We start from the raw sequence: 54,915 nt of genomic DNA on the forward strand, positions 1-54,915 counted from the left end.
TGCGCCAGCGAAACGAGCACCAGCCGTTCGTCCGGCGTGAGCCGCCACATCCGCGGCGGCTCGGTGACGTCCTGCGGCCGCGAGTCCGGGCGGCGGCCGTCCGCCCCGGCCACGTACAGCTCCAGCAGATGCTCCCGGCCGGCCGACCCGCGCACGAACGCCGCGGTGTACCCCTCGGCGAGCGGCACCGGGTCCTCCTCCGGAAACAGCAGCCGCGACCCCGGGAGACGGATCGGCAGCCGTCCGGTGTTGTGCATCCACCACGAATTCCGGCGCCGGACCAGGAATCCCTGCTTCCGGCTGACCTTCCGGTCGTCCTCGCCGACGCACACGTGCACGTCTTCGCGGTTGCGTCCGAAAAGGACCTGGCGGCCGTCGCGCGGCGGCATGCGCACGCCGCCGGTGACAGTGAGCGCGAAGATCGTGCCCGGCGGCGACGGCGGGACCCCGTGCGCGAGGCTGCCGTAGTCCGGACCGAGCGGTTCGGCCGCGCTGGTGAACGCCATCATGTCTTCGGCAGCTTCCCGGCCACGGCACCGGCCAAAGTGGACACCGGGGCGCACAGCCCGTCCGACGGCGGATCGCCGTGCACCACGATCTTGATCCGTTCCACCGCGCTGTCCCCGTGCCCGTCGGTGTAGGTCCGGTGGACCAGGATGGCCTGGCAGGTACCGGCGGCGAAATCATCGGTCTTGAGGTACGCGTCGTGCCCGGCGACCTTCACGAGCTTGCCGGTGTCGCCGTCCGGCGGCTGGTCCCGGTCGAAGACGATGGTGACCCAGCGGTCGGTCGACGAGCTCCGCCAATCGCATTCCCAGCCACCGAAACCGGGCTCGATCTTCACCGGCGCGGCCACGCCTGCCGTCGAGGAAACCGCGTCCGGAGTGAGCAGCGCACACGCGTCGAGCCGGGCCAGCGACGCCTGCGGATACGGCGTCGCGTGCGGCGGAACCCCCGCGGCGGCAAGGACTTTCGTCGCCGAGGCCACGGCGACCTCGGCCACCTTGCACACGTCAAGGTGGTCGCCCTTGTCGACGCCGGCGGTCACGCGCACGAGGTAGCGGTCCGGCAGCTGGATCAGGCGCACGCAGTCGTCGTCCGGCGGCGCGGCGAACACCGAGAACGGACCGGACTTCGACGCCGGGCCCTCCGGGTCGGCCGGATCCTGCAGCTCGACCTTGACGTCCGCCTGCAGGTCGCCGGTGCGGTGCAGAAGCACGTCGCAGCGGTTGAAGTTGCCGTAGTCCGGGTCGACCTCGGGCTCGCCGAACGGGCGCAGCGGCTCGGGATCAACCAGCCGGCACGGGTCGGCGGCCCGCGGGTCGGCGCCGATGCCGAGCTTCGCCGGGGTGACCGCCGACGCCGCCACCGCCGGGGTCACCGGTTCGTCCTTCGGCCGGATCACGAAATACGTGGTGACGAGCACCGCGATCGCCACGACGACCGCACCCGAGACCAGCAGCCGCCGCCGGGCCCGGCGCTGCCGCGGCACCGCGACCGGCAGCGTGTCGATGCCCTCGGCCAGCAGCTCGCCCGCAGCGGCCGCGGCGGGCCGCTCCGCCGGGTCACGGCGCATCAGCTGCTCCAGCGCCGGGGCGAGGCCTTCCGCGTGCTGCGCCGCCGGGACGGTGCCCTCGGCGACCCGGCGGATGGTGGCGTACTCGTTGCCGCCCGCGAAGGGCGGCGCGCCTTCCACCGCGGCGAAAAGCGTTGCCCCGAGGGAAAAGACGTCCGACGCCGTGGTGGGCGCGTGGCCTTGGGCGACCTCCGGGGCGAGGTAGTCCGGGGTGCCGCCGATGAACGGGGACTCGGTGACCGTCTCGTCGGTGCGGACCGACCGCGAAATGCCGAAATCGGTGAGCTTCGCGCGGCCGTCGTCGGTGATGAGGACGTTGCCCGGCTTGACGTCCCGGTGCACGATCCCGTGCGCGTGCACCGCGGCCAGCGCCGCCGCGACCTGCACGCCGATCTCCGCGACGGTGCGCGCGGGCAGCCGTCCCTCCGCGGCGAGGATCTGGGCGAGGCTGCGCGAGGGTACGTACTCCATCACGAGCCACAGCTCGTCACCCTGGGCAGCGACGTCCAGGAAGGTGACCACGTTCGGGTGGAGCACCCCGGCCGCCAGCCGAGCCTCGCGGCGCAGCGTCCGCCCGCTGACCACGTCGGACAGCCGGGCCTGCTTGAGCGCGACCTCCCGGTCGAGCCGCTGGTCGTGCGCCCGCCAGACGACGCCCATCCCGCCACTGCCGATTCGCCCGGTCAACCGGTACCGGTCCGCGATCAGCTGATTCGGTTGCACCGACGCTCCCCTCGGCGTGGTCCGACCCCTGTGAGGTAACTCGCAGTAACGATACTGCATCACCTCCGGGGTCAGAAAGCGGCCCGGGACCCCTCCCGATCACCTGCGCTACGGTCGCCGCCGACCCCGTCCGCGCCCCTTCAGGGAGACCGATGCGCGCCCCGAACCTGACCCCGGCCTGCCTGGCAGCCGTGCTGGCCGTCGCCTTCGCCCCGGCTGCGCACGCGGCCGGTTCTCGCCTGCACATCACCGAGGGCGGTACGCCCGATCACCCACGCGTGTACGCGGGCGGCGGCAAGGAGGTGTCCGGCATCGACGTCGACGCCGATTGGGTGGTGGTCGACGGCTACACGCTCACTAAACCGTCGGCTCCCGGGGTCGAGCTTCGGGGTTCCCACGTGACTCTGCAGAACACGACGATCACCGCACCCCACGGCGGCGACGGCGACGGAATCCGCTTCTTCGGCGACGACATCGCGATCCTGCACAACACCGTGCGGCAGACGTCGAACCGCAACGGCCACGCCGACTGCATGCAGACCTTCGCCAGCGACACCCCGCCGAGCAACCACGTGCGGATCGAAGGCAACCGGTGCGAGCAGATCGACAACATGTGCGTGATGGCCGAGGGCCCGAACGACGGCGAGGGCGACGGCAAGGGCCACACCACCGACTTCGTGATCAAGGACAACTTCTGCGAAACCCGTAAGGCGTCACAGGCGCTGATGTTCGAGGACGTCCAGCGGGCCACGATCACCGGAAACACCTTCGCCGCCGGACCGGACCACGCGATCGGGCTGGCGATCCACTCCACCGGCGCGCACGTCGAGGGCAACCACGTGGACCCGTCGATCCGCTGCGAGGTCGGCATCGACAAGTCCTCCCGCGAGGGCTACACCGGACCGGAGCCGAGATGCGCCCCGTGACCACTGTGGACAGTCCACTCCGGACCCGCCGATGAAGATGCCGTGGCGCAAGGACCCCGGCCCGATCACGATCGCTGTGTTCGACCCGTCCGACCCGTCCGACCCGTCCGACCCGTCCGACCCGTTCGAGCGGCGCGGCGCGTTCCGGCGCGCGGGCCTGGTCGTCGGCGGGACCCGGCTGCCGCCGATCACCACGCCGAGCCTCACCGACCGGATGGCCGAGCAGGCGCGGGCGGCGTACCCGGCGGGAACCGGACCGGTCGGGAATGTGGTGCCGCACAAGACGATCGCCGTCGAAGGGCAGGTCGTGTACACCGGGCTGGGCGGCCGCGCAGCCGCGGTCGTACTGCTCACGCCCGCGTTGCGCAAGAACCTCGACGGCCTCGGCGAAGCACTCGCGAACCACGGCGCCGAGCTCTACCTCGACGCCCACGACGGCTTCCTGCGGGCGTCCCTGCTGCTGCCCGAAACCGGCGTCGACCTGGACACCGGAATCCTGCTCTCCGGCGGCGACGTGCAGGAGTTCCTCCAGGCGGCCTACCGCACCGAGGTGGTGGAACTGCACGTGCAGCACACCGCCAGCACCCGGCTGCTCCCGCTGGTCTGCTCGGCGGCCCGCATCCGCGAGGTGCTCGACGCAGGCCTCGCGAGGCTGGTCCGGCCCGCCCCGGCCGACCTCGCTACTGCGCTCACCACTGTGAACGGATCACTCAACCGGGAGGCACTCGTACGGCTGCGCGTGACCGGTCAGGCAGCACTCACCGTCACCTTCGACGTCGAGGTCTGACCCGCAGTACCCGCGGCCGGGTGAATCGCCGGAGAGCTGGTTCGAGGCCCGCCCGCGGGGGTACTTCACCGGCGACGGCACGCGGGCCGCCGAAGGAGACCTCCATGCTCAGTCATCACGAACGCGTCGAGCTGGACAAGATCGAGCGCTGGTTCGAAACCAGTGACCCGGAACTGGCGGACGCCCTGCGCCGCGGCAAACCGGCCCGCACCGCCATCCTGCTGACGACCTTCGCGATCCTGCTGGACGTCATCGCATGCGGCCTGCTGGTCGCGGGCCTGGTCACCGCCAGCCCGGCACTGACGGTGTGCGCACTGTTCGCCGCGGCCGGCGGAGTGGCGGCCCACATCGCCCGCTGCCACGACCACGGCTGACGCGCTTTCCGGCGGTTCTCCGGCCTCAGCCTCGGGTCGGTATCCCGGTGCCCGGGTGTGCACGGGTTAACGCCGCGTTCCGTTTCCCGCCGCACGCCTCCCTTCGCGATCTCGGCCAGCCCCACCCGCCACGCCAGGAACACTCCGGCCACACCCCGCCCGCCGGTCACGCCTCACCCAGCAGAGCCACCGCCGCCGGTGGTGCACCGCCCGGCCGCGTCTCGCCCCAGCCACCAAAGCCGCGCTTCATCCGCGTCGGCTTGGCACACCCTGCAGGGTCACAGCCACTCCCCTCCCTGCGTCGTCACCCCTCGACCCGCCGCCGAAACCGCCCACCCCACCTCCGGGATGCGCGCCGACACCCCGGCACCGCACACTGGTGCCGTGTCCGAGTGGGTCCTGCATGTCGATCTCGATCAGTTCATTGCTGCCGTGGAGGTTGCGCGGCGGCCGGAGCTGCGTGGGCGGCCGGTGATCGTCGGCGGGAATGGGGATCCGGCGGAGCGGGCGGTGGTGGCGACGGCGTCGTACGAGGCGCGGGAGTTCGGCGTCGACTCCGGTATGCCGTTGCGGCTGGCCGTGAAACGCTGTCCCGACGCGGTCTTCCTTCCCGTCGACGGCCCCGCCTACCAGGAGGTCTCCGACCACGTCATGGCGAGGCTGCGGGAGTTCCCGGTCGTCGTGGAGGTGCTCGGCTGGGACGAGGCGTTCCTCGGCGTCACCGCGGACGATCCGGAGGCGCTGGCCGAGGACGTCCGGCGCGGGATCGAGGAGGAGACCGGGCTGTCGTCGTCCGTCGGGATCGGGGACAACAAGCTGCGGGCCAAGCTGGCGACCGGTTTCGCGAAACCCGCCGGGATCTACCGGCTCACCCAGGAGAACTGGTGGGACGTCATGGCCGAACGCCCGACCGACGCGTTGTGGGGCATCGGCCGCAAGACCGCCAAGAAGCTCGCCGAAGCCGGGTACACCACGGTGCTCGAACTCGCCGCCGCGGACCCGGATGCGCTCGCCGCGAGGTTCGGGCCCCGGCTGGGTCCGTGGTACCGGCTGCTGGCGGGCGGGATCGGCGAGCGCGAGGTGAGCGCAACGCCGTACGTCGCGCGTTCCCGGGGCAGGGAAACGACATTCCAGCAAGATCTCACCGACAGCGCCGCCATCGTGGCGGAGATCGCGCGGCTGGCCGAGCGCGTCGCCCAGGACGTCGCCGAGGAAGGTCGGCCCGCGGCGCGCGTTGCGGTGAAGGTGCGCTTCGCGCCCTTCTTCACCCATTCGCACAGTGTGACGTTGCCCGAACCGTCGTCCGACCCGGCCGTGCTCGCCGCCGCCGCGCAGGACGTGCTCGCCCGCTTCACGCTCGGCAAACCGGTGCGGCTGCTCGGAGTGCGCGCGGAGTTCCCCCGCGCTTGACAGCGCGCGACCACCCTTGCCAAGGTGGAGTCCGACGCGCCCACCGGGGCGCGGCTCCGGGCCGAGAGGCGCTGCGACGGGGATTCCCCCGCCACGCTCGGCCCGCGGGATCTCGACCGAAGGGCGCCTCCTGCAAAGGAGGTGCACCGTGTCACGGGTGGCCGCTCGCTCAGCACCGGCGCGCAAGGTGGAGCGTGGTGTCGGTGATCAGGTCCACCGTCTCGGGGAGTACCTGCCGGATCCGCTGAAAAGCCTGCTCCCGCAACGGAATCGGCAGCTCAAGGTATGCCGAGACGGTGGAAAGCAGACCCACGTACTGATCAGCGCGCACCGTCAATCGCTGGGGCAGCGCGACCTGCCGCACGTCCGCGAACAACCCGGACCTCAGCAGTTCCGTCCCCGGCCACTGCAGGTCGTCCCCGGGCGGTGTGCCGTCCGGCGACGGGATCTCGTCGGTGACCAGAAACGACGCCCGGGCGCCCTGGATTGCTTGCGCCACCACGGGATCGGCGACCAGGACCGGCCCGCCGAACGACGCGAACACCCCGCCCGGCTCCAGCAGCGCGGCAATGCGCGGCCACCGCCGGTCCGGGTCCGTCCAGTGCAGTGCCGCCGCGGCGTAGACCAGTCCGTACTGCCGGTGCGGGCGCAGGTCTTCGAGCGCAGCCTGCTCGGTCTCGACGTCGGGCGGCACGTGCTTGCAGAGCTCGGCGAGCATGGCCCCGTCCGGTTCGGTCGCGGTGACCGCGATCCCCCGTGACGCGAAGAGCCGGGTCGCTTTCCCGGTCCCGGCACCGATTTCGAGTGCGGTGCGCACCGGCCGCCCGGCGTAAGCCAGCACCGCCGCGGCGAATTCCGCGGGATACCCCGGCCGGAACCGCTCGTACGCCGACGCCACCGCACCGAAACTCAGTGCGCGATCGGACATACCCCGCGTTCTCCCCTGCGCCCATTCCCCGGGTACCGCGACGGTACCCGTACTTCAGCCTGCTTGAAAGGAAAGAAAATGACCTCGAAACTGCGTACCGTCGACGGCCTCGAGTTCGCCGTCGCCGATCTCTCGCTCGCTGCCGCCGGGCGGGTGCAGCTCGATCTCGCCGAGCACGAGATGCCCGGGCTGATGGCGATCCGCCGCGAGTTCGCCGATGCCCGTCCGCTCAAGGGGGCGCGGATTGCCGGGTCGCTGCACATGACCGTGCAGACCGCGGTGCTGATCGAAACCCTCGTCGCGCTCGGGGCCGAGGTGCGCTGGGTGTCCTGCAACATCTTCTCCACCCAGGACGAGGCGGCCGCGGCGGTCGTCGTCGGTCCACACGGGACTCCCGAGCGCCCACAGGGCACCTCGGTGTTCGCGTGGAAGGGCGAAACCCTCGACGAGTACTGGTGGTGCACCGACCGGCTGTTCCGGTTCCCCGGTGGCGAGGTCCCGAACATGATCCTCGACGACGGCGGCGACGCCACCCTTCTCGTCCACAAGGGAGCGGAGTTCGAGGCGGCCGGCGCGGTACCCGGCCCGCACGCGGACGACCCCGAGGAGCACCGGATCATCCTGCGCACTCTCGAGGCCAGCCTCGCCGGGGACCCGCAGCGGTTCACCCGGATCGCCGACGGGATGCGCGGCGTCACCGAGGAAACCACGAACGGCGTGAAGCGGCTGTACCAGCTCGCGACCAGTGACGCACTGCTCTTCCCGGCGATGAACGTGAACGACTCGGTCACCAAGTCCAAGTTCGACAACAAGTACGGCATCCGGCACTCGCTGGTCGACGGCCTCAACCGCGGCACGGACGTGATGATCGGCGGCAAGTTCGCCGTCGTGTGCGGGTACGGCGACGTCGGCAAGGGCGCCGTCGAAGCCCTGCGCGGGCAGGGCGCACGCGTCGCGGTGACCGAGATCGACCCGATCTGCGCGCTGCAGGCCGCGATGGACGGGCTCGACGTCGTGGAACTCGACGACGTCGTCGAGCGCGCCGACATCTTCCTCACCACCACCGGCAACTTCGGCATCATCTCGGCCGCGCAGATGGGGCGGATGAAACACCAGGCGATCGTCGCGAACGTGGGCCACTTCGACAACGAGATCGACATGGCCGGGCTCGCGAAGGTACCCGGGATCCTGAAGACCGAGGTCAAACCGCAGGTGCACACGTGGCGTTTCCCGGACGGGCACGCGATCATCGTGCTGTCCGAGGGCAGGCTGATGAACCTGGGCAACGCGACCGGGCATCCGTCGTTCGTGATGTCGGCGTCGTTCGCGAACCAGGTGCTGGCGCAGATCGAGCTGTTCACCAAGCCCGGCTCGTACGCGACCGGCGTGCACCGGCTGCCGAAGCACCTCGACGAGAAGGTGGCGCGGCTGCACCTGGACGCGGTGGGCGCACGGCTCACCACGCTGACCAAGGCACAGGCCGAATACGTCGGCGTGGCCGTCGAGGGCCCGTACAAGCTGGAGCACTACCGCTACTGAGCGTCCCGGATTCGGCCGAACGCCGCACCGGCTGCTCCGAACGATGCCGTTTCCGCCCGTTCCGGCGGGGTGATCCGGTGAGGGTGCGCACCGGCTGCCCGGCATCCGCCGGGCGGCCCGCTACACGAAGGAGAACACATCGTGCTCATCCTCGGGATCATCCTGCTCGTCATCGGTTTCGTGGTCGGCATCCCGGTCCTGTGGACCATCGGGATCATCCTGGCCGTGGCCGGTGCGGTACTGGCGGTGGCCGGCGCCACGGGACGCCGGATCGGCGGCCGCGCGCACTGGTACTGATCGCCACCTGCCGGTGAAGGGGTCCTCCGGCTCCGAGGGGGAGGGAGAGCCGAAGGACCCCCCGGTAGTGTTAGCACACTGCCAAGGCGCTTGTACACGGCCGCTTACCCGATCGGGTAAAGATCCCTCGGCAACCCGGAAGGGGGACCGCGCGGCCTAGGAAGCCCGCCGCAGCAGCGGGTTTGCCGTGGGGGCGCAGGCGCAGCCCGCGTCGAGGGTGTGGCAGTCGATGATCAAGCCGTGCCGGACGCGGTCCAGGTCTGCGCAGGACGGGTCCGTGCATTCGGCGAACCCGCGGTCCGGGTGGACGACGAGGGTTCCGTGACAGTGGTCGATGCCGCTCGTGCAGAACGCGCACTCCATGCTCATGCCCCCTTCCGCTTCGATGCTGTGCCCCGGCACCTGAGGGGTTCCGGGGCCGGACGACTCCTTGGTACCACCGGAAAACCACCGTCCCCGGCATCCCCGCGGCGTGTCGTCCCACCCGGTCCGGTGAACCCGCCCTACCCGCAGTGACGAAACCGGGCCGGTGCACGAAAACGCGGAATCAGGCGCTTTTCGGCCGCCGCGCCCGGCTCGCCGGTTTCTTCGCAGCCGGCCCGCTCTCCGCCTTCGCCCCGGCCTTGCCCTTCGCCGGTTCGCGGGTCTTCTTCGCCGCCGAAACGCTCGCCTCCAGCGCCGCCATCAGGTCGACGACCTCGGCCTTCTCCTCCTGCTGCGCCGGCCGCGCCGTCTCGCCTCCGCCTGCCTTCGCCTCGATCATCGACTCCAAGGCCTCGCGGTAGCTGTCCGAGTACTTCTCCGGTTCGAACACCGGCTCGGACAGGGAGTCGATCAGCGAGCCCGCCATCGTCAGCTCCTGCGGGCGCACCTGCGGCGGATCCTCGTGCAGGAACGGGAAATCCGGGACGCGTACCTCGTCGGCCCACAGCATCGTGGTCATCACGAGCACGTCGTCGACCACCCGCAGCAGCGCAAGGCTCTCCCGCTGCCGCACCGCGACCTTCGCGATCGCCACGTGGCTCGCCTTCTGCAGTGCGTCGCGCAGCACCACGTACGGCTTCACCGCGTTCTTCTGCGGCTCCAGGTAGTACGTGCGGTCGAACCGGATCGGGTCGATCGACTCCAGCGGCACGAACTCCAGCACGTCGATCGCGTGCTGCGTGGGCAGCGGCAGCTCGGCCAGGTCGGAGTCGGTGATCACCACCATCTCGCCGCCGGGCAGCTCGTAGCCCTTCGCGATCTCCGAGTACGGCACCTCTTCGCCGTCGACGGTGCAGAACCGCTTGTACTGGATCCGCCCGCCGTCGGCGACGTGCACCTGCCGCAACGACACGTTCTTGTTCTCGGTCGCCGCGTACAGCTGGATCGGAATACTGACCAGCCCGAACGACACCGAGCCCTTCCACATCGACCGCATGCCGCACCTCCGCCGGTCCCCTTGCCGTCACTCACGCTCGGTGACCACCGTAGCCGGGATTGCCCGGATCCGACAGTCCGCGCAGGTCCGGGGGGGTCGGGCCGGTCCGGACCCGGCGGGAAAATGCGGGTTTTCGAGCATCCCGGCCAGGTTCCCGTCCGGAGGCCGCAGCAGGGCCGTGCGGATGCCGCCGCCGTTCTCCGCTCGGCCATTCGGGTGCATGCCAGCTCGTACCGCGTGCACCGCGTACCCGACGCAGTGCGGGTCGTCGAAGCAGGACGGCATGCCGAGCACGCGGGTCCACCACTCCGTGGCTGCGGTGAAAAATTTCGCGGTCCGCATAATTTTTCGCACCCCGCAACTTTTGCTGCTACTCTCGCCCGGGTGACCTCTCCCCCTCCGGAGGGCCTGCGCGAACGCAAGAAGCGGGCCGCGCGGCAGGCGCTCGCCCAGGCGGCGCTGCGGATCGCGCTCGAGCGCGGCGTGGACCAGCTGCGGGTGGAGGACATCGCGAACGAGGTGGGGGTCTCCCCGCGCACGTTCAACAACTATTTCTCGAGCAAGGAGGAAGCGGTCTGCTCGTTCATCGTCGAGCGGCAGGTGCGCGTGCGGGAGACGCTCCTGTCCCGGCCGGCGGACGAGCCGCTGTGGGAGGCGGTCCTGCATGCGGCCGTCGAACGGCATCTGCGCGACGAAAGCCCGAAACGCGAGGATGTGCGCCGGATGCGCGAAATGATGCGCAATGCCGGGCTGTTCGGCGAAATGCTGCGCGCGCACGCCAGTGTGGAGCGCGTACTGGCCGAAGCCGTGGCCGAGCGGGCAGGCCCGCACGCAAATCCGTTGCACGCGCGGATGATGGCGGGCATTGTGCAGAATGCCTCCCGCATCGCCTTCGACACCTGGCTGAACTCCGGCTCCGACTCCGACGACGAGTTCCTGCCGGTGTTCATCGGGCTCCTGCGGGAAGCCGCCGCCGGCCTGCCGGCACTGACCGCAGCTGCCGGGAAAGCTGCGGACACTGCCGACACTGCGGCTGCCGCATCCTGAACCGCCCCGAACCGACCCACCACACATCACCCCCGGGGGAGAACACGACCGTGCTGGTCAGACTGTTGCGCAGTTACCTGCGCCCCTACCAAGCCGTGCTGTGGCTCGTCGTCGCGCTGCAGCTGGTACAGACGATCGCCGCGCTCTACTTGCCGACGCTGAACGCCGACATCATCGACAACGGCCTGATCAAGGGCGACACCGGCTACATCATACGGATCGGCGGCGTGATGCTCGCGATCACGCTCGTCCAGATCGCCGGGTCGATCGGCGCCGTCTACTACGGCGCGCGCACCGCGTCGGCGCTCGGCCGCGACATCCGGGCCGGGATCTTCCATCGCGTACAGGATTTCTCCGCGCGCGAGGTCGGCAAGTTCGGCACGCCGTCGCTGATCACCCGCACCACCAACGACGTGCAGCAGATCCAGCTGCTCGCCGGGCTCACCTTCACGCTCATGGTGTCCGCGCCGATCATGTGCATCGGCGGCATCCTGCTCGCCCTGCAGCAGGACGTGCCGCTGTCGTCGCTGCTGCTGGTGATCGTGCCGATCCTGGGCATCGCGGTGAGCCTCATCATCGCGCGGATGCGCCCGGCGTTCCGGCTCATGCAGGTCCGCCTCGACAAGATCAACCAGGTCATGCGCGAGCAGATCATGGGCATCCGGGTGATCCGGGCGTTCGTGCGCGACCAGCACGAACGGGAACGTTTCGGGCAGGCCAACGACGATCTGTTCACCGTCTCCCTGCGGGTCGGACGGCTGATGGCGCTGATGTTCCCCACCGTGATGCTGGTGGTGAACGTGTCCAGCGTCGCCGTGCTGTGGTTCGGCGGGCAGCGGGTGGACAGCGGCAGCATGCAGATCGGCGCGCTCACCGCGTTCCTGGCCTACCTGCTGCAGATCCTGATGTCGGTCATGATGGCCACGTTCATGTTCATGATGGTGCCGCGCGCCGAGGTCAGTGCCGAGCGGATCAGCGAGGTGCTGGACACCGAGCCGAGCGTGCGCCCGCCCGCGGACCCGGTCCCGGCCGGTGCCGAACGCGGGTACCTCGACCTCTCCGGCGTCGAATTCCGGTACCCCGGCGCGGAAAAGCCGGTGCTTCAGGACGTGTCGCTGTTCGCCCGCCCCGGCGAGACCACGGCGATCATCGGCAGCACGGGCAGCGGGAAGACCACACTGCTCAACCTCATCCCGCGGCTGATGGACGCCACCGCGGGCAGCGTCCGGGTGGACGGCGTCGACGTGCGCAGCCTCGACCCGGCGGCCCTGTCGGCGGCGGTCGGCATGGTCCCGCAGAAGCCGTACCTGTTCGCCGGCACGGTCGCCAGCAACCTGCGCTACGGCAATCCGGACGCCACCGACGAGCAGCTCTGGCAGGCACTGGAAGTGGCGCAGGGCAAGGACTTCGTCGAGCGGATGGAGCAGGGTCTCGACTCCCCCATCGCCCAGGGCGGCACCAACGTGTCGGGCGGGCAGCGGCAGCGGATCGCGATCGCGCGGATGCTGGTGCACCGGCCGGAGATCTACCTGTTCGACGACTCCTTCAGTGCGCTCGACTACGCCACCGACGCAGCCCTGCGCCGAGCGCTGACCGACGAAACCCGCGACGCGACAGTCGTGATCGTCGCGCAGCGGGTGAGCACCATCCGCAGCGCGGACCGGATCATCGTGCTCGACGACGGCCGCGTCGTCGGCACCGGAACCCACCACGAACTGATGGACACCAACGAAACGTACCGAGAGATCGTGCTTTCGCAGCTGACTGAACAGGAGGCGGCGTGAGCACACAATTGCGACAGCCCGCTCGGGCCGCCGACTGGGTGCGGGTATCCCGCAAGACACAGGAGGCGGCGTGAGCGAGGACACCAAGGCTCCCGAGAGCCCGGCCGCCGACGCAGGCGAGCCGCCTGCCGCACCCCGCAATGCCTTGCGGCCACCACCTGCGGCAGGCCCCGGCCGGTTCATGGCCGGGAACATGCCCGCGGAGAAAGCGCTCAACTTCAAGGGTTCGCTGGCCCGGCTGCTGCGTTTGCTGCGGCCGCAGCAGGCCGCGCTGATCGGGGTACTCGTGCTCGGCGCGGCCAGCGTCGCGCTCACCGTCATCGGGCCGAAGGTCCTCGCGCGGGCCACCGACCTCATCTTCGCCGGCGTCACCAGCCGTGGTTTGCCCGCCGGGGCCACGAAAGAACAGGTGATCGCCGGGCTGCGAGCGCGCGGCGAGAACACGCTCGCGGACATGTTCACCCGCGTCGACCTGGTTCCCGGGCACGGCGTCGACTTCACCGCGGTCGGCCAGGTGCTGGCGATCGTGCTGGCGCTGTACGTCGTCGCGTCGTTCTTCGGGGTCATCCAGGCGCGGCTCACCACGAACCTCGTGCAGGGCGCGGTGTACCGGCTGCGCCAGGACGTCGAGGACAAGTTCGCGCGGCTGCCGCTGAAGTACTTCGACCGCCAGCCGCGCGGTGAGGTGCTGAGCCGGGTCACCAACGACATCGACAACCTCGCGCAGTCGTTGCAGCAGACGCTGTCGCAGATCGTCACGTCGCTCTTCACGGTGATCGGCGTGCTGGTGATGATGTTCCTGATCTCGCCGCTGCTGGCGGTGATCGTGCTGCTCACGGTGCCGCTGTCGGTGTACGTCGCGGCGCGCATCGGCAAGCGCTCGCAGCCGCAGTTCATCAGCCAGTGGGCCACCACCGGACGGCTCAACGCGCACATCGAGGAGATGTACACCGGCCACTCGCTGGTGCACGTGTTCGGCCGCCGCAAGGAGGCCGAGGCGGTGTTCCGCGAGCAGAACGAAACGCTGTACCAGGCGAGCTTCAAAGCCAGCTTCATCTCCGGCACGATCCAGCCGGCGATGATGTTCATCGGCAACCTGAGCTACGTGCTGGTCGCGGTGGTCGGCGCACTGCGGGTCGCCTCGGGCACGCTGACGCTGGGCGACGTGCAGGCGTTCATCCAGTACTCGCGGCAGTTCAGCCAGCCGGTCACGCAGATCGCGAGCATGGCGAACCTGCTGCAGTCCGGGGTCGCCTCGGCCGAGCGGGTGTTCGCGCTGCTGGACGCCGAGGAGCAGGAGCCCGAGCCCGCCGACCCGGCCCGGCCGGACGTCGTGGCGGGCCGCGTCGAGTTCGAGGACGTGTCGTTCCGCTACCTGGAGGACACGCCGCTCATCGAGGACCTGTCGCTGACGGTGGAACCAGGCCAGACGGTCGCGATCGTCGGCCCGACCGGCGCAGGCAAGACCACGCTGGTCAACCTGCTGATGCGGTTCTACGAAATCGACGGCGGCCGCATCACCCTGGACGGCGTCGACATCAAGGCGATGAACCGCGAGGAACTCCGCGACAAGACCGGCATGGTCCTGCAGGACGCCTGGCTGTTCGGCGGCACGATCGCGGAGAACATCGCCTACGGCGCCGACGACGTCACCCGCGAGCAGGTAATCGAGGCGGCAAAGGCGACGTACGTGGACCGTTTCGTCCGAACTCTGCCGGAGGGTTACGACACAGTCCTAGACGACGAAGGCGGCACAGTCAGCGCAGGCGAAAAGCAGCTGATCACTGTTGCACGGGCATTCCTGGCCAAGCCGGCAATCCTGATCCTGGACGAGGCAACGAGCTCGGTGGACACACGCACCGAGGTCCTGATCCAGCACGCAATGAACTCACTGCGCACCGGCCGCACCAGCTTCGTGATCGCCCACCGCCTGTCCACCATCCGCGACGCAGACGTAATCCTGGTAATGGAAAACGGCCACATAGTAGAACAAGGCGACCACGAAACCCTCCTACACGCAGGCGGCGCCTACTCCCGCCTGTACGCCGCACAATTCGCCGAAGCAATGGCAGAAACCGACTAACCCAAGTCCGTGAAGGGAACCATCACGGAATCAGATTCCCTCATGGTTCCCTTCACAGACCACAAACCCACCACCCCACCGCCGCCGACGCACCCACCGGAACCACGGCACCCAGACCCGGCCCTGCACCCCGATCCGAAGCCCGAACACGGTCTGAGGGGCTTGTCAAGGCATCTTTCCCGCCTTGACAAGGCCCTCAGACCGTCGTCACAATCCAGCTTCGGGGTGCCCCACCGCAACGCTCCAAGCCGGGGCACCTTCACAGCCGCGGAATATTACGCAAGTTCGACCGCGCCAATTCCAGCATCTTCCCCACCCCACCACTCAGCACAGTCTTACTAGCCGCCAACGCAAACCCCCGAACCTGCGCCGCCGTGATATTCGGCGGAATAGACAACGCATTGGGATCCGTAATCACATCCAGCACCGCAGGTCCGTCATGCGCAAGAATCTCCCGCACCCCGTCCCGGACCTCCCCCGGCTTCTCCACCCGCCGCGCATGCAACCCCGCCGCCCGCGCGATCCCGGCGAAATCCACCTGATCGTGGTCGGTCCCGAACTCCGGCAACCCGTCCACGAGCATCTCCAGCTTCACCATCCCCAGCGAAGAGTTGTTGAACACCACCGCCTTCACCGGCAGCGAATGCGTCTTCAACGTCAGCAACTCCCCCATCAGCATCGCCAGCCCGCCATCCCCGCACATCGCGACGACCTGCCGACCCGGCGCCGCGACCTGCGCCCCGATCGCGTGCGGCAACGCATTCGCCATGCTCCCGTGCACGAATGACCCGAGAATCCGCCGCTGCCCGTTCGGCGTGAGATAACGCGCCGCCCAGACATTGCACATCCCCGTGTCCACAGTGAACACCGCATCGTCCGCAGCTTCTTCATCGAGCACATCTGCAACGAACTCCGGATGCAGCGGAACGTGTTTCGCCACTTCAGTGGTGTAAGCGTCGACCACCCGCTGCAAACTGCGTTCATGCTTGCGCAACATGGCATGCAGAAACGACCGATCATCCCGCGGCCGCAGTTTCGGCAGCACCGCCCGGATCGTCGCCCCGACATCCCCTTGTACCCCGAACTCCAGCACCGAACGGCGCCCGATCCGCGACGGATCGATGTCCACCTGCACGGTATTGCGTTGCGGCAGAAACGTGTCGTACGGGAAATCGGTCCCGAGCAGCAGAACCAGATCAGCCTCGTGCATCGCGTCGTAACAAGCACCGTACCCGAGCAGACCGCTCATGCCGACGTCGAACGGATTCTCGTACTGCACGAACTCCTTGCCCCGCAAGGAATGCCCGACCGGCGCCCCGATCGCCCCGGCCAGCGCCAGCACGTCGTCGTGCGCGTCGCGGCATCCGGCCCCGGCCATGATCATCACCTTGTCCGCCCGGTCGATCCGGTCGGCGAGCCGGGTGACGTCAGTCTCGGCGGGCACCACCGCAGGCGGGCTGCCGAGCGACGCGGACTCACCCGTCGCATGCGCTGCAGGCTCGTGCGACACGTCGCCGGGCAGCACCAGCACCGCTGCCCCACGCCGGCCGACCGCGTTCTGTACCGCGATCCGCGCCAGCCGCGGCATCTGCTCGGCCGAGCTCACCAGCTCGCAATAGTGCGAACATTCGGCGAACAACTGCTGCGGATGCGTTTCCTGGAAGAACCCGGTACCGATCTGCGTGGACGGGATGTGCGACGCGATGGCGAGCACCGGCGCGCCCGAACGGTGCGCGTCGTAGACCCCCTGCAGCAGATGCAGGTTGCCCGGCCCGCAACTGCCCGCGCACACCGCGAGCCGCCCGGTGAGCTGGGCTTCGGCCGCGGCGGCGAACGCGCCCGCCTCCTCGTTGCGCACGTGCACCCATTCGATCCCGGCGGTGCGGCGCACGGCGTCGACGACGGGGTTGAGACTGTCCCCGACCACCCCGTAGATTCGGCGGACCCCGGACTGCACGAGAACGTCGATCAGCTGGTCGGCCACTGTTGCCATGCGCTCTGGTCCCTTCGTGAGGTTCCCTCGCAGTCTCGCATCGATCCCGCGGGCCGCCCACCGTATTGACAGATATTCTTGTCAATGGCACGGTGATCACCGGAGCGACGAGGAGGGCACGGGCGATGACACGCGAGTTCGAGGTGCGCAAGGAGGTCCGGCTGCCCGCCGAGCCCGCGGAGGTGTGGGACGCGGTGGCGACCGGGCCCGGGATCGATTCGTGGTTCATGGGCAGGCACGAGGTGGACGCCGCCGCCAAGCAGGTCCGGTTCCGGCTCGGCGAAATGCGCACCGAAGCCGAGATCACCGCGTGGGAACCGCCGCGCCGGTTCGCCTACCGCGGCGAGCCTGCACCGGACGGCACGTTCGACGCGTTCGAATTCCTCGTCGAAGCAGCCGGGGGCGGAGCGTCGGTGCTGCGGTTCGTGCACCGCGGCTTCATCGCCGACGACTGGGGCGACGAGTACCACGAGTCGTTCTCCGTCGGCTGGGAGATGTACCTGCACACCCTCGGCCAGCTGCTCCGCCACTTCCCCGCCCGGCACGCGACCTACGTGACCGCCGAAGCCCCGGCGTCCTCCACCGGCCCGGAAGCCTGGCCGAAGCTCCTCACCGCCCTCGGCCTGCCGCCGCAACCGGAAGCGGGACAACAGGTTCGCTTCACCGTCGGCGGTCAGCAGATCGACGGCGTCCTCGACTACTCGACCCCCCGTTTCGCCGGCGTCCGCACACCCGACGCGCTGTACCGCTTCCACGAACGGTCGCTCATGGGCATCCCGATCGCCGCCGGGCACCACCTGTTCCTCCCGCAGGTCGACGAAGCCGCCCAAAGCACGGTGTGGCAACGCTGGCTGGCCGACGTGCTCGCCTGATCACCGGCCCCGCGTCAGCAACGCGATCCCGGCCAGCACCACCACCGCACCGGCGATCACGTTGCCGATCACTGCGCCGGTCGACGGCACGGTTTCGTCGCCGTAGCGGAGGACGAACGGCGACACCGCAGCCCACGCTCCGAGCACCGGCAGGACCCAGGTCAGTGCCTGGGTCCCGGAATCGCGCGCCCGCATGGCGGCGAAGACGACCATCGCGAGCCCGGCCACCGTATTGCTCACGGCGAGTTCCGCGGCCCCGCCGAACCGCGCGAGCCAGGGCGCCGCGATCAGGTACAGACCGGCGAGCACGGCCAGCCCGGCCGCGCCGCCGACGACCACGGTCTTGCGGGGAACTGTGCTGCTTTCCGACATCCCGGACCACCTCGGCAGAGTTCGCTTCCACCACTGGGGTACCCGGAATCCGGCCGGAGATCACGCACCCGCGGCGGCGCACGCCTCCTGCAGGCCACGCCGGACGGGAACGCCGAGCTCCGAGACCGCGAACGCCCGCAGCACGAGTGGCCCCGTCGCGACCACGGAGAGCTTCGGCCGCGTCCGGCTCGCCTCCTCTAGCACGCGCAGCCCGGCGCAGCTGAGGTACCCGACCCTCGACAGGTCTACGACCAGCTTCTCCCCGACCACGCACGCATCACTGAGGACGGTGCGGAACTCGCCGACCGAAGCGACGTCGATTTCCCCCGCAGCGGTGACCAGCACCAGCTGGTTGTCACGCAGGGTGGTGAGGAGGGTCAATCCGGCACCCCCGCGACGGAAATTCATTCGCCAGACCGTACGCGTCCGCGCGGCCCGGTCAAGCCGTCCGGCCGGATCCGGTGGGGGAATTCACGGCCGGGTCAGAGGTGAGCGAGCAGTTTGTCGCGCAGCTGCGGCACGCCGGCGAGACCGTCCCGCACGGTGCGTTCGGTGAACGGGCGCAGCTCCGCGGCCGGCGCCTGTGACCAGTCGAGCGGACCGAGCGGTGGCTGCGGGTCGTACTCGAGCCCGAACTGGACCAGCCGCTGGGCCGCCGGTCCGCCCAGCTTGCCCACCAGGTACAACGCCAGGTCGATGCCCGCCGCGACCCCGGCGCCGGTGATCACCGGGCCGTCCTCGACCCAGCGCTGCGCGACCGGTTCGGCGCCGAACGCGCGCAGCAGGTCACGGAACATCCAATGCGTGGTGGCTTTGCGGCCGTCGAGCAGCCCGGCCTCGCCGAGCAGCAGCGATCCGGTGCACACCGAGCAGACGAACTCGGCCGTGGCGGCGGCTTTCCGCAGGTACGCCATGAGAGTGGGGTCGGCCATGGCCTGCAGTGTCGGCGCGCCGCCGCCGGGAACGAGCAGCCACGACGGCGCGGGCAGGTCGGCGAAGGTGTGGCTGGGCGCGAGCCGCAGCGGCGTGTCGGTCCCGACGACGTCGAGGGTCTCGCCCACCACTGCCACCCGGACGTCCGGGGCTGTCTCGGCGAAGGTGTTGATCACCTGCAGCGGGCCGACCAGGTCCATCGGGGTCAAGCCGGGGTACACGACGAATGCGAACGTCTTCTCGGTCATGGCTCAACCGTCCCGGGGGACGGGGCAGGGCGGGCAGCGGGTGTCCGAAATCCTGCGAACCCTGTCGATCGGCCGGGCGACCTGCTATCGTGCGGCCATGCCGGGAGCCGCGCGGCAGATCGTGATCCTCGGGTACCCCGACGCCGAACTGCTCGACATCGCCTGCGTGTCCGACGTGTTCGACGCCGCGAACCGCCTCGGCGCGAACCGGCCGTACGAGGTCCGGCTCGCCACCGTCGACGGACGGCCGTTCACCTGCCAGGGCGGCATCACGGTCACCCCGCACCTGCGCCTCGACCAGATCCGCGGCCCGCTCGACACGGTCGTTTCGGCAGGCGGGCTCGGGCACCGCGCCGCGGCAAGGGACGAGCGGCTGCTCGAGCACGTCCGGCGGCTGTCGAACCTGAGCAGGCGCACGGCGTCGGTGTGCACGGGGTCCACGGTGCTGGCCGCCGCGGGCCTCCTGAGCGGCCGCCGGGCGACCACGCATTGGGCCTACGCGGCGCGGATGGCGGCGGAATACCCGTCGGTGTCGGTGGATCCGGTACCGCTTTTCGTGCGGCACGGGGACGTCTACACGTCGGCGGGCGTCACGAGCGGGCTGGACCTCTGCCTGTCCTTCGTCGAGGACGACCACGGCCCGACGCTCGCCCGCGAAACCGCGCGCTCCCTCGTCACGTACCTGCAGCGGCCCGGGAACCAGGCGCAGGTGAGCATGTTCCTGTCCGGTCCGCCGCCGGAACACCGGCAGGTCCGCGACCTGACGGCGTACGTCGCCGAGCACCTCGCCGACGACCTCGGGACCCCCGCGCTGGCCGCCAAGGCGGGCATCAGCACCCGGCAGCTGACCCGGCTCTTCGACGCCCACCTCGGCACCACGCCGGGAAAGTACGTGCGCACCGTCCGCGCGGAACACGCGGCCCGCCTCCTGTCCGGCACCGACCTGCCGCTCACCGCCATCGCCCGCCGCTGCGGCTTCGGCTCGACCGAAACCCTGCGGCAGGCGTTCCTTGACCACTTCGACACCCCGCCGTCGGCCTACCGGCGAGTGCATCTGCGCGCGCACGCTTGAACGAAACGCCGGATACGCCCGCCTCCTCCCCCACCCGGTACGGGTGAACGGCAAGCGGGGAGGGCAGGATGTCCGCCGTGGCACCGCGCGACTACCCCGAACACGACCCCGACGACACCGGCCCCCTGCCCCGGCTGCCGGGTGAACCGCCTGCCACCCCCGCTGCGCCACCGCCTGCCGGGCGCCGGGCGCGCCGCCCGGAACCGGACCGCGATCCCGGCCGCACGGGAGAACCTCGCCGTACCCGGGGAACCCCCGTCCCGCAGCCCGGCAGCCCGGGCACCCCGGGCACTCCGCCGGAACGCGGCTCCCGGCCCCGAAATCCCCGGGCTGCCACCCAGCCCGGGGATCCGCGAACGACCAGCGCCGACTCCCGGGCAACCGCCAGGCACACCGACGAGCCCCGCACGACCGGCACCGACTCCCGGGCAACCGCCAGGCACACCGGCGAACCGCGCTCGGCCGACGCCGACTCCCGAACGACCGGCGCCCAGTCGGCCAGCCAGCACACCGGCGAGCCGCCGACACCCGGCACCGACTCCCGGCCAACCGCAACGCGCACCGGCGAACCGCGCACTCCGGCCGCCGACTCCCGCGGCACCGGCCTCCGGCGAGGCAGCAAACACTCCGGCGAGCCGCGAACGACCGACGCCGAGCCCCGCACCACCGGCGCTCAGCCCCGCTCCCGCCGCCCCGGTGACACGCCTCCCCCGAGCTCCCGACGCCGCCCGGCGAAACCGGTCCCCCGGGAGTCCGAAAAGGACACTCCACAACCTCCTCCCCCCAACGAAAACCCGGCCACCGGACACGGCCACGGACACGGCCCGGCCGCCCCCGCCTCCCAGCGGGTCCGGAAGCTGCTCATCTGGCTCCTCGCCCCGCTGGCCGTAGCCACCGTCGCAGGCATGATCATCCTCTACCCCTGGGGCAAAGCGACCCCGAAAAGTGCCGTCCCGCAAGGAAATCCGGTCGCGGCGACGATCACCACCGCGACGTCCGGGCCGTGCCTCCAGCCGGGGCAGGTGCAGGTCGGGTCGCAGCCGGATCCCGGGAGCAAACCCTGTCTCACCGTGGACCTCCGGATGACCGACGGGCCCGCGTCCGGGAAACCGCTCCGGCTCACCGCCCCGCTCGAACCGGGCAGCCCGCGGTTTTCCGCCGGGGACAATGTCGTCCTCGCCTACAACGGCGGCAATCCGGCCGACCCGCAGTCGTTCCAGCTCGTCGACTTCCAGCGGGGTACGCCGCTCGTGGTCCTCGCTGCGTTGTTCGCGCTCGCGGTGCTCGTGCTCGGGCGGTGGCAGGGGCTCGCCGCGCTGGTGGCGCTGGTGCTGAGTTTCGTGGTGATCGTGCTCTTCGTGCTGCCCTCGATCCTGTCCGGCGAAAACCCGCTGCTCGTCGCGATCGCGGGCGCGGGCGCGATCATGTTCCTCGCGCTGTACCTGACCCATGGGCTGTCCGCGAGAACGTCGGTCGCCGTGCTCGGCACGCTGGTGAGTCTCGCGCTGATTGGCGTGCTGTCGGCGATTTTCTCGGCGGCGGCGTCGCTCACCGGCCTCGACGACGGCACCACCACGCTCATCGGCTCCCTCGGCCACGGGATCGACGCGCGCGGTCTCCTCCTGGCGGGCATCGTGATCGGCGCCCTCGGCGTCCTCGACGACGTCACCATCACCCAGACCAGCGCCGTCTGGGAACTGCGGCGGGCGAACCCGTCGCTCGGCTGGCGCGAGCTGTACCGGTCGGGGCTGCGGATCGGCCGCGACCACGTCGGGTCCGCGGTGAACACGCTCGTCATGGCGTACGCCGGCGCCGCGCTGCCGGTGATGCTGTACTCCGCGATCTCCGGTGTGGGCCTCGGCGCGCTGCTCGGCAGCGAGAGCATCGCGGCAGAGATCATCCGCACCCTCGCCGGGTCGGTGGGCATCGTCGCGGCCGTGCCCGTGACGACGGTGCTGGCCGCGCTCATTGCCGCACGCGAACCCGTCGAGCACCTCATGAGCACCACGAGTACCGCAGAGTCACACGAGTAACACGAGCCAGCCCCGGCGCAACCCCGGCCCTGCGGGTGCGGCTACCTTGGCCGCGACACCGCACTTCGAGGAGGCGCTGTGTTCTCAGCTGTCCTGGCCGGACCCCGGGTCACGGTGCACCTCGTCCGCAGGCTGTTCGCGTCGGTGCTGAAGGCGGCCGAGACAGTGCCCCGGATCGCCACTGCCGTCGACGACGTCCGCGCCACTCTCCGCCAGATCGAACGGCTGCTCACCTACGTCGCCGAGGAACTTCCCGAACTCACCGACCAGCTCGACCGCATCCGCGCCCGCGTCGACGGCCTGGAGGAACGCACGCGGGAACCGGCCGGACGAGACTGACCGTCAGCCGAGCGTCGCGACGAACCGGCTCACCGCTTCCATCGGGAACCGCTGCAGGTACTTCCCCGCCGGAGCCGCCGACGCCAGCCGGTACAGCGGCCGGTCCGCCACCGCGTCCCCGCGCGCTTCCGAGCGCAGCTCCGCCACCAGCAGCTCCGAGAACACCAGGCCGTTCGCCTCGGTGTTGTTCAGCAACGCATCCGCGAGGCGACGCAGCTCCAGCGCACCCAGTTCCCGCCCACCGGTACCCGAAAACACCGCCAGGTCGAGCTTCACCGAGCGCCGCCGGTGCCCCGCGTTCACCAGCAGGCCGACCGTGCGCGTGCCGCGGACGTCGCTGATCACCATGTCCAGCCGGGGCGCCTCGACCAGGTCGACACGCCGCACACCCCAGGTCCGCACCACCAGCGTGGTGCCTTCGAGCCAGATCCGGCGGCGGAACGCGAAGGCCACCACGTAGGCCAGCGGCAGCCCGACCACGGCCGCCGTCACCAGCCCCGCGATCTGCCCGCCGATCAGGCCCGCGATCCCGCCGAACGCCGCGGCCAGGATCGCCACCCCGATCACTCCCGACCACGCGCGCCGGCGGCGGAGCTTCGGATCGTCCGAGAACAGCGGCAGCTTCTCGCTCATCGCGGTCACTCCCCGGTCCCGGGCAGGAACGGGTTGGTGGCGCGTTCGCGGCCGATCGTGGTGGCCGGTCCGTGGCCGGGCAGCACGACGGTGCCGTCGGCGAGCAGAAGCAGTGTGCGCAACGATTTCTCCAGGTCGGCGCCGGATCCGCCGGTACGCCCGACCGACCCGGCGAACAGCGTGTCCCCCGTGAACACCAGCCTGCCACCTTCGCCGGTCTCCGCGGTGAACGCCACCGACCCCGGCGTGTGCCCGGGCAGCTCGAGCACTCCGAGCTCCAGCCCGGCGACCTCGAACTCGGCGGGCAGCGGCAAGACCGGACCGTCGTACCACCCGGCGTCGCCCGCATGCAGCCGCAGCGGCGCATCCCACGCCCGCGCCAGCTCCGCGGCCGCCCCGATGTGATCGGGATGGCCGTGCGTGGCCAGCAGCGCGACGGGCGTCAGGTCGTGCTCGGCCAGCGCTTCGGCCAGCGGCGACGCAGCCTCCTCACCAGGGTCGATCACGACGCACGGACCCCCGGCAGCCGGGGCCAGCAGGTAACAATTCGACTGCAGCGGCCCCGCGGCGAACCCGGCGACGAGCACGAACCCCTCCTCCGGGAAGCGGCCTTGATCACGACCAGGAGAAGACTAGCCGCCCCTGTACGGAGTCCTCACAGGCTGTGCCCATACACTGCCGCTACCTCAGACTGTGACTCCGAGCGGAAACTGGAGGGCGGGTGGCGACCAACCAGCAGCGCCGAGAAGCCGCTAAGCGCAAACTCGAGCGGCAGCTCGTGCGCCGGGCGGAGCGGGCGAAGCGACGCAAGATCGTGGGCGCTGGAGTGGTCGGCGGTGTCGTCCTCATCGTCGCCGGTCTCGTGGTGTGGATCGTGAACAGCGGTGGCAGCAGCGACGAACCGGCCGCGGCACCGCCGTCGAGCTCGACGCCGCCGGTCCCGAGCGTCACGAACATCCCCACCCAGCGCACCGCGCTGCCGCAGCGCCCGAAGGCGCTGCCGAACCCGACCACGTGCTCGTACCCGGCAGACAGCAAGAGCGCACCGTCGGCGAAGAAGCCCACCGTGCCCGAAGGCAAGAACGTGTCTTCGAACGGCACCGTGAACGTCACGATGAAGACCGCACAGGGCGACATCCCGCTGACGCTCGACCGGTCGCTCGCGCCGTGCACCGTGCAGGCCTTCGAAAGCCTGGCGAAGCAGGGTTTCTTCACCGACACGATCTGCCACCGGCTCGGCGTGACCGACCTGCAGATGCTGCAGTGCGGCGACCCGTCCGCAAAGGGCGACGTGACCACCGACGGCCGCGGCGGCCCCGGCTTCACCGTGCCGGACGAGTTCATCGACGGAGAGAAGTACGGCCGCGGCATCCTCGCGATGGCCAACACCGGCCAGCCGAACAGCGGCGGCAGCCAGTTCTTCATGGTCTACGGCACCGCCGAGCTGCCGCCGCAGTACACGATCTTCGGCAGCATCTCCGACGAGGGCCTCAAGGTCCTCGACAAGATCGCGAAGGCCGGCATCGGCGCCATCGGCCAGGACGGCTCCACCGGCGAGCCCAAGCAGCCGGTGAAGTTCACCGCGGTCACGGTTTCCTGACCGCCGCGCCGGAGTTCGCCTAGCGGTAGGTGAACTCCGGCGCCCGGCGGTTGAGGAACGCGTCCACTCCCTCCGCGTAGTCCTCGCCGTGCAGCGCGGCCAGGCGGATGTCTTCCACCTCCTCGTCGGTGGTCTCCTGCCCGGCGGTGATCTTCTCGATGATCCGGTTCATCCCGCGGATCGACGCCTGCGACCGTGCGCTCAGCGTGGCCGTGAACCGCTCGGTGGCCTGTTCGAGGTCCGGGAACACGTCGTTGACCAGGCCGATTTCCCGCGCCCGCCGGGCGTCCACCAGCTCGCCGGACAGCAGGAAGAACCGCGCGTGCGCCGGGCCGACCAGCGACACGAGCTGCCGGGTGGACGCGAAGTGGTACACGATGCCGAGCTTGGCCGGGGTGATGCCGAACCGCGCGTCTTCCGCGGCAAACCGGAAATCGCACGCGACCGCGACCTGGCAGCCGCCGCCGATGCAGTTGCCCCGTACCATCGCGACCGACGGCTTGCGCATCGCGGTGAGCGCCGCCACCGCGCCGTCCACTGCCTCGTCATAGGCCGCAGCCGCCTCGGCGGTGGAGCGCAGCTCGCGGAACTCGCCGATGTCCGCCCCCGCCGAAAAATGCCGTCCGGCCCCGGTGATGACGAGCACCTTCAGCTCCGGATCGGCCTCGACCCCGGCCACCACACCGGGGATCGCCGACCACATGCCGTGCGTGATCGCGTTCATCTTCTCCGGCCGGGACAACGTCAGCCGGGCCACGGCCCCTTCGCGGGTGAGCTCGAATCCGTCGGTCATGCGAGCACATTAGCCGCAACCCCCGACGTTTTCTCCGGCCCTGTGACGTGATCGCCTACCCGGACAGCCGCGCCGTCAGCTCGCCCCGGCTGCGCACGCCGACCTTGCCGAACACCGACTTCAGGTGGTCCTGCACGGTGTTCGCGGAAATCCCGAGCCGCGCCGCGATGTCCGAAGTGGACAGTCCGCCGAGGACCTCGCGGCACACGTCGCGTTCACGCGCGGTCAGCCGGTACGCCGCGAGCAGCACGCCGAGCAGCTCGGCACCGGACGCGCGTTCGATCGTCACCACGGTCTCCCCCGCGTCCTCGTCCGAGACCAACCTGCTGGCGTGCAACACAATCCAGCCGCCGCGGGCGTCGCGGACGCGCGCCCGGAAGGTACCGCTCGCCGCCGCCTGCGCGCCCACCACCACTGCCCGCAGCATCACCGCGAACCGGCCTTCGGCGATAGCGTCCAATTCGGACTCCCACTTCCCCGCCCCGGCAGTCGCCCCGCGCCGCCGGCCGTCCGGGCCGACCACGATGATCGCCGGGTCCGCTTTCGCCGTGCCGACGCGAGCCCGCGCCGCGACGCGGGTCGCCGCCGCGAGGGTCGGCCCGATCGAGCTCAGGAACTCCACCTCGCGGTCGCTGAACTCGCCGCGCCGCACCAATCCGGCCGCGGCCCAGCAGGTGCCGTCCGCGCGGAAGCCGACGCGCAGCTCGTGATCCAGCCCCAGCGGCCGCCACACCTGCGCCCACCGGCCGCTGCGTTCACGCTCGCGGCGGGGCAGGTCGGACAGCCGCGCCACCGGCACCGGACGCCGGGCCAGCTGCGCGAAGGTGTGCGGTTCGGCGCCGTCGTACTCATACGTCGCCAGCAGTGGTTCGTACTCCCCCGGAATCCGGGCGCGGCCGCTGGTCATCGAGCTGATCACCGCGGTGTCCGGGTCCAGCGACGCCCAGCAGGTCAGCTCCGTGGGCACGATCCGCTCGACCAGCTCGATGGCCGCCTCGTGCAGCTCGGCGACCCCGTAGCCCGCCGCGGCGAGAGCCGCCAGCTCCCGCCGTACAGTCTGTGCCCGGCCTTCCCACACGGACGAAAGTATGCGCCGCCCCGCCACCCCCCGGTATCCCGGATTTACGGGATACCCCGTCCCGCGCGGCGAACCTACCTTCGGCGGCATGACTCTCCGCAGCGCGGGCGATGGCCCGGAACTCGACACGAAAGACGCGACGGTGACCGTCAAAGCCGCCGCCGCGGACACCGGCGGGTACGAACTCTTCGAGGTCGACGCACCCCGCGGCCCCACCGTGCCGCCGCACACCGACCCGTGGGACAAGGGCTTCTACGTCCTGCACGGCCGCCTCACCGTCTACGTCGACGGCGAACTCCACGACCTCGGCCCCGGCGCGTTCGTGCACATCCCGGCGGGTACGCCCAACACCTTCACCGTGCACACGCCGTCCGCGAAATTCCTCGTCGTCACCCCCAACGACGGGATGGGCCGGTTCTTCCGCGAAATCGACGGAACGGTCCCGGACGACGCGCCATGGACGCTGCTGGGCGACATCGCCGCACGGCACGGGGTCAGGTTCGAGGAGAAAGCATCGTGAACGTCGTAGCGCAGGTTTTCGCCGGGGTCGCGGTGCTGGTGCACCTGCTGGCTTTCACCTGGGAAGTGCTGCTGTTCGAGCGTCCGGGCGTGCACGCGGGCATCTTCCGGATTCCGGCCGAGAACCTGCCCGCAACCCGGCTGTGGTCCTTCAATATCGGCTGGTACAACCTGTTTCTCGCCGGTGGCCCGGTGACCGGCCTCGTGCTGCTGCACACCGGCGACCCCACGGCCGGGCGCGTGCTCGTCCTCTACAGCTGCGCGTTCATGATGCTCGCCGGGATCGCTTTGGGCGTCTCGGACCTGCTCGCCCTGAGCCGTCCCCGCGGCGCCGGACGCGGCGGTGCCTTGGCACAAACCGTGCCGCCGCTGGCCGCCCTCGTCGCCCTGGCTTTCTGAGCTACGACGCCGACGTCACCCGGTACACGTCGTACACACCCTCGACCCCGCGGACCACCTTCAGCACGTGCCCGAGATGCTTCGGATCGCCCATCTCGAAGGAGAACCGGCTCACCGCCACCCGGTCCCGCGAGGTGGTGACCGACGCCGACAGGATGTTGACCTTCTCGTCGGCCAGGACCTTCGTGACGTCCGAGAGCAGCCGGTGCCGGTCCAGCGCCTCGACCTGGATCGCCACCAGGAACACCGAGGACGACGACGGCGCCCACTCGACCTCCACCAGCCGCTCGGGCTGCGTGCGCAGGTCGTCGGCGTTCGTGCAGTCCGTGCGATGCACGCTCACACCGCCGCCGCGCGTGACGAAACCGAGGATCTCGTCGCCGGGCACCGGGGTGCAGCAGCGCGCGAGCTTGGTCCACACGTCGCTGGCGCCCTTGACGATCACCCCGACGTCGTTGGACCCGCGGCGACGCGTGACCGTGGACGGCGTGGCCCGCTCGGCCAGCTCCTCCTCGGCCTCCTCGACGCCGCCGATGAGCGCGACCAGCCGCTGTACGACGTGTTTCGCGCTCGTGTGGCCCTCGCCGACGGCCGCGTACAGCGACGAAATGTCGCCGTGGCGCAGCTCCTTCGCGACCGAACCCATCGACTCGGCCGACACGAGCCGCTGAATCGGGAGCCCGACCTTGCGGATCTCCTTGGTGATCGCTTCCTTGCCCGCGTCGATGGCCTCGTCGCGGCGTTCCTTGGCAAACCACTGCCGGATTTTGGCGCGCGCCTTGGGCGAACCGGCGAACTGCAGCCAGTCTCGGCTCGGCCCGGCGTTCTCCGCCTTGGACGTGAAAATCTCGACGACCTCGCCGTTTTCGAGCTTCCGCTCGAGCGCGACGAGCCGGCCGTTCACGCGGGCGCCGATGCAGCGATGGCCGACCTCGGTGTGTACGGCGTACGCGAAGTCGACCGGCGTGGAATCCGCAGGCAGCGTGATCACGTCGCCCTTCGGCGTGAACACGAAGATCTCGCGCGCGGCCAGCTCGTACCGCAGCGATTCGAGGAAATCACCCGGGTCCGCGGCCTCGCGCTGCCAGTCGAGCAGCTGGCGCATCCACGCGATCTCGTCCAGCTCCATGCCGTTGCTGCCGGTGTGCGTACCCCTGGTTTCCTTGTACCGCCAGTGCGCCGCGATGCCGTACTCCGCGGTGCGGTGCATGTCGTACGTCCGGATCTGCACCTCGAGCGGCTTGCCGTCCGGCCCGATCACGGTGGTGTGCAACGACTGGTACACGCCGAACCGCGGCTGTGCGATGTAGTCCTTGAACCGCCCGGGCACCGGCTGCCAGAGCGCGTGCACGACCCCCATCGCGGCATAGCAGTCGCGCACGTCCTCCACGAGAATCCGCACGCCGACCAGGTCGTGGATGTCATCGAGGTCGCGGCCCCGGACGATCATCTTCTGGTGGATCGAGTAGTAGTGCTTCGGCCGCCCCTCGACTTTCGCGGTGATCCGCGACGACACGAGGTTGCCGGTGAGGTCCGCAATCACCTTGCGCAGGTAGGTATCCCGCGACGGCGCGCGATCCGCGACGAGCCGCACGATCTCGTCGTATTTCTTGGGCTGCAGAATGGCGAACGCGAGGTCCTCGAGCTCCCACTTGACCGTGGCCATGCCGAGCCGGTGCGCAAGCGGGGCCAGGACTTCAAGCGTCTCGCGAGCCTTGCGTGCCTGCTTCTCCGGCGGCAGGAACCGCATGGTGCGCATGTTGTGCAGCCGGTCGGCGAGCTTGATGACGAGGACCCGCGGGTCCTTCGCCATCGCGATCACCATCTTGCGAATGGTCTCGGCCTCGGCCGACGTACCGAGCTTGACCTTGTCCAGCTTGGTGACCCCGTCGACGAGCTCGCCGACCTTGTCCCCGAAATCGGCTTGCAGCTGCTCCAGCGAGTAGCCGGTGTCCTCGACCGTGTCGTGCAGAAGCGCCGCAACGAGTGTAGTGGTGTCCATGCCGAGCTCGGCGAGAATAGTGGCGACCGCGAGCGGATGCGTGATGTACGGATCACCGGACTTGCGCCGCTGGTCGCGGTGCAGCTCCTCGGCAACGTCGTAGGCCCGCTGGAGCTGCCCGAGGTCGGCATTGGGATGCAGCTCGCGGTGGATGACGGCAAGCGGCTCGAGCACCTGCTTGACCGGCGCCGCCCGCTGCGCCGTGATCCGCCGCGCAAGCCGAGCCCGCACCCGACGAGTCGCCGAAGGACTGGGCGCCGCACCGTTCGCCTTCGGCGGCACCCCATGCGTCCCGGCGTCCCCGGTAGCCCCACCTTTGGCGGCGACCTCGGCGTCGAGCTCCTGGCTCACCCGCACCTCCAGCCTTCGTGCTTCGTGCGGACCTGCGAACCTCCAGGGTAACCGCTAGCAGCCACCCTCTCCCGGCGACCATGCCGTGAAGGCCACCTTCACGGAATCTGATTCCCTGAAGGTTCCCTTCACGGACTTCAAACCCACCACCCACCCGGCCGCACCGACGCACCCCGTCGGCACCGGGCACCCAGCCCCCGCCCTGCACCCCGATCCGAAGCCCAAACACGTGCGGAGGGTGCTTGTCAAGGCATCTTTCCCGCCTTGACAAGCACCCTCCGCACGTCGTCACAATCCAGCTTCGGGGTGCCCCCACGCAACAGTTGCCAGGACCCAACCCGAACGTCAAACAGTCCGCAACGCCCGAACCTCACGCCCGAGCACCGCCCGACCCCCCAACCCAGCCAGCTCCAGTACCACCGAAACCCCACTCACCACAGCCCCGGCGTCCTCCAGCAACTTCCCGGTAGCCGCCACCGTCCCCCCGGTGGCCAGCACATCATCCACCACCGCCACCCGCTGCCCGGGCCGCACCACCCCAGCAGGCAACTCGACACTCGCCGTCCCGTACTCCAGCGAGTACTCCACCCGCCCAGCCACCGACGGCAATTTCCCCGGCTTCCGGATCAGCACCACCCCGAGACCCAGCGAGTACCCGACCGCAGCAGCCAGCAGAAACCCCCGAGCTTCCACCCCGGCAACCAGATCAGCCGCCGGGTCGAGCGTCGACGCCAGCCCCCCGACCACCGCGGCAAACCCAGGCCCATCCGCGAACAACGGACTCAGATCCCGGAACAACACCCCCGGCTCCGGAAAATCCGGCACCTCGGCAATCAAATCGAGCGCCGCCGAAAGCTCCATCCCGCTCAGCGCTTCTTCCTCCCCGCCGGACGAGCCTTGGGCGTCCGCGCCGGCACCCCGGCCGCGGCCGCAAGGGCCTTCTCCCGGCGCAGCTCCGCAGCCAGCTGATCGTCGTCCGTCGCGTCGAACTCGCCCTCGGCCTCCCGCTTCGCCGCCTTGGCCCGGCGCGCGACCACCCGGTCCGCCTGCTGCCGATACTGCGGGTCCCGCATCTTGAGGTCGACCAGCAGCGGCGTCGCCAGCGCAACCGACGACAACACCCCGACCAGCGTCCCGGTGAGCTGCACCAGCGCCAGATCCTGCAGCGTGCCCGACCCGAGCAGCACGTACCCGACGATCAGCAGGCCCAGGATCGGCAGCAGCGCGATGAACGCGGTGTTGAACGACCGCATCAACGTCTGGTTCAGCGCCAGGTTGGCCGCCTCGCCGTACGTCCGCCTGCTGAGCCCGAGCAGGCCCCGCGTGTTCTCGCGGACCTTGTCGAACACCACCACCGTGTCGTACAGCGAGAACCCGAGGATGGTGAGCAGGCCGATCACCGTCGCGGGGGTGACCTCGAAGCCGACGATCGAGTACACCCCGGCGGTGACCAGGATGTCGTGCAGCAGCGAGATGAGCGCCGCCACCGCCATTCTCGTGTCGAAGTAGATCGCCAGGAAGATCACCACGGCGACCAGGAACACCACCAGCGCGATGAATGCCTGCCGCGAGATCTCGCCGCCCCACGACGCGCTCACCGCGCTGTCGCTGATCGCCTGCTCGGTCGGCTGGCCGTTGCGGCCGATCGGCCCGAGGTCCTCGAAGATCTGCTTCTTGACCTTCGCCACCTGGTCGGGCTCGAGGGCTTCGGACCGCGTCTGGATCGTCGTGGCCGCACCGGTGCCGACGGTCTGGGTCTCCGCCGGTGCTTTGCCCAGCGCGGTGTTGTACGACTTGATCACCTGCTCCGTGGTGATCTGGCCGTGGGTGCCGTGCGCGGGCAGCTGGATCTGGGTACCGCCCTCGAACTCGATGCCGAGGTGGAAGCCGCGGAACACCATCGACCCGAGGCACACCAGCACCAGCGCCGCGAAGAACAGGTACCAGCGCTTGCGTGCGCCGACGATGTCGAGCGCACCCGTGCCCACGTACAGCCGGTGGAAGAAGCTTTCCTTCTTGGCGGGCTTGCCGGACCGAACCGGTTTACCGGACTCTGCCGCGTCGCCCTCCGGGCGCTCCGACGTGACGCCTGCGGTTTCTTCGTCGCTCACGTCAGGCCTCCTTCACGTTCGAACGGCGGCCGGGCAGCGGGCGCGTGGACTTGCGCTGCGCGCCCAGCCGCTGGACGGCACCGAGGCCGAGGTGCCGGGGATTGGACAGGAACCGCGATTTCGACGTCGACACGATCGCCACCAGCGGATGCGTGACGAGGTAGACGACCACCAGGTCGAGCACCGTCGACATACCGAGGGTGAACGCGAAGCCCTGCACGTCGCCGACCGCGATCACGTACAGGATCGCCGCGGCGAGGAAGCTGACCGCGTCCGAGGCCAGAATCGTGCGCCGGGCCCGTACCCATCCGCGGGGCACCGCCGACCGGAACGTGCGGCCTTCCCGGATCTCGTCTTTCAGGCGTTCGAAATAGATCACGAACGAGTCGGCCGTGATGCCGATCGCGATGATCAGGCCGGCGACGCCGGCGAGGTCGAGCGTGTACCCGATCCACCGGCCCAGCAGCACCAGCACCGCGTACACGAGCGCGCCGGACAGCGCCAGCGACCAGATCGTGAGGATGCCGAGCAGCCGGTAGTAGAAGAGGCAGTAGACGAAGACGACGGCCAGTCCGATCGCCCCGGCGATGAGCCCGGCCTGGAGCGAGGCGAGGCCGAGCGTCGCGGACACCGTGGTGGCGTCCGAGGAATCGAACGACAGCGGCAGCGAGCCGTACTTGAGGATGTCGGCCAGGTTCTTCGCGTCGGACTGCGTGAACTTGCCTGTGATCTGCGTGTTGCCGCCGAGGATCGCGCCCTGGACGGTGGGTGCGGACACCACGTCGGTGTCGAGCACGAACGCCGCCTGCTTGCCGACGTTGGCCGAGGTGAAATCACCCCAGGTCTTGCCGCCCGCGCTCTTGAAGCTGAGGTCGACGACCCACTGGCCGCGCTGCTGGTCGAACCCGGAGTTGGCGTCGGAGATCTCCGTGCCGGGGATGAACTCCGGGCCCAGCACGTACTTGTTCGTGTCCTTGTCACCGCAGGTGACCAGCGGCTGGTTGGGCAGGTCGTTGCCCTCCAGCGGGTCCGCGACGTTGGGCGCGCAGGTGAGCGCGGCGAGCGCCTTCTGCTGCGCGGCCTGCGCGGCGGCGGCCTGCTGCTGGTTCTTCGGGTCCTGCGGGATCAGCGCGGGCGCCTGGCGCAGCGCGCGGGCCGCCTCGATCGGGTTCTTGCCGTCGGCCGTCCCCGGCGCGGACGGCGTCGTACTCGGCGGCTGCTGTGCCGGAGCACCGGCCGCACCCCCGCCACCGGCAGGCTTGCTCGGCGAGGTCGACGGGGCGCCGGACGGCGGGGCCGAGGGCGGCGCGGCCGGGGTGTTGGGCACCGACCCGATCACCGGGCGGATGCCGAGCTTCGCGGTGCGGCCCAGGTTCTTCGCCTGGTCGCCCTGCTCGCCGGGCACCGTGATGACGATGTTGCTGCCGTCGAGCACCACCTCGGTGCCACCGACTCCGATCCCGTTGACGCGGGTCTCGATGATCTGGCGCGCCTGGTTCAGCGACTCGCGGGTGGGCTGGCCGCCGTCCGGGGTGCGCGCGGAGAGCGTGACCCGGGTGCCGCCCTGCAGGTCGATCCCGAGTTTCGGCGTGGGCTTGCCGCCGCCGGTGAAGAACACCAGTGCGTACAGCGCGACCACGATCAGGGCGAAGAAGGCGAGATAGCGTCCCGGGCGGAGATGCCCGGCCGATGGTGCCACGGTGCTTCGGTCTCCTCGAACTGGCACGGACTGGGTGGACCCCAACTGGTCCGCATCCGGAAGATGGACTTCCGGACACGGCTGGGCGTGACTATGGCGGCGGACACGCACGCAGCACCGAGAATGTACTCGGTGCTGCGTGAGCCCGGCGTTCGCCCGTACCGGCTTTCGCCTGCCGTGGGCGCATCACTGCCCGGTGAGCGGGAAAGACTACTTCTTCCCGTGCTCCAGCGGGGGCGCCACCTGCGCACCGGAGGACTGCGTCTCACCTGCGGAGATCGACTCCTGAGCCGGTGCCTCCGACGACGCGGGCGTGGCCTCCTGCGAGGTGACCCCGGCGGTCTCGGGCTCGGGCGTCTCGCCGGTCTCCGGCGTCTCCACCGTGGGCTCGACCTTCTCGCGGACCGCCTGCCGCAGCCACGTGGTGACGACACCCGGCGCGATCTCGATGTCGATCGTGGTGTCACCGCTCGAGTCGGCGACGGTGCCGTACAGGCCCGACGTGGTCATCACGCGGTCGCCCGGGGCGATGCTGTTCTGCAACTCCTGCTGGGCCGCCTGCTGCTTCTTCTGCTTGCGGGTACCCATGATGAGCGGCACGGCCACCACGAGCAGCAGCAGCAACGGCAGCAGTAACTGGTTCATGACTCTCCATTCGACGGACGCCTCGGTCGGCCGCCCGCGTCCGGTTTCGACGGATGTGCTGTGTTCGAGTGTGCCAGGTACCGGCGGAAACGCCACCACCCGGCCACCGTCGGCCCGTTCAGTCCTGGTCGAACAGCGTCGGGCCGCCCGGCTCGGACCGCCCGGCCTCCGGGGGCGGCACCAGGCCGAGATGCTCCCACGCGGCCGCGGTCGCGACCCGGCCACGCGGGGTTCGGGCGAGCATACCGGCCCGGACCAGATACGGTTCGCACACCTCCTCCACCGTGGTCGACTCCTCACCCACGGCGACCGCGAGCGTCGAAATCCCCACCGGTCCCCCGCCGAACGACCTGGTCAGCGCGCTGAGCACGGCCCGGTCGAGCCGGTCGAGCCCCAGTTCGTCGACGTCGTAGACCTTCAGCGCGGCCTGCGCGACCTCGAGCGTGACATACCCGTCGGCGCGGACCTCGGCGTAGTCGCGGACCCGGCGCAGCAGCCGGTTCGCGATCCGCGGGGTGCCGCGCGACCGGCCGGCGATCTCGGCGCAGCCGTCCCGGTCGATGGTGATGCCGAGGATCGTCGCGGCCCGGCGCACGACCAGCTCCAGCTCGGCCGCGGAGTAGAACTCCATCTGGCCGGTGAAGCCGAACCGGTCGCGCAGCGGGCCGGTGAGCGAGCCGGACCTGGTGGTGGCCCCGACCAGGGTGAACGGCGCGATCTCGAGCGGGATGCTGGTGGCGCCGGGGCCCTTGCCGACCACGACGTCGACCCGGAAGTCCTCCATCGCGAGGTACAGCATCTCCTCGGCGGGCCGGGCGATGCGGTGGATCTCGTCGATGAAGAGCACGTCGCCTGCCGCGAGGTTGGACAGCATCGCGGCCAGGTCGCCCGCGCGTTCCAGCGCCGGACCGGACGTGATCCGGATGGCCGCGCCCAGTTCGGCGGCGACGATCATCGCCATGCTCGTCTTGCCGAGGCCGGGCGGGCCGGACAGCAGCACGTGGTCGGGCGGCACCCCGCGCCGCCGGGCGCTCTCCAGCACCAGCTCCAGCTGCTCGCGGACGCGTTCCTGGCCGACGAACTCGTCCAGTTTCCGGGGCCGGAGCGTGGTCTCCAGGTCGCGTTCACCGGTCTGCGCGAGTGCGGACAGCGTTTCGTCGTCCGCCTCGTAGCCGCCGGTGTCGAACTCGGTCACTTCGTTCATCAGCTATCGCTTGCGACCCAGTGCGGCCAGCGCCGCGCGGAGCACCGACGACGTGGTGTGCCCGTCCCCTTCGGACAGCACCCGGTCCACCGCCTGCTCGGCCTGTTTCGCCGGGAAACCCAGCCCGGCCAACGCTTCCACGACCTCGCCGCGCAGCGCGCCGGGGGCGGTGACGGAAGCGCTGCCGGGGGCGTCGCCGGTGCTGCCGAGCGCGGTGACCTTGTCGCGCAGTTCGAGGCTGAGCCGTTCGGCCCCCTTGCGGCCGATGCCGGGTACCTGGGTGAGGACGGTGATGTTCCCTTCGACGAGCGCCGCCCGCAGCTTGTCCGGCTCCAGCACGGCGAGCGTGGCCAGCGCGAGCCGCGGCCCGATGCCGGACACCGTCTGCAGGAGGCCGAAGAGCTCGCGCGCGTCCTCGTCGGCGAACCCGAAGAGGGTGAGCGAATCCTCGCGCACGATCAGCGCGGTATGCAGCCGGACCTGCTCGCCGCGGCGCAGCGTGGCCAGCGTCGCCGGGGTGGCCTGCACGGCGTAACCCATGCCGCCGACCTCGACCACCACATGGTCGAGGCTGACCGACAGCACTTCGCCGCGTACCGAGGAGATCATCGTCGTGCTCCTGTTTCGTCCTGCTTCTTCGCTGTTTTCGCGGCGGCGGCGAGGCGCGCCTTGTGCGCACGGGCCAGCTCGGCCGCGCGCGCCTCGGCCTCCGCGAGCCGGATCCGCATCGGCTCCCGCCACAGGTGGCAGATGGCGAGCGCGAGCGCGTCGGCCGCGTCCGCCGGATGCGGTTTGACCTCCAGCCCGAGCAGCCGCATCACCATGGCGGTGACCTGCGCCTTGTCCGCCCGGCCGGACCCGGTGACCGCCGCTTTGACCTCGCTGGGCGTGTGGAACACGACCGGCAGCCCGCGCCGGGCCGCCGCCAGCGCCACGACCCCACCGGCCTGCGCCGTGCCCATCGCGGTACGCACGTTGTGCTGCGCGAAAACCCGCTCGACCGCGACCGCCTCCGGACGATACCGGTCGAGCCAGCGCTCCACCTCGTCGGCAATGCCCAGCAGCCGCTCGGCGAGATCGGACCCGGCCGGTGTCCGCACGACCCCGACCGCGACCGGGCGCACCGAACGCCCCTTGCCGCCGTCGACGATCCCGAGGCCACACCTGGTCAAACCGGGGTCGACCCCGAGCACCCGCACCGTTTCTCCTCTGCCCGCGCGAACATCCGTTCGAGATGCCAGGCTAGCGGGCGGGGTGCCCGGCCCGGCGGACGGACACGCCCGCGGGCACGATGGGGGGATGGCGGATCCGCAGGACTTCATCACGCACTTGGGGCTGGAGCCGCTGCCGGTGGAGGGCGGCCGGTTCGCGCAGAGCTGGCGCGCGGCCGAAGGTTCGGCGATCTATTACCTGCTGCAGGCGCCGGAGATCTCCGCGCCGCACCGGCTCGACCGGGTGGAGGTGTTCGTGCACCATGCCGGTGCACCCGCGCGGATGCTGCTGCTGCACCCCGGCGGCGAGGTGACCCGGCCGGTGCTGGGCAGCGAGGTGGCGGCCGGGGAACGGCCGCAGGTCGTGGTGCCTGCCGGAACGTGGCAGGCCACCGTGCCGCTGGGCGCGTGGAGCCTGCTCGGCACCGTCGTCGTGCCGCCCTACACCGACGACTGCGTGGAGTTCGCCGATCCGGCCGTGCTTGCCGCGCAGTATCCGGCGGCGGCGGACGATCTGGCCGGCCTCGGCTGAGGTCAGGGACCGTCGACGCCGGGGGTCCAGCTTTCCGGCGCCCCGCTCTCGGTGAGCACCGGCTGCCAGTCCGCGAATCCCTCCGGGGCGGTGTCCTGCCAGGGGAAATGCCCGTCCGGGGTGCCGACGATCAGCTGCAGGGCCGGGAAATCGCCGTCCGGGTACACGAGGAAGGCCGACCCGAGGTACTCCGGGTAATGGCCTTTCGCGACGCGCTCGAAGACGACCGGGGCGCCCTCGAAGAAATCGTCGTAGCGTTTGCCGACCTCGAAGATCTCGCCGTTGGCGGCGCGGTCCACGTACGCGTCGAGCAGGACCGGCGCCACCTCGTCCGGCAGTCCGACGACGACCGCCTCCGGCACGTTGTGCAACGCCCACGCGCACGCGGTGAAGCAGTAGCCGGATCCCTTGTCGTCACGGGGAACTGCGATGACCGCGTTGCCCCGTTCCTTGGCCTGGGACTCGATCCACGCGATGAGGCGCTGCTCGTCCGCGCTGAGGGCTGAGGTCGTCACGGCGGCCATTGTGCCGCACCCGGGTCTCGGAGCCCAGCCCCCCTGCCGACGTTTTCCCGGAAGTGCCAAGGATTCCGGCGGCTTCCCTTGCGCCGCCCCGAAAAGCCGTGAAGGGAACCATCAGGGAATCTGATTCCCTGATGGTTCCCTTCACGGACCACTGCGTGGATTGGCTCAGTCCACTGCGGCCATGACCTCGTCGGAAACGTCGAAGTTGGCGTACACGTTCTGCACGTCGTCGCAGTCCTCGAGCGCGTCGATCAGCTTGAAGACCTTCTTCGCGGCGTCCACGTCGAGCGGCACGCTCACCGACGGCAGGAAGGTGAGGTCCGCCGACTCGTACTCGAACCCGGCCTCCTGCAGTGCTTTGCGCACCGGCACCAGGTCGCCCGCCTCGGAGACGATCTCGAAGCTCTCGTCGAGGTCGTTGACCTCCTCGGCACCCGCGTCGAGCACGGCCAGGAGGACGTCGTCCTCCGTGGCGTCGGCCTTCGGCATGAGCACGACGCCCTTGCGGTTGAACATGTAGGCGACCGAACCCGGGTCGGCGAGGGAACCGTTGTTGCGGGTGAGCGCGGTCCGGACCTCCATCGCGGCACGGTTCTTGTTGTCGGTGAGGCACTCGATCAGCACCGCGACGCCGTTCGGGCCGTAGCCCTCGTACGTGATGGTCTGCCAGTCGGCGCCGCCGGCTTCCTCACCGGCGCCGCGCTTGCGCGCGCGCTCGATGTTGTCCTGCGGGACGGAGGTCTTCTTGGCCTTCTGGATGGCGTCGTACAGCGTGGGGTTGCCGTCCGGGTCACCACCGCCGGTACGGGCGGCCACCTCGATGTTCTTGATCAGCCGCGCGAAGAGCTTGCCCCGCTTGGCGTCGAGGTTCGCCTTCTTGTGCTTCGTCGTGGCCCACTTGGAGTGGCCGCTCATCTTTCCTCCATCTGTTCGCGGGCCGCGTGCCTCCCGGCGCGCGGCCGCCGCAATCCCTGCTCAGGCTTCCCGCACGAGCTCGACGAACAGCCGGTGCACGCGTTCGTCCCGGGTGATCTCCGGGTGGAACGCCGTGGCCACCACCGCCCCCTGCCGGACGGCGACGATCCTAGCGACCGGCGGCCCGTCCGGCGGGTCGTCCGGTCCGGCCGGGCCCGGCACGGTGGCCAGCACCTCGACCCCGTCGCCCGCCTTTTCGACCCACGGGGCCCGGATGAACACCGCGTGCAGCGGCGCGCCGGGCAGCCCGGCGAACGCGAGGTCGGCCTCGAACGAGTCGACCTGCCTGCCGAACGCGTTGCGCCGCACGACCACGTCGAGGCCGCCGAGCTGCTGCTGGTCCGGACGCCCGTCGAGGACCTCGCGGGCCAGCAGGATCATCCCGGCACACGAGCCGAACGCGGGCATCCCGCCGGCGATCCGCTCGCGCAGCGGTTCGAGCAGCTCGAACGTTTCGAGCAGCCGCGACATGGTGGTGGACTCCCCGCCGGGCAGCACCAGACCGTCCACTTCGGACAGTTCGGACGGGCGGCGCACCGGAACCGCGCGGGCGCCCGCGCTCTCCAGCATCGCGACGTGCTCGCGCACCGCACCCTGCAAGGCGAGCACGCCGACCGCCGGCCGTGCTCCCGTGACTGTCGCCACCCGACCTCCCGTGAGACGTTCGCACCAGCTTAGGGGGGCCGCCGCGGGCGCTTCCGGCCAGGTCAGGCGCGCGGCGCGCGGGCCGCTGCCCACCCGGGCGGCGCTCCGGCGGCCGGACCGCGGCCGGCGTGAAGTGGACTGCTGAAATCTTCTGCCAGTGGACACCTCGAAGGTGATCTCCGCCGACGCGGGGACCGCCGGTGCTGTCCGGCTCGTCCCCGCTGCCGATGGTACGCCGGGACAGAAGGCCCAGGTCAACGCTTCATGCCGGAACAGTGGCCCGGCGAACACCAGGTAAAGTGGCCTTCCGAAATTGCCCGGTAATGGCCTGCCTCAGCGGTCCACCGGAAGCCTACGCTGAGGAGGCAGAAGTCCGCACCCCCCGAGAAAGGCCCGCAAGGTGTCGCAGCAAGACAGCACCGAACCCCAGTCCGTCACCGGCACCGCCAAGGTCAAGCGCGGCATGGCGGAGATGCTCAAGGGCGGCGTGATCATGGACGTGGTCACCGCCGAGCAGGCGAAGATCGCCGAGGACGCCGGCGCGGTCGCGGTGATGGCGCTCGAGCGCGTCCCCGCCGACATCCGTGCGCAGGGCGGCGTCGCCCGGATGAGCGACCCGGACCTGATCGACGGCATCATCGAGACGGTCTCGATCCCGGTCATGGCGAAGGCCCGCATCGGGCACTTCGTCGAGGCACAGGTGCTGCAGTCGCTCGGCGTCGACTACATCGACGAGTCCGAGGTGCTCACCCCGGCCGACTACGCGAACCACATCGACAAGTGGGCGTTCACCGTGCCGTTCGTGTGCGGCGCGACCAACCTCGGCGAGGCACTGCGCCGGATCACCGAGGGCGCGGCGATGATCCGCTCGAAGGGCGAGGCGGGCACCGGCGACGTCTCCAACGCGACCACCCACATGCGCAAGATCCGCGGCGAGATCCGCCGCCTGCAGTCCCTGCCGGAGGACGAGCTGTTCGTCGCCGCGAAGGAGCTGCAGGCGCCGTACGAGCTGGTCCGCGAGGTCGCGGAGGCGGGCAAGCTGCCGGTGGTCCTCTTCACCGCAGGCGGCATCGCGACCCCGGCCGACGCGGCGATGATGATGCAGCTGGGCGCCGAGGGCGTGTTCGTGGGCTCGGGCATCTTCAAGTCGGGCAACCCGGCCCAGCGCGCGGAAGCAATCGTGAAGGCCACGACGTTCCACGACGACCCCGACGTGCTGGCGAAGGTGTCGCGCGGCCTCGGGGAAGCCATGGTGGGGATCAACGTCGAGGAACTGCCGGAACCGCACCGCTTGGCCGAGCGCGGCTGGTAGGTCAGTGGCTCGAGGGTGCCCCGTGGACTTCACTGTCCACGGGGCACTTCAGGTTTATCGGTGGGTGGTGCGGATCAGTCCGGAGGCAACTGGTGTGCGGACGTGCCGATGCGCGCCGGCCGGGAACGCCGGAGGCTCGGCTGGGACGTCGAGCAATACGTAGCCGCATTTCTCCGCCACCCGGCAGGATGCCTGGTTGTCCTCGGCGTGGAGCAGGTCAAGCAGGGTGAGGGAAACCAGGTCCTGGCCGCCGAGCGCCCACTGGGTGGCAGTTTCCAGTGCTCGTGCGGCAATTCCCCGGCCCCGAGCCTGCACTGCAGTCCAGTAGCCGACCTCCGCCACTCCATTCGAACCACACTTCACCACTACGTGCCCGATCGGCCGGTTGCCCTCGGTGCCCGTCAGCACGGCGAAGCTGAAGCGTCTTTTCTCAGCCCAACCGGCATCCTGCTCGTCGAGCCATTGCCGCGCCGCCCCCTCGTCCGCGAGCCATCGGGTCAAGTATCGGCGCAGCACCGGGTCTCGATGTGCGGTCACCAGCGCCGAAAGGTCGTCGGATCGCCACGGGCGAAGCCGTAACGCGGACTCCGGCCCAGTAGGTGGCGCAACCAGCGTGATCGTCATTTCCGACGATTATCCGTGAGCGTTGCCAGGCATGATGGCCCCATGGCCGACGAAGTTCCGACCCAGACCGTGTACCCCAATCTGAAATACCGTGACCCCAAGGCCGCCATTGCTTTTCTCACCGGCGCATTCGGTTTCAGCACGCATTTCGTCGTGGAGACCGCGGACGGAACCGTCGAGCATGCCCAGCTGCGCGTCGGCACGCAGCTGATCTTTCTCGGCCGGGAACAGCCGGACGACCGCTATGGCATGCACTCCCCTCTCGCGCTGGCGGGCACCAGCGCCGCCTTCTGCGTATGGGTTCCCGACGATTCACTCGACGAGCACGAGCGGCGGGCCAAGGATCACGGGGCGCGGATTCTCAGCCCCGTCCACGGATCGCTCGCCGGGGTCCGCGAGTATTCCTGCGCCGACCCGGAAAACCACGTCTGGACGTTCAGCAGCTACTCGGGCGAGTAACCGGTCAGGTGTACTCCGAGATCTCCACTCCGAACGTCCCGGATTCCAGGGCCTCGAAGATGTGCCGGACATCGCCGGGGTACGAGATGTAGTCACCGGGCAGGAGTTCCACCGGGTCGTCCGCCACCCCGACCCGGGCGCGTCCGGCGCAGATCACGATGTGCTCCACCACGCCGTTCATGTGCGGATCCGACCGCCGCGGGGTGCCCGGCTCCGCGCGGATCACGTACATGTCCCGGCGGGCCGACGGCGGACACGCCGACAGCAGGGTGCACGCGTAGTCGGCGTGTTCGGCGAACACGGTCGGCCCCTTGCCTGCCCGGATCACCCGCACCTGTGGCCGGTCCGGCTCCACGAGGCGGGAAAACGGCACGTCGAGCGCGACGCCGAGGGCCCAGAGGGTCTCCACGCTCGGGTTGCCGGACCCCGATTCCAGCTGGGACAGCGTGGATTTCGCCAGCCCGGCCCGGCGCGCGACCTCGGTGAGCGACAGCCCGGCGCGGGTTCGTTCGCGGCGAAGGGACTTCGCGATGATGTCCAGCGGCGCGCCCGTGGTCTCGTGCGGCATGCGTGTTCGCTCCATCAGTCTGCCCGTTCGCCTTGACGAACACCCGGTCTTGTGTTCAGCATAGAGCACTATGCGTTCGATCTGGCGAACACTCGACCGCGGCCTCGCCCGCGACATCGGGCTCGTGTGCCTGGCCGACGCCCTGGTGGGCGTCTCGTACGGCGCCATCGCGGTGAGCTCCGGCTTCCCGCTGTGGGCGCCGATGCTGCTGTCCCTGCTGGTTTTCGCGGGCGCGTCGCAGTTCATGTTCGTCGGCATCGTGGCCGCGGGCGGCAACCCGCTGGCCGCGGTCGCCGCCGGGCTGCTGGTGAACGCGCGGCACGTGCCGTTCGGCTTCGCGGTGGGCGACGTGTTCGGCCGCGGCCTGCTCGGCAAGCTCGCCGGAAGCCACCTGATGATCGACGAATCAGTGGCATTCGCCCTGGCCCAGCGCGACGCCGACCGGCGACGGGCGGCGTACTGGGTGTGCGGCGTGGGGCTCTTCGTGTGCTGGAACGCCGGGGTGCTGGCGGGCGCGTTCGCGGGGACGGCGATCAGCGACACCGACGCGTTCGGCCTGGACGCCGCCTTCCCGGCGGTGCTGCTGGCCCTGGTACTGCCGTCGCTGCGAGACCGCGCTTCACGGCTGCCGGTGCTGCTCGGCGTCGTGGTCGCCCTCGCCGCGACGCCCGTGCTTCCGGCTGGCCTTCCGGTGCTGCTGGCGCTGGTCGGGGTGGTCGCGGGCGCCGCGGCGAAGGAGCCGAAGACGCTGGAAGGAGCCCGCTGATGGACACCGCAGAACTGATGATCGCGACGCTGGTCCTCGCGGCGGGCACATTCGCATTCCGCTTCGCCGGGCCAGTGCTGCGCACCCGGGTACGACTGTCACCCCGCGCGGAGCGGCTGATGAAGCTCGCCGCAGTGGTCCTGCTGGCAGCGCTGGTCGCGACGAGCGCCCTCACGAAAGGGCACGACTTCGCCGGGTTCGCCCGCCCAGCGGGGGTGCTCGTCGGTGGGGTACTGGCGTGGCGGAAGGCGCCGTTCGTGCTCGTCGTGGTCGCTGCCGCAGCCACCGCCGCGCTCCTGCGCCTGGCCGGCGTCCCCTGACCCCGAATCGCCGCGGCCCACCCGCGCACCGCGGCTGACGAAGCTCGCCACCGCGGTCCTCCTGGGAGCGCCGGTCACGACGAGCACCCTCACGGAAGGCCACGAATTCGCCGGGTTCGCCCGCCCAGCAGGAGTGCTCGTCGGCGAAGTGCTGTCGCGCCGGAAAGCATCGTTCGTGCAGGCGACCGCCGCGCTCCTGCGCCTGGCCGGAGTGCCTTAACCCTGATCACCACGCACAAGAGCATCCGCCACGACGGTCCGCGCATGTACCCCATCCGCGGCGGTCGTCACCAGACCAGCCGTCCGGAGCAAATCCAAATGCTTCGCCACCACCGCGGGTTTCAGACCGGCCCGACGGGCTAGCTGGGCGGAATCCGCGGGCGTCGCCAGCGCGGTCAGCAGGGTGCTCCGGCTGCGGCCCAGCACGGCGCGCAACGCGGGTGACGGCGCCGCTCCCCCGGTTTCCCACAGGCCCGCGATCCCTCGCGCCGGGTAGCGCAGCACCGGTTGCCATCCGGCGTGCGTGCGGGTCACCACTCGCGGCCAGACGAACACCGACGGCGCCATCACCAGCCCTCGGCCGTGTGCACCGGCGGCGACCGCGAGCCGCTGCTGGGCCGCCGTGATCCCGCGGACTGCCGGTTCCAGGTCGCGGAACAGCTCGTCCCCCTCGGCCAGCTGGCGGGCGCGATGCAGGACGTCGCCCTCCAGCAGGGCGCGCATGCGGGGCCAGGCCGGGGCCAGCGCGACCGTCCAGTAGCGCTCCATCAGCTCGGCCAGCCGGTCGAGCCCGCCTTCCGGGTCGCGGTGCAGCCTCGCCAGCGCCGACGGGTGCGGCGGGTCCATCGCCGCCAGCTCGCGGCGCACCGTGCGCGGGGGTACGTCCCGCAGGTCGGCGAGCTCGTCGGCCAGCTGCGGGGCCGGCGAACCGGGCGCCGGGGTGAGGAAACCCGGGACCGACCGGCCCGCCACCAGGTCGGCCAGCGGCCCGAAGTCGACCCGCGACTCCGCCAGTGCCCGCGATGCCTCCGTGACCCACGGCAGGTGCAGCGCGTGCTCGCCGGGCCGCACCAGTACCCGCACGCTCGCCACGATTTCCCACAGCGGCGAGAACCCGAACCGGGTGCGGCCGGGCTCGCCTGCCGGATCGGCCACGACCCACCTCCTCCGCCGGATCCGCGTGATCCTACGAGAATCCCGTGTGGACAGTCGGCCGGGGTCCAGTGTCCACAGTGGAACGGACGGCCCGCGGCGGGCGTGGCGAACGGCTGGTCCGGCCCGGCTCACCTTGCTTCCCGGCGGGTCGCGGGTGTGTGATCGGGGACACAGGTGTTCCACCCGCCGTCGCCGAGGAGGCCGCCATGGCCGACAAGCAGAACAGGAGTACCGACACCGGGGCCGCCGTCGCTGTGGACGACCCCGCCAAGGTGCGCAACGTCGTCCTCGTCGGGCCCTCCGGCTCGGGCAAGACCACGCTCACCGAGGCATTGCTCGCCGCGTCCGGCACCGTGCCGCGCGCCGGTTCGGTGGTGGAGGGCACCACGGTGTGCGACCACGACCCGGCCGCCGTGCGCCAGCAGCGCTCGGTCGGGCTCTCGGTCGCCCCCGTGCTCCACGCCGGGCACAAGATCAACCTCATCGACACCCCGGGGTACGCCGATTTCGTCGGCGAGCTGCGCGCCGGGCTGCGGGCCGCGGATGCCGCGCTGTTCGTGGTCTCCGCGGCGGAAGGGGTCGACGCCTCCACCGTCGCGGCTTGGGAGGAGTGCGCGTCCGTCGGGATGCCGCGGGCCGTGGTGGTGTCCCGGCTCGACCACCACCGCGCCGACGCGCTCGCCGAGATCGCCGCCTGCCAGTCCGCATTCGGCGCAGGCGTGCTGCCGCTGTACCTCCCCGCGCCGGACGGCCTGGTCGGGCTGATCACCCAGCGCAGGTACGACTATTCCGCCGGCTTCCCGCCGCGCGTGGGCGAGCCGGACCCGGCCGCGCTCGACGGGCTCGCCGACGCCCGCAACGAGCTCATCGAGGGCATCATCGCCGAGAGCGAGGACGAAACCCTCATGGACCGCTACCTCGGCGGCGAGGAAATCGCCGAGGACGTGCTGATTTCCGACCTCGAAACGGCCGTCGCGCGCGGATCGTTCCACCCGGTCATCCCGGTGTGCGCGACGAGCGGCATCGGGCTCGCCGAGGTCCTCGACGGCATCGTGCGCGCCTTCCCGTCGCCACTCGAACACCAGCCGCCCGGCGTGACCAGCCCGGACGGCGCACCGCACGGTGCACTCACCGCCGACCCGTCCGGCCCGCTCGCCGCCGAGGTCGTGCGCACCGCGGTGGACTCGTATGTGGGACGCGTTTCCCTCGTTCGGGTGTTTTCCGGGACGCTGCGCCCGGAGAATCCCGTACACGTGTCAGGGCATGGCCTCGCCGAACGCGGGCATGAAGACCACGACGCCGACGAGCGCGTGGCACACCTGTACTCGCCGCTCGGCGCGAACCTGCGCGAGGTCCCGTTCTGCGTCGCGGGAGACCTGTGCGCGCTCACCAAAGTGGGGTCCGCGGAAACCGGCGACACGGTGTCGTCGCCCGACGAACCGCTGCTGATGAAACCGTGGCGGATGCCAGAGCCGTTGCTGCCGGTGGCGGTGGTCGCGAAGTCACGCAGCGACGAAGATACGTTGTCGCGCAACCTTTCCCGGCTCGTCGCGGGCGATCCGACCCTCCGGCTGGAGCGCAATGCGGAGACCGGCCAGCTCGTGCTGTGGTGCATGGGCGAGGCGCACGCGGACGTCGTGCTGTCGCGGCTGCGCGCGGGCGGCGCGGACGTCGGGACCGAGCCGGTGCGGATCAGTTTGCGCGCCACCTTCGCGAAACCCGCGCGCGGGCACGGCAGGCACGTCAAGCAGTCCGGCGGGCACGGCCAGTTCGCGGTGTGCGACATCGAGGTCGAGCCGCTGCCGCGCGGTGGCGGGTTCGAATTCGTGGTCAAAGTGGTCGGCGGCTCGGTGCCGCACCAGTTCATCCCGAGCGTCGAGAAGGGCGTCCGGGCGCAGCTGCAGCGCGGCATCCAGGACGGGTACCCGGTGGTCGACGTGCGGGTGACGTTGGTCGACGGCAAAGCCCACAGCGTCGATTCGTCGGACGCGGCGTTCCAGACCGCCGGCGCGCTCGCCCTCCGCGAAGCCGCGGCGGCCAGCCGGATCTCGCTGCTGGAACCGCTGGACGAGGTGCACGTGACCCTGCCGGACGAGCACCTGGGCACCGTACTGGGCGACCTGTCGTCCCGCCGCGGCCGGGTGCTGGGCACCGAATCCGCCGAGGGCGGCCAGACCGTGGTGCACGCGGAGGTCCCGGCGGCGGAGCTCCTGCGGTACGCGGTGGACCTGCGTTCGCTGACCTCCGGCACCGCCGCCTTCACCCGGCGGCACGCCCGTTTCGAGCCGATGCCGGAGGGCGCCGTCGCCTCCCCCTGAGACCGGGGGTCAGAACTCGAACCCGCCCGGACGGCCGTTGCGGTCCGCGAGCAGACCGGCCAGCGTCGAGATCGCGATTTCCGCCGGGGTCCGCGAGCCGATGTTGAGGCCGACCGGGCGGTGTACGCGCTCGATGTCCGGCTCCGGCACGCCCAGCGCGCGCAGAGCTTCGACGTGCGGGCCCGGATGCCGCGGGTTGCCCAGCACGCCGACCCAGCGCGTCGGCACGGCGAGCGCGGACCGGAGCACCGGGCCCAGCTCGGCGCGGTGGTGGTCGGTGACCACGACGTCCGCGTCCGGCCCGGGTTCCGGCGCTGTCGTCCGGACGTCGATGCCGTCGGGCGCGTCCGTCGCGCGTGCCTCGTCCGGCTCGAACAGCACGGTGCGGTATCCCAGATCGGCGGCGTAGCGCAGCAGATGGCTCGCCACCGGCGAAGCGAACACGGCCACCAGCGTCCGCTCGACGGGCTCCGCGCCGGCTTCTCCGTGGGCGACGGCGCAGGAATCGGGTTCAGTCATGTTCCCAGTCTCCCTTACACTTCCGGCTCGGCGAACTCGAAGTACTCCGGCAGCGGCGCGGTCCCGGCGAGCTTGAAATACCGCACCTTCCGGCGGCGCCGCAACGCCAGCGTGTCCCGTACCGCGTCGTTGTGCACCCGCCGCGCGATGACCACACGATGCTCGGCGTCGGTCAGCTCCTCGGCCAGGACCGCGGGCAGCCGGTCGCGGCCGACGCGCGCCAGCACCAGGGTCAGCTCGTTCTCCGCGGCTTCCCGGTCCGGACGTTCGGCTCCCTCGGCCCGCGCGGCCGCCGCGTGCAGGTCTGCCCGGTCGTCGAGGACTGCCGCGACCGCCCGCGCGACCACCGCCCGGCGCGCGAGCGCTGCCTCCAGCGCCGCCCAGCCCGCGTCGGTCCGGATGTGCAGCCGGTCGAGCCGGTTTGCCGTCGCCACCAGGAAAAGCCCGCCGAGCACGACGACCGCGGCCACGACGAGCAGCAGCCAACCCAGTACCGTCACGCGAGCTCCCGCTCCCCCGCCGCGACCAGCCGCGGGTCGGCCGCGATCGCCGTCTCGTACACCCGCAGCACCTGCGTGACCAGCACCGACCAGTCGTACGCGGTCACCCGCTCGCCCGCCGCAGCCGCCAGCGACGCCCGGTGCGCCGGGTCGCCCAGCAGCTCGCGCAGGCCGTCCGCGAGCGCTGCCGGATCGCCGGTCGCGGTGAGCATTCCGGCGTGGCCGTCGTCGAGCACGCGGCGGAACGAATCGAGCCCGCTGGCCAGCACCGGGGTACCCGCGGCCATCGCCTCGGTGAGGATCATGCCGAAGCTTTCGCCGCCGGTGTTGGGCGCGCAGTACACGTCGACGCTGCGCAGCGCACGGGCCTTCGTCTCGTCGTCGACCTGGCCCAGCAGCTCGATGTGCGGCCACAGCTGCGGCCCGGCCATCCGCCGCAGCTGCTCCGGCTCCCCCCGGCCGACCACCAGCAGCCGCAGCTCCTCGAACTCCGGCAGCAGCCGCCGCGCGGCCTCCAGCAGCACGTCCATGCCCTTGCGGGGTTCGGTGAACCGGCCGACGAACCCGACCGTGCCGCCGGCCCGCGGGTACCCGTCGAGCGGCGTGGCCCGGGAGAAGAACTCGACGTCGACGCCGTTGGGGATCTCCACCGCGTCCCCGCCCGCGTGCTCCACCTGCACCCGCCGGGCCAGCACGGACACTGCGATCCGCGCGGTGATCTTCTCCAGCAGCGGGCGCAGCACCGGCTGGAATGCCGACAGCGTCCGGGAACGCGTGGTGGCGGTGTGGAACGTGGCCACGATGGGACCGTCGGCCACCTTCAGCGCAAGCAGCGACAGGCTGGGCGCGGCCGGCTCGTGCAGGTGCAGCACGTCGAACCCGTTGTCGCGGATCCACCGCCGCACCCGGGCATACGACACCGGCCCGAACTGCAGCCGCGCGACCGACCCGTTGTACGGAATCCCCAGCGCTTTCCCCGCCGGATGCACGAAATCCGGTAGCTGCGCGTCCTCGTCCGCCGGAGCCAGCACCGACACCTGGTGCCCGCGCTCCAGCAGCGCCCGCGCCAGGTCGATCACGTGCCCCTGGACGCCGCCGGGTACGTCGAACGAGTACGGGCACACGATCCCGATCTTCAGCCCGCCCGCCACCGGGGTCAGCTCGCTTCTTCCAGCGAACCCGCCGGAGCGGGCACGTCGGCGGGCCAGAACGGCTGCAGCATGTGCCAGTCCGCCGGATGCGCGGCGATGTCGCCGGCGAATACGTCGGCGATCGCCTGCGTCGCGGCCGGGACCTCGGCCCGCGCGGTGACCCGGATCCGCGGGTGGATGCGGATTTCCCAGCCGTCCTCGGTGAACCAGCAGCCAGTGGGCAGCAATGCGGCGCCGGTGGTCGCGGCGAGCCGGGCCGGACCCGCGGGCATCAGGGTGCGCTCGCCGAAGAACCGGACCGGAACGCCGGACGTCGTCAGATCCCGGTCGCCGACCAGGACCACCAGCTTGTTCTCGCGCAACCGCCGCAGCAGCAGCCGCATCGCCGCGCTGTCGCCGGTGAGCGGCACGACCTCGAACCCGAGCGACTCCCGGAACGCCACGAACCGCCGGTACAGCGACTCCGGTTCGAGCCGCTCCGCGACCGTGGTGAAGGTGCCCGCGTAACTGGCGAGCCACACCCCGGCGATGTCCCAGTTCCCGCTGTGCGGCAACGCCATCACCGCGCCGTTGCCCTCGGCGAGCGCCGCGTCGATGTTCTCCGCGCCGGTCACCGTGACCCGCCCGGCCACCTCTTTGTGGTCCATCGCGGGCAGCCGGAACGTCTCGAACCAATACCGCGCGTACGACCGCATCGCACGCCGGACCAGCTCGTCGAGCTCCACCTCCCCGGCCTGCGGGACGACCCGGGCGAGGTTGGCGCGCAGCTGCTGGACCCCGCCGCCCCCGCGGCGCGTGGCCAGGTCCGCGCCGAAGGAGAACACGGCCGACCCGAACGCCCGCGGCAGCCGCCGGACAAGCCGCCAGCCCGTCGCGTAGCCGAATTCGCCGAGTCCCCGGGAAAGCGCACTCATGGCTGTGCCCCGCCTGGTAAGTCGGCCTGTTTCGCCGCCCGCGCCGCGCTCGCCACCGCCAGCACCCGCTGCAGCAGCGTGACCACCGACAGCACCGCCAGCAGCCACAACGTGATCTCCACCGTGAAGGGCACGCCGAACCCGTGCAGGCCGGTGCCGACGAGCGCGATGATGAGCCGCTCGGCCCGTTCGACGAGCCCGCCGTCGGCCTCCAGGCCGGACGCCTCGGCGCGGGCCTTCACATACGAAATGACCTGCGCCAGTACCAGGCAGATCAGCGCGGCCGCGGCGGCCCGGTCGTTGTGGTCCTGCACGAAGCACCACCACGCGATGGCCGCGAACAGCGCGCCGTCGACCAGGCGGTCGCACGTCGCGTCGAGGACCGCGCCGAACGGGGTGCCGTACCCGCGCGCACGGGCCATCGCGCCGTCCAGCAGGTCGAGCATCGCGAAGCCCCACACCGTGAACGTGCCCCACAGCAGCAGGTCCAGCGGGAAGAACACGAGCGCGCACACCATCGCACCCGCGGTGCCGATCACGGTCATCGCGTTCGGGGTCAATCCGGCGCGGACCAGCGCGGCACCGATCGGGTCCGTGACGCGGGAGACCGAGGCGCGGGCGAAAATGTTGAGCATCTTCCTCGTCTGTGCACCTGACTCGGGGGCGGGTGGGCGACGAAAGCCTATCGACCCCGCCCCGCGCACCGGACGTGCCCGCCCGCGACCCGCCGTGCGGTCAGCCGGATTTCGGCAACCCGACGACCGGGGCCACGAAATCCGCGGCCTCCTCGGCGGCTGCCGCGGCCTCGCAGCGGGGCTTCAGCCCGCCAAGGATCGCGGCCGAGATCTCGCCGAGCTGCGTGACCTGCTCGGGCGTGAGCTGGTCGAAAATGCCCTCCCGGACCGCCTCGACGTGCCCCGGCGCGGCCTCTTCCAAGGCGGCGAACCCGGCGTCGGTGAGCACCGCCCACGACCCGCGCTTGTCCGTGGGGCACGATTCACGCCGGACCCAGCCCTTGGCCTCCAGCCGCGCCACCGCGTGCGACAACCGGCTGCGCGACGAACCCCGCATCGTGGCCAGCTCGCTCATCCGCAGCCGCCTGCCCGCCGCCTCCGACAACGTGACCAGCACCTCGTAGTACGCGTGCGGCATGCCCGAATCGTGCTGCAGCTGGCCTTCGAGGTGCGCCTGCAGGAACGAGCTGGCCTGCGCGTAGGTACGCCAGACCTGCTGCTCGTGGCCGGTCAGCCAGCGTGGTTCGGACATATCGCCATCATACGCTGGTTGAGGGCTCAATCAGCCGTGGTCGACCGCTTTCCCCATGCCCCGGCCAGCAGGTCCCGGGTTTCCCCCAGAAGCTGCGGCAGGACCTTGGTGTGCCCGATCACCGGCATGAAGTTCGCGTCGCCGCCCCAGCGCGGGACCAGGTGCTGATGCAGGTGCGCGGCGATCCCCGCCCCGGCGATCACGCCCTGGTTGATCCCGATGTTGAACCCGTGCGCCGCCGACACCGCCCGCACCACGCCCATCGCGTGCTGGGTGAACTCGGCCAGCTCGCGGGTCTCGTCGGCGGTGAGGTCCGGGTAGTCCGCGACGTGCCGGTACGGGACCACCATCAGGTGCCCCGGGTTGTACGGGTACAGGTTCAGCACCGCGTACACCGTCTCGCCGCGCGCCACGATCAGCGCCTGCTCGTCGTCGAGCGAGGGCAGGCGGCAGAACGGGCAGCCCGGCGGATCGTCGCCGTCGGGCTTGTCCTGCCCCTTGATGTAGGCCATCCGGTGCGGGGTCCACAGCCGCTGCAGCGCGTCCGGGATCCCGATCCCGTCCTGCCCGACGAGTTCGGGATCGGTCACTGCAGGATCTTCTCCACGGCCTCGGCCGACGGCGACGCGTTCTCCCGCCGCGTGATCCACTCGGCGATCGCCTCGACCGCCTGATCGGCCGGGATGCCGTTGATCTGCCCGCCGTCGCGGAACCGGAACGACACCGCACCGGCCTCCGCGTCCTTCGCCCCGGCGAGCAGCAGGAACGGCACCTTCTGCGTGGTGTGCGTGCGGATCTTCTTCTGCATCCGGTCGTCACTCGCGTCGATCTCGACCCGGATTCCCTTGGCGCGCAACGCCTTCTCGACGCCACCGAGGTACTCGACCTGGTCGGCGGTGATCGGGATGCCGACCACCTGCACCGGCGAGAGCCACGCCGGGAACGCGCCCGCGTAGTGCTCGGTCAGCACGCCGAAGAACCGCTCGATCGACCCGAACAGCGCGCGGTGGATCATCACCGGCCGCTGGCGGGTGCCGTCGGATGCGGTGTATTCGAGGCCGAACCGCTTGTTCTGGTTGAAGTCCAGCTGGATCGTGGACATCTGCCAGGTACGGCCGATGGCGTCCTTGGCCTGCACGGAGATCTTGGGACCGTAGAACGCCGCGCCGCCCGGGTCGGGGACCAGCTCGAGCCCGGAGTCGACGGCGGCCTGCCGCAGCGTCTCGGTGGCCTCCTCCCACTCCCAGTCCTCGCCGATGAACTTCTCCGAGTCACCGCGGGTGGACAGCTCCAGGTAGAAGTCCGAGAGGCCGTAGTCGGCGAGCAGGTCGAGCACGAACTTGAGCAGCGACCGCAGCTCGCCCGGCATCTGCTCCTTGGTGCAGTAGATGTGCGAATCGTCCATGGTCAGCCCGCGGACACGGGTGAGGCCGTGCACCACGCCGGACTTCTCGTAGCGGTAGACGGTGCCGAATTCGAACAGCCGCAGCGGCAGCTCGCGATAGGACCGTCCGCGCGAACGGAAGATCAGGTTGTGCATCGGGCAGTTCATCGCCTTGAGGTAGTAGTCCTCTTCGTCGAACTGCACCGGCGGGAACATGGTGTCCGCGTAGTACGGCAGGTGCCCGGAGGTGTGGAACAGCTCGCCCTTGGAGATGTGCGGCGTGTTCACGAACTCGTAGCCGGCTTCCTCGTGCCGGCGGCGCGAGTAGTTCTCCAGCTCACGGCGGATGATGCCGCCCTTGGGGTGGAACACCGGCAGCCCCGACCCGATTTCCTCGGGGAAGGAGAACAGGTCCAGCTCGGCGCCGAGCTTGCGGTGGTCGCGGCGCTCGGCCTCGGCGAGGCGCTCGAGGTGCGCGTCCTGCGCCTCGGCCGACTCCCACGCGGTGCCGTAGATCCGCTGCAGCTGCGGGTTCTTCTCGTTGCCGCGCCAGTACGCGGCAGCGACCCGGGTGAGCTTGAACGCCGGGATGAACTTGGTGGTGGGCACGTGCGGGCCGCGGCAGAGGTCGCTCCACACACGTTCTTTCGTGCGCGGGTCGAGGTTGTCGTAGATGGTCAGCTCGCCGCCACCGACCTCCATCACCTCGGAAGTGTCCACTTCGGACTTGAGGTCCACCAGTTCGAGCTTGAACGGCTCGTCCGCGAGTTCCTGCTTCGCCTCGTCGGTGGAGGCGAAGACGCGGCGGGAGAACTGCTGTGCGCCCTTGACGATCTGCTTCATGCGCTTCTCGAGCGCCTGCAGGTCTTCGGGGGTGAACGGCTTTTCGACGGCGAAGTCGTAGTAGAAACCGTCGCGCACCGGCGGGCCGATGCCGAGCTTCGCGTCGGGGAATTCCTGCTGCACGGCCTGGGCGAGCACGTGCGCGGCGCTGTGCCGGATCACGCTGCGGCCGTCGTCGGTGTTCGCGGCGACCGCTTCGACCTGCGCGTCGGCGTCCGGGATCCAGGCGAGGTCGCGCAGCTTCCCGTCCACGTCGCGGACGACGACGATCGTGTCCGGGCCCTTGGTGGGCAGTCCGGCCTCGCGCACCGCGGCGCCCGCCGTAGTGCCCGCCGGCACCACCACGCGCGGGGCGGGTACGGCGGCGGCTGACGGCGGATGGGACACGATCGGGCTCCTTCATGGCGAAGTGACGGGGATTGCTCGGGTCGATGCTAGTCCGCTGCCCGTGAGCGGCTTTCGCTAGGCACACGAAGGCCGCCCCGCGGGTGCGGGGCGGCCTCGGTGGCGGGAAGCAGCGGGTCAGAGAGTCTCGACGACCTGGTCGAAGTCCAGCCGCGGCAAGCGGTCGAACCACGGGTTGTCGCCGGGCTTGCCGACGTTCACCACGACGAGCGAACGCCAGTTGTTCTCCGCGAAGAACTCCTTGTCCACCCCGGCGGCGTCGAAGCCGGTCATCGGGCCCGCGGCCAGCCCGGCCGCGCGCACGCCGATGATGAAGTAGCCGACCTGCAGCAGCGAGTTCAGCCTGGAGAACTCGACGCGGCCGGCCTCCTCGGAGAACATGTCCTTCACGCCCGGGTTGTGCGGGAAGGTCTGCGGGATGTTCTCGTGGAAGTCCACGTCCGCGGCCAGGATCACGGTGATCGGCGCGGTTCCGGTCTTGGCCCGGTTGCCCTCGGCCATGTGCGGCAGCAGCCGCTGCCGGGCCTCGTCGCTGCGGAGCACCAGTGCGCGCAGGGGCTGGGTGTTCATGGAGGTCGGGGCCCACTTCACCAGGTCGTAGATCGCCCGTACCTGCTCGTCGGTCACCGGCTCGGCGCTGAAGCTGTTGGCCGTGCGAGCCTCGCGGAACAGCAGGTCCTGCACCTCGGCGGGCACCTGCAGCTGCTTCTCGGACTCAACGAAAGTCGTCATCG

At 70.5% G+C, this 54,915-nt stretch carries 59 protein-coding genes and 1 pseudogene (1 of these 60 only partly in view); 23 read left to right on the plus strand and 37 right to left on the minus strand.

All coding sequences use genetic code 11. The features are described from left to right. A protein-coding gene (locus OO71_RS31070; protein ID WP_033293521.1) for a hypothetical protein crosses the window boundary here: on the minus strand, positions 1-509 show its 5' portion. Its footprint begins 319 nt before the window's first position; the window shows 509 of its 828 coding nt (coding positions 1-509); its start codon is at positions 507-509; its stop codon lies beyond the left edge, outside the window. Next, positions 506-2,299: a serine/threonine-protein kinase gene (locus tag OO71_RS31075; protein WP_051792482.1), complete on the minus strand. Its 1,794-nt coding sequence runs from the start codon at positions 2,297-2,299 to the stop codon at positions 506-508. The genes OO71_RS31070 and OO71_RS31075 overlap by 4 nt, the downstream gene beginning before the upstream one ends. A 152-nt stretch (positions 2,300-2,451) precedes the next feature. Here OO71_RS31075 and OO71_RS31080 point away from each other — a divergent pair, with 152 nt between their 5' ends. The 4 genes from OO71_RS31080 (at position 2,452) to OO71_RS31095 (ending at position 5,796) form a co-directional block, all read left to right on the plus strand. Then, complete coding sequence (locus tag OO71_RS31080) at positions 2,452-3,225, plus strand: right-handed parallel beta-helix repeat-containing protein (protein WP_033293522.1); 774 nt, start codon at positions 2,452-2,454, stop codon at positions 3,223-3,225. 31 nt (positions 3,226-3,256) lie between these two features. Beyond that, positions 3,257-4,012, plus strand: a complete 756-nt coding sequence (locus OO71_RS31085) for a hypothetical protein (protein WP_245633835.1) — start codon at positions 3,257-3,259, stop codon at positions 4,010-4,012. A 104-nt stretch (positions 4,013-4,116) separates the two neighbouring features. Next, positions 4,117-4,386 carry a DUF3040 domain-containing protein gene (locus OO71_RS31090; RefSeq protein ID WP_033293523.1) on the plus strand — a complete coding sequence of 90 codons (270 nt, stop codon included), beginning with the start codon at positions 4,117-4,119 and terminating at the stop codon, positions 4,384-4,386. A 348-nt stretch (positions 4,387-4,734) separates the two neighbouring features. Continuing rightward, on the plus strand, positions 4,735-5,796 hold the full coding sequence (locus OO71_RS31095) for a DNA polymerase IV (RefSeq protein WP_051792483.1): 1,062 nt from the start codon (positions 4,735-4,737) through the stop codon (positions 5,794-5,796). 169 nt (positions 5,797-5,965) lie between these two features. On the opposite strand, the gene OO71_RS31100 is transcribed toward OO71_RS31095, so the two are convergent. Beyond that, entirely contained in the window at positions 5,966-6,724 is a 759-nt protein-coding gene (locus tag OO71_RS31100; protein WP_033293524.1) for a class I SAM-dependent methyltransferase, read from the minus strand. 78 nt (positions 6,725-6,802) lie between these two features. Between OO71_RS31100 and ahcY the strand changes: the two genes are divergently transcribed. Then, a complete protein-coding gene (gene ahcY, locus OO71_RS31105; protein WP_033293525.1) occupies positions 6,803-8,263 on the plus strand; it encodes an adenosylhomocysteinase in 1,461 nt (486 codons plus the stop codon). Positions 8,264-8,404: 141 nt separating this feature from the next. After that, a complete protein-coding gene (locus tag OO71_RS51340; RefSeq protein WP_156096630.1) occupies positions 8,405-8,560 on the plus strand; it encodes a hypothetical protein in 156 nt (51 codons plus the stop codon). 156 nt (positions 8,561-8,716) lie between these two features. Here OO71_RS51340 and OO71_RS31110 read toward each other — a convergent pair whose 3' ends face one another. From OO71_RS31110 to OO71_RS31120, 3 genes are all read right to left on the minus strand, one after another. Next, positions 8,717-8,923, minus strand: a complete 207-nt coding sequence (locus tag OO71_RS31110; RefSeq protein ID WP_033293591.1) for a hypothetical protein — start codon at positions 8,921-8,923, stop codon at positions 8,717-8,719. A gap of 184 nt (positions 8,924-9,107) precedes the next feature. After that, positions 9,108-9,980 carry a non-homologous end joining protein Ku gene (ku, locus tag OO71_RS31115; protein ID WP_033293526.1) on the minus strand — a complete coding sequence of 291 codons (873 nt, stop codon included), beginning with the start codon at positions 9,978-9,980 and terminating at the stop codon, positions 9,108-9,110. 27 nt (positions 9,981-10,007) lie between these two features. Beyond that, the gene (locus tag OO71_RS31120; RefSeq protein ID WP_051792484.1) at positions 10,008-10,322 is read right to left on the minus strand and encodes a hypothetical protein; all 315 of its coding nucleotides are present in this window, start codon (positions 10,320-10,322) and stop codon (positions 10,008-10,010) included. Between the two features lie 42 nt (positions 10,323-10,364). On the opposite strand from OO71_RS31120, the gene OO71_RS31125 reads away from it, so the two are divergent. From OO71_RS31125 to OO71_RS31135, 3 genes are all read left to right on the plus strand, one after another. Beyond that, on the plus strand, positions 10,365-11,027 hold the full coding sequence (locus OO71_RS31125; protein WP_033293527.1) for a TetR/AcrR family transcriptional regulator: 663 nt from the start codon (positions 10,365-10,367) through the stop codon (positions 11,025-11,027). Positions 11,028-11,077: 50 nt separating this feature from the next. Then, positions 11,078-12,811, plus strand: a complete 1,734-nt coding sequence (locus tag OO71_RS31130; protein WP_033293528.1) for an ABC transporter ATP-binding protein — start codon at positions 11,078-11,080, stop codon at positions 12,809-12,811. Between the two features lie 193 nt (positions 12,812-13,004). Continuing rightward, positions 13,005-14,894, plus strand: coding sequence for an ABC transporter ATP-binding protein (locus OO71_RS31135; RefSeq protein ID WP_211260653.1), 1,890 nt, complete (start codon positions 13,005-13,007; stop codon positions 14,892-14,894). 259 nt (positions 14,895-15,153) lie between these two features. On the opposite strand, the gene OO71_RS31140 is transcribed toward OO71_RS31135, so the two are convergent. Next, positions 15,154-16,887 carry a pyruvate dehydrogenase gene (locus tag OO71_RS31140; RefSeq protein WP_033293530.1) on the minus strand — a complete coding sequence of 578 codons (1,734 nt, stop codon included), beginning with the start codon at positions 16,885-16,887 and terminating at the stop codon, positions 15,154-15,156. 125 nt (positions 16,888-17,012) lie between these two features. On the opposite strand from OO71_RS31140, the gene OO71_RS31145 reads away from it, so the two are divergent. After that, entirely contained in the window at positions 17,013-17,759 is a 747-nt protein-coding gene (locus OO71_RS31145) for an SRPBCC family protein (protein WP_033293531.1), read from the plus strand. Here the strand turns inward: OO71_RS31145 and OO71_RS31150 are convergent, their stop codons facing one another. The 3 genes from OO71_RS31150 to OO71_RS31160 all read right to left on the minus strand — a co-directional run bounded on the left by OO71_RS31150 (position 17,760) and on the right by OO71_RS31160 (position 19,312). Further along, entirely contained in the window at positions 17,760-18,131 is a 372-nt protein-coding gene (locus OO71_RS31150; RefSeq protein ID WP_033293532.1) for an SPW repeat domain-containing protein, read from the minus strand. It abuts the gene before it with no gap. Between the two features lie 60 nt (positions 18,132-18,191). Continuing rightward, on the minus strand, positions 18,192-18,539 hold the full coding sequence (locus OO71_RS31155; protein ID WP_033293533.1) for an STAS domain-containing protein: 348 nt from the start codon (positions 18,537-18,539) through the stop codon (positions 18,192-18,194). Positions 18,540-18,613: 74 nt separating this feature from the next. Continuing rightward, positions 18,614-19,312 (minus strand): DJ-1/PfpI family protein, encoded by a 699-nt coding sequence (locus tag OO71_RS31160; RefSeq protein ID WP_033293534.1) that lies wholly within the window; start codon positions 19,310-19,312, stop codon positions 18,614-18,616. Positions 19,313-19,409: 97 nt separating this feature from the next. Here OO71_RS31160 and OO71_RS31165 point away from each other — a divergent pair, with 97 nt between their 5' ends. The 3 genes from OO71_RS31165 to OO71_RS31175 all read left to right on the plus strand — a co-directional run bounded on the left by OO71_RS31165 (position 19,410) and on the right by OO71_RS31175 (position 22,756). Then, complete coding sequence (locus OO71_RS31165; RefSeq protein ID WP_033293593.1) at positions 19,410-20,384, plus strand: GlxA family transcriptional regulator; 975 nt, start codon at positions 19,410-19,412, stop codon at positions 20,382-20,384. A gap of 905 nt (positions 20,385-21,289) precedes the next feature. After that, on the plus strand, positions 21,290-22,417 hold the full coding sequence (locus OO71_RS31170; RefSeq protein WP_033293594.1) for a YibE/F family protein: 1,128 nt from the start codon (positions 21,290-21,292) through the stop codon (positions 22,415-22,417). Positions 22,418-22,495: 78 nt separating this feature from the next. Continuing rightward, entirely contained in the window at positions 22,496-22,756 is a 261-nt protein-coding gene (locus tag OO71_RS31175) for a hypothetical protein (protein WP_033293535.1), read from the plus strand. 3 nt (positions 22,757-22,759) lie between these two features. Here OO71_RS31175 and OO71_RS31180 read toward each other — a convergent pair whose 3' ends face one another. Next, positions 22,760-23,389 (minus strand): hypothetical protein, encoded by a 630-nt coding sequence (locus OO71_RS31180; protein ID WP_033293595.1) that lies wholly within the window; start codon positions 23,387-23,389, stop codon positions 22,760-22,762. A 5-nt stretch (positions 23,390-23,394) separates the two neighbouring features. After that, positions 23,395-23,976, minus strand: a complete 582-nt coding sequence (locus OO71_RS31185; protein ID WP_033293536.1) for an MBL fold metallo-hydrolase — start codon at positions 23,974-23,976, stop codon at positions 23,395-23,397. Between the two features lie 134 nt (positions 23,977-24,110). Here OO71_RS31185 and OO71_RS31190 point away from each other — a divergent pair, with 134 nt between their 5' ends. Next, the gene (locus OO71_RS31190) at positions 24,111-24,989 is read left to right on the plus strand and encodes a peptidylprolyl isomerase (RefSeq protein ID WP_033293537.1); all 879 of its coding nucleotides are present in this window, start codon (positions 24,111-24,113) and stop codon (positions 24,987-24,989) included. Positions 24,990-25,008: 19 nt separating this feature from the next. On the opposite strand, the gene OO71_RS31195 is transcribed toward OO71_RS31190, so the two are convergent. After that, positions 25,009-25,782 carry an enoyl-CoA hydratase/isomerase family protein gene (locus tag OO71_RS31195; protein WP_033293538.1) on the minus strand — a complete coding sequence of 258 codons (774 nt, stop codon included), beginning with the start codon at positions 25,780-25,782 and terminating at the stop codon, positions 25,009-25,011. 55 nt (positions 25,783-25,837) lie between these two features. Next, positions 25,838-26,860 carry a helix-turn-helix transcriptional regulator gene (locus OO71_RS31200; protein ID WP_033293596.1) on the minus strand — a complete coding sequence of 341 codons (1,023 nt, stop codon included), beginning with the start codon at positions 26,858-26,860 and terminating at the stop codon, positions 25,838-25,840. Between the two features lie 88 nt (positions 26,861-26,948). Here OO71_RS31200 and OO71_RS31205 point away from each other — a divergent pair, with 88 nt between their 5' ends. Together OO71_RS31205 and OO71_RS31210 are read left to right on the plus strand one after the other, a co-directional pair. After that, entirely contained in the window at positions 26,949-27,380 is a 432-nt protein-coding gene (locus OO71_RS31205; RefSeq protein WP_033293539.1) for a cupin domain-containing protein, read from the plus strand. Next, the gene (locus OO71_RS31210) at positions 27,377-27,778 is read left to right on the plus strand and encodes a DUF1304 domain-containing protein (protein WP_033293540.1); all 402 of its coding nucleotides are present in this window, start codon (positions 27,377-27,379) and stop codon (positions 27,776-27,778) included. Before OO71_RS31205 ends, OO71_RS31210 begins: the two co-directional genes overlap by 4 nt. Position 27,779: 1 nt before the next feature. On the opposite strand, the gene OO71_RS31215 is transcribed toward OO71_RS31210, so the two are convergent. The 8 genes from OO71_RS31215 to ruvC all read right to left on the minus strand — a co-directional run bounded on the left by OO71_RS31215 (position 27,780) and on the right by ruvC (position 36,989). After that, positions 27,780-30,131 carry a RelA/SpoT family protein gene (locus OO71_RS31215; RefSeq protein ID WP_033293541.1) on the minus strand — a complete coding sequence of 784 codons (2,352 nt, stop codon included), beginning with the start codon at positions 30,129-30,131 and terminating at the stop codon, positions 27,780-27,782. A gap of 345 nt (positions 30,132-30,476) precedes the next feature. After that, positions 30,477-30,992: an adenine phosphoribosyltransferase gene (locus tag OO71_RS31220; RefSeq protein ID WP_033293542.1), complete on the minus strand. Its 516-nt coding sequence runs from the start codon at positions 30,990-30,992 to the stop codon at positions 30,477-30,479. Positions 30,993-30,997: 5 nt separating this feature from the next. Then, positions 30,998-32,125, minus strand: a complete 1,128-nt coding sequence (gene secF, locus OO71_RS31225; protein WP_051792489.1) for a protein translocase subunit SecF — start codon at positions 32,123-32,125, stop codon at positions 30,998-31,000. Between the two features lie 118 nt (positions 32,126-32,243). Continuing rightward, a complete protein-coding gene (secD, locus tag OO71_RS31230; RefSeq protein WP_033293544.1) occupies positions 32,244-33,941 on the minus strand; it encodes a protein translocase subunit SecD in 1,698 nt (565 codons plus the stop codon). A gap of 210 nt (positions 33,942-34,151) precedes the next feature. Further along, on the minus strand, positions 34,152-34,586 hold the full coding sequence (gene yajC, locus OO71_RS31235) for a preprotein translocase subunit YajC (RefSeq protein ID WP_033293597.1): 435 nt from the start codon (positions 34,584-34,586) through the stop codon (positions 34,152-34,154). 118 nt (positions 34,587-34,704) lie between these two features. Then, positions 34,705-35,790, minus strand: coding sequence for a Holliday junction branch migration DNA helicase RuvB (gene ruvB / locus OO71_RS31240; RefSeq protein WP_033293545.1), 1,086 nt, complete (start codon positions 35,788-35,790; stop codon positions 34,705-34,707). A gap of 3 nt (positions 35,791-35,793) precedes the next feature. After that, on the minus strand, positions 35,794-36,399 hold the full coding sequence (gene ruvA, locus OO71_RS31245; protein WP_033293546.1) for a Holliday junction branch migration protein RuvA: 606 nt from the start codon (positions 36,397-36,399) through the stop codon (positions 35,794-35,796). After that, a complete protein-coding gene (gene ruvC, locus OO71_RS31250) occupies positions 36,396-36,989 on the minus strand; it encodes a crossover junction endodeoxyribonuclease RuvC (protein WP_033293547.1) in 594 nt (197 codons plus the stop codon). Before ruvC ends, ruvA begins: the two co-directional genes overlap by 4 nt. Before the next feature lie 100 nt (positions 36,990-37,089). On the opposite strand from ruvC, the gene OO71_RS31255 reads away from it, so the two are divergent. Beyond that, positions 37,090-37,533 (plus strand): cupin domain-containing protein, encoded by a 444-nt coding sequence (locus tag OO71_RS31255; protein WP_033293548.1) that lies wholly within the window; start codon positions 37,090-37,092, stop codon positions 37,531-37,533. 2 nt (positions 37,534-37,535) lie between these two features. Here the strand turns inward: OO71_RS31255 and OO71_RS31260 are convergent, their stop codons facing one another. From OO71_RS31260 to pdxT, 3 genes are all read right to left on the minus strand, one after another. Further along, positions 37,536-38,057 (minus strand): DUF4262 domain-containing protein, encoded by a 522-nt coding sequence (locus OO71_RS31260; protein ID WP_033293549.1) that lies wholly within the window; start codon positions 38,055-38,057, stop codon positions 37,536-37,538. Between the two features lie 165 nt (positions 38,058-38,222). Then, positions 38,223-38,972, minus strand: a complete 750-nt coding sequence (locus tag OO71_RS31265) for a YebC/PmpR family DNA-binding transcriptional regulator (protein ID WP_033293550.1) — start codon at positions 38,970-38,972, stop codon at positions 38,223-38,225. 60 nt (positions 38,973-39,032) lie between these two features. Then, entirely contained in the window at positions 39,033-39,677 is a 645-nt protein-coding gene (gene pdxT / locus OO71_RS31270; protein WP_033293551.1) for a pyridoxal 5'-phosphate synthase glutaminase subunit PdxT, read from the minus strand. Between the two features lie 400 nt (positions 39,678-40,077). Between pdxT and pdxS the strand changes: the two genes are divergently transcribed. Continuing rightward, entirely contained in the window at positions 40,078-40,989 is a 912-nt protein-coding gene (gene pdxS, locus OO71_RS31275) for a pyridoxal 5'-phosphate synthase lyase subunit PdxS (RefSeq protein WP_033293552.1), read from the plus strand. Between the two features lie 54 nt (positions 40,990-41,043). On the opposite strand, the gene OO71_RS31280 is transcribed toward pdxS, so the two are convergent. Continuing rightward, complete coding sequence (locus OO71_RS31280) at positions 41,044-41,613, minus strand: GNAT family N-acetyltransferase (protein WP_051792485.1); 570 nt, start codon at positions 41,611-41,613, stop codon at positions 41,044-41,046. A 42-nt stretch (positions 41,614-41,655) separates the two neighbouring features. Between OO71_RS31280 and OO71_RS31285 the strand changes: the two genes are divergently transcribed. Beyond that, a complete protein-coding gene (locus tag OO71_RS31285) occupies positions 41,656-42,072 on the plus strand; it encodes a VOC family protein (RefSeq protein ID WP_033293553.1) in 417 nt (138 codons plus the stop codon). Between the two features lie 4 nt (positions 42,073-42,076). Here the strand turns inward: OO71_RS31285 and OO71_RS31290 are convergent, their stop codons facing one another. Beyond that, on the minus strand, positions 42,077-42,640 hold the full coding sequence (locus OO71_RS31290) for a helix-turn-helix domain-containing protein (RefSeq protein ID WP_033293554.1): 564 nt from the start codon (positions 42,638-42,640) through the stop codon (positions 42,077-42,079). Positions 42,641-42,710: 70 nt separating this feature from the next. On the opposite strand from OO71_RS31290, the gene OO71_RS31295 reads away from it, so the two are divergent. From OO71_RS31295 to OO71_RS52455, 3 genes and pseudogenes are all read left to right on the plus strand, one after another. Beyond that, entirely contained in the window at positions 42,711-43,406 is a 696-nt protein-coding gene (locus OO71_RS31295; RefSeq protein ID WP_033293555.1) for an AzlC family ABC transporter permease, read from the plus strand. Further along, positions 43,406-43,726 (plus strand): AzlD domain-containing protein, encoded by a 321-nt coding sequence (locus tag OO71_RS31300; RefSeq protein WP_033293556.1) that lies wholly within the window; start codon positions 43,406-43,408, stop codon positions 43,724-43,726. Before OO71_RS31295 ends, OO71_RS31300 begins: the two co-directional genes overlap by 1 nt. Positions 43,727-43,748: 22 nt before the next feature. After that, positions 43,749-43,946 (plus strand): annotated as a pseudogene (locus OO71_RS52455) (AzlD domain-containing protein); the annotation flags it as partial. Here the strand turns inward: OO71_RS52455 and OO71_RS31305 are convergent. Continuing rightward, positions 43,943-44,881 (minus strand): DUF5937 family protein, encoded by a 939-nt coding sequence (locus OO71_RS31305; protein WP_033293557.1) that lies wholly within the window; start codon positions 44,879-44,881, stop codon positions 43,943-43,945. The pseudogene OO71_RS52455 and the gene OO71_RS31305 overlap by 4 nt on opposite strands. Before the next feature lie 206 nt (positions 44,882-45,087). Here OO71_RS31305 and OO71_RS31310 point away from each other — a divergent pair, with 206 nt between their 5' ends. Next, positions 45,088-47,199: an elongation factor G-like protein EF-G2 gene (locus tag OO71_RS31310; RefSeq protein ID WP_033293558.1), complete on the plus strand. Its 2,112-nt coding sequence runs from the start codon at positions 45,088-45,090 to the stop codon at positions 47,197-47,199. 9 nt (positions 47,200-47,208) lie between these two features. Here OO71_RS31310 and OO71_RS31315 read toward each other — a convergent pair whose 3' ends face one another. The 9 genes from OO71_RS31315 to OO71_RS31355 form a co-directional block, all read right to left on the minus strand. Then, positions 47,209-47,718: an XdhC family protein gene (locus OO71_RS31315; protein ID WP_033293559.1), complete on the minus strand. Its 510-nt coding sequence runs from the start codon at positions 47,716-47,718 to the stop codon at positions 47,209-47,211. A gap of 14 nt (positions 47,719-47,732) precedes the next feature. Further along, positions 47,733-48,218, minus strand: coding sequence for a hypothetical protein (locus OO71_RS31320; protein ID WP_033293560.1), 486 nt, complete (start codon positions 48,216-48,218; stop codon positions 47,733-47,735). Further along, on the minus strand, positions 48,215-49,357 hold the full coding sequence (locus OO71_RS31325) for a glycosyltransferase family 4 protein (RefSeq protein WP_033293599.1): 1,143 nt from the start codon (positions 49,355-49,357) through the stop codon (positions 48,215-48,217). The genes OO71_RS31320 and OO71_RS31325 overlap by 4 nt, the downstream gene beginning before the upstream one ends. A 17-nt stretch (positions 49,358-49,374) precedes the next feature. Then, a complete protein-coding gene (locus tag OO71_RS31330) occupies positions 49,375-50,283 on the minus strand; it encodes a phosphatidylinositol mannoside acyltransferase (protein WP_033293561.1) in 909 nt (302 codons plus the stop codon). Next, entirely contained in the window at positions 50,280-50,918 is a 639-nt protein-coding gene (gene pgsA / locus OO71_RS31335; RefSeq protein WP_033293562.1) for a phosphatidylinositol phosphate synthase, read from the minus strand. The genes OO71_RS31330 and pgsA overlap by 4 nt, the downstream gene beginning before the upstream one ends. Before the next feature lie 100 nt (positions 50,919-51,018). Beyond that, positions 51,019-51,549, minus strand: coding sequence for a MarR family winged helix-turn-helix transcriptional regulator (locus OO71_RS31340; protein WP_033293563.1), 531 nt, complete (start codon positions 51,547-51,549; stop codon positions 51,019-51,021). Positions 51,550-51,575: 26 nt separating this feature from the next. After that, entirely contained in the window at positions 51,576-52,139 is a 564-nt protein-coding gene (locus OO71_RS31345) for an HIT family protein (protein ID WP_033293564.1), read from the minus strand. Then, the gene (gene thrS, locus OO71_RS31350; protein ID WP_033293565.1) at positions 52,136-54,163 is read right to left on the minus strand and encodes a threonine--tRNA ligase; all 2,028 of its coding nucleotides are present in this window, start codon (positions 54,161-54,163) and stop codon (positions 52,136-52,138) included. Before thrS ends, OO71_RS31345 begins: the two co-directional genes overlap by 4 nt. A 135-nt stretch (positions 54,164-54,298) precedes the next feature. Further along, positions 54,299-54,913, minus strand: coding sequence for a malonic semialdehyde reductase (locus tag OO71_RS31355; protein WP_033293566.1), 615 nt, complete (start codon positions 54,911-54,913; stop codon positions 54,299-54,301). Between the last annotated feature and the right edge of the window lie 2 nt (positions 54,914-54,915).

The sequence above is a fragment of the Amycolatopsis jejuensis genome, from assembly GCF_000717335.1.
In the GTDB taxonomy this organism is placed as follows: domain Bacteria; phylum Actinomycetota; class Actinomycetes; order Mycobacteriales; family Pseudonocardiaceae; genus Amycolatopsis; species Amycolatopsis jejuensis.

What these genes read in the sequence shown, in the direction of transcription:
- OO71_RS31080 (WP_033293522.1), top strand. Translation starts at nt 2,452, where the DNA reads ATGCGCGCCCCGAACCTGACCCCGGCCTGCCTGGCAGCCGTGCTGGCC.
- OO71_RS31085 (WP_245633835.1), top strand. Translation starts at nt 3,257, where the DNA reads ATGAAGATGCCGTGGCGCAAGGACCCCGGCCCGATCACGATCGCTGTG.
- OO71_RS31090 (WP_033293523.1), top strand. Translation starts at nt 4,117, where the DNA reads ATGCTCAGTCATCACGAACGCGTCGAGCTGGACAAGATCGAGCGCTGG.
- OO71_RS31095 (WP_051792483.1), top strand. Translation starts at nt 4,735, where the DNA reads ATGCGCGCCGACACCCCGGCACCGCACACTGGTGCCGTGTCCGAGTGG.
- OO71_RS31100 (WP_033293524.1), bottom strand. Translation starts at nt 6,724, where the DNA reads ATGTCCGATCGCGCACTGAGTTTCGGTGCGGTGGCGTCGGCGTACGAG.
- ahcY (WP_033293525.1), top strand. Translation starts at nt 6,803, where the DNA reads ATGACCTCGAAACTGCGTACCGTCGACGGCCTCGAGTTCGCCGTCGCC.
- OO71_RS31110 (WP_033293591.1), bottom strand. Translation starts at nt 8,923, where the DNA reads ATGGAGTGCGCGTTCTGCACGAGCGGCATCGACCACTGTCACGGAACC.
- ku (WP_033293526.1), bottom strand. Translation starts at nt 9,980, where the DNA reads ATGCGGTCGATGTGGAAGGGCTCGGTGTCGTTCGGGCTGGTCAGTATT.
- OO71_RS31120 (WP_051792484.1), bottom strand. Translation starts at nt 10,322, where the DNA reads ATGCGGACCGCGAAATTTTTCACCGCAGCCACGGAGTGGTGGACCCGC.
- OO71_RS31135 (WP_211260653.1), top strand. Translation starts at nt 13,005, where the DNA reads ATGCCCGCGGAGAAAGCGCTCAACTTCAAGGGTTCGCTGGCCCGGCTG.
- OO71_RS31140 (WP_033293530.1), bottom strand. Translation starts at nt 16,887, where the DNA reads ATGGCAACAGTGGCCGACCAGCTGATCGACGTTCTCGTGCAGTCCGGG.
- OO71_RS31145 (WP_033293531.1), top strand. Translation starts at nt 17,013, where the DNA reads ATGACACGCGAGTTCGAGGTGCGCAAGGAGGTCCGGCTGCCCGCCGAG.
- OO71_RS31150 (WP_033293532.1), bottom strand. Translation starts at nt 18,131, where the DNA reads ATGTCGGAAAGCAGCACAGTTCCCCGCAAGACCGTGGTCGTCGGCGGC.
- OO71_RS31155 (WP_033293533.1), bottom strand. Translation starts at nt 18,539, where the DNA reads ATGAATTTCCGTCGCGGGGGTGCCGGATTGACCCTCCTCACCACCCTG.
- OO71_RS31160 (WP_033293534.1), bottom strand. Translation starts at nt 19,312, where the DNA reads ATGACCGAGAAGACGTTCGCATTCGTCGTGTACCCCGGCTTGACCCCG.
- OO71_RS31165 (WP_033293593.1), top strand. Translation starts at nt 19,410, where the DNA reads ATGCCGGGAGCCGCGCGGCAGATCGTGATCCTCGGGTACCCCGACGCC.
- OO71_RS31170 (WP_033293594.1), top strand. Translation starts at nt 21,290, where the DNA reads ATGATCATCCTCTACCCCTGGGGCAAAGCGACCCCGAAAAGTGCCGTC.
- OO71_RS31180 (WP_033293595.1), bottom strand. Translation starts at nt 23,389, where the DNA reads ATGAGCGAGAAGCTGCCGCTGTTCTCGGACGATCCGAAGCTCCGCCGC.
- OO71_RS31195 (WP_033293538.1), bottom strand. Translation starts at nt 25,782, where the DNA reads ATGACCGACGGATTCGAGCTCACCCGCGAAGGGGCCGTGGCCCGGCTG.
- OO71_RS31205 (WP_033293539.1), top strand. Translation starts at nt 26,949, where the DNA reads ATGACTCTCCGCAGCGCGGGCGATGGCCCGGAACTCGACACGAAAGAC.
- OO71_RS31220 (WP_033293542.1), bottom strand. Translation starts at nt 30,992, where the DNA reads ATGGAGCTTTCGGCGGCGCTCGATTTGATTGCCGAGGTGCCGGATTTT.
- yajC (WP_033293597.1), bottom strand. Translation starts at nt 34,586, where the DNA reads ATGAACCAGTTACTGCTGCCGTTGCTGCTGCTGCTCGTGGTGGCCGTG.
- ruvB (WP_033293545.1), bottom strand. Translation starts at nt 35,790, where the DNA reads ATGAACGAAGTGACCGAGTTCGACACCGGCGGCTACGAGGCGGACGAC.
- ruvA (WP_033293546.1), bottom strand. Translation starts at nt 36,399, where the DNA reads ATGATCTCCTCGGTACGCGGCGAAGTGCTGTCGGTCAGCCTCGACCAT.
- OO71_RS31255 (WP_033293548.1), top strand. Translation starts at nt 37,090, where the DNA reads ATGGCGGATCCGCAGGACTTCATCACGCACTTGGGGCTGGAGCCGCTG.
- OO71_RS31260 (WP_033293549.1), bottom strand. Translation starts at nt 38,057, where the DNA reads ATGGCCGCCGTGACGACCTCAGCCCTCAGCGCGGACGAGCAGCGCCTC.
- OO71_RS31265 (WP_033293550.1), bottom strand. Translation starts at nt 38,972, where the DNA reads ATGAGCGGCCACTCCAAGTGGGCCACGACGAAGCACAAGAAGGCGAAC.
- OO71_RS31280 (WP_051792485.1), bottom strand. Translation starts at nt 41,613, where the DNA reads ATGACGATCACGCTGGTTGCGCCACCTACTGGGCCGGAGTCCGCGTTA.
- OO71_RS31285 (WP_033293553.1), top strand. Translation starts at nt 41,656, where the DNA reads ATGGCCGACGAAGTTCCGACCCAGACCGTGTACCCCAATCTGAAATAC.
- OO71_RS31290 (WP_033293554.1), bottom strand. Translation starts at nt 42,640, where the DNA reads ATGCCGCACGAGACCACGGGCGCGCCGCTGGACATCATCGCGAAGTCC.
- OO71_RS31295 (WP_033293555.1), top strand. Translation starts at nt 42,711, where the DNA reads ATGCGTTCGATCTGGCGAACACTCGACCGCGGCCTCGCCCGCGACATC.
- OO71_RS31300 (WP_033293556.1), top strand. Translation starts at nt 43,406, where the DNA reads ATGGACACCGCAGAACTGATGATCGCGACGCTGGTCCTCGCGGCGGGC.
- OO71_RS31310 (WP_033293558.1), top strand. Translation starts at nt 45,088, where the DNA reads ATGGCCGACAAGCAGAACAGGAGTACCGACACCGGGGCCGCCGTCGCT.
- OO71_RS31315 (WP_033293559.1), bottom strand. Translation starts at nt 47,718, where the DNA reads ATGACTGAACCCGATTCCTGCGCCGTCGCCCACGGAGAAGCCGGCGCG.
- OO71_RS31330 (WP_033293561.1), bottom strand. Translation starts at nt 50,283, where the DNA reads ATGAGTGCGCTTTCCCGGGGACTCGGCGAATTCGGCTACGCGACGGGC.
- pgsA (WP_033293562.1), bottom strand. Translation starts at nt 50,918, where the DNA reads ATGCTCAACATTTTCGCCCGCGCCTCGGTCTCCCGCGTCACGGACCCG.
- OO71_RS31340 (WP_033293563.1), bottom strand. Translation starts at nt 51,549, where the DNA reads ATGTCCGAACCACGCTGGCTGACCGGCCACGAGCAGCAGGTCTGGCGT.
- OO71_RS31355 (WP_033293566.1), bottom strand. Translation starts at nt 54,913, where the DNA reads ATGACGACTTTCGTTGAGTCCGAGAAGCAGCTGCAGGTGCCCGCCGAG.